This window comes from Streptomyces sp. SolWspMP-5a-2, from assembly GCF_900091845.1.
Taxonomy (GTDB): domain Bacteria; phylum Actinomycetota; class Actinomycetes; order Streptomycetales; family Streptomycetaceae; genus Streptomyces; species Streptomyces doudnae.
Genome location: NZ_FMCI01000318.1, coordinates 1 through 40,455, shown reverse-complemented (window position 1 = coordinate 40,455; position 40,455 = coordinate 1). Strand labels below are relative to the sequence as shown.

Annotated in this window: 21 protein-coding genes and 1 pseudogene; 7 read left to right on the top strand and 15 right to left on the bottom strand. The window is 75.2% G+C overall.

Going from position 1 to position 40,455, the window contains the following annotated elements:
• Positions 1-4: 4 nt before the first annotated feature.
• On the top strand, positions 5-6,040 hold the full coding sequence (locus tag GA0115242_RS31495) for a type I polyketide synthase (protein WP_093834550.1): 6,036 nt from the start codon (positions 5-7) through the stop codon (positions 6,038-6,040).
• Positions 6,041-6,497: 457 nt separating this feature from the next.
• Here the strand turns inward: GA0115242_RS31495 and GA0115242_RS31490 are convergent, their stop codons facing one another.
• From GA0115242_RS31490 to GA0115242_RS31450, 9 genes and pseudogenes are all read right to left on the bottom strand, one after another.
• Positions 6,498-7,343, bottom strand: a complete 846-nt coding sequence (locus GA0115242_RS31490; protein ID WP_093834546.1) for an ABC transporter permease — start codon at positions 7,341-7,343, stop codon at positions 6,498-6,500.
• Between the two features lie 115 nt (positions 7,344-7,458).
• Positions 7,459-8,469: an ATP-binding cassette domain-containing protein gene (locus GA0115242_RS31485; protein WP_093834544.1), complete on the bottom strand. Its 1,011-nt coding sequence runs from the start codon at positions 8,467-8,469 to the stop codon at positions 7,459-7,461.
• Between the two features lie 314 nt (positions 8,470-8,783).
• Positions 8,784-14,019: pseudogene (locus GA0115242_RS42605) on the bottom strand (beta-ketoacyl synthase N-terminal-like domain-containing protein).
• A 184-nt stretch (positions 14,020-14,203) separates the two neighbouring features.
• On the bottom strand, positions 14,204-16,342 hold the full coding sequence (gene pabB, locus GA0115242_RS31475; protein WP_093834542.1) for an aminodeoxychorismate synthase component I: 2,139 nt from the start codon (positions 16,340-16,342) through the stop codon (positions 14,204-14,206).
• A gap of 204 nt (positions 16,343-16,546) precedes the next feature.
• Entirely contained in the window at positions 16,547-17,305 is a 759-nt protein-coding gene (locus tag GA0115242_RS31470; RefSeq protein WP_093834540.1) for a thioesterase II family protein, read from the bottom strand.
• Between the two features lie 51 nt (positions 17,306-17,356).
• A complete protein-coding gene (locus GA0115242_RS31465; RefSeq protein ID WP_093834538.1) occupies positions 17,357-17,551 on the bottom strand; it encodes a ferredoxin in 195 nt (64 codons plus the stop codon).
• A gap of 77 nt (positions 17,552-17,628) precedes the next feature.
• On the bottom strand, positions 17,629-18,810 hold the full coding sequence (locus GA0115242_RS31460) for a cytochrome P450 (protein WP_093834536.1): 1,182 nt from the start codon (positions 18,808-18,810) through the stop codon (positions 17,629-17,631).
• Positions 18,811-18,926: 116 nt separating this feature from the next.
• A complete protein-coding gene (locus GA0115242_RS31455) occupies positions 18,927-19,985 on the bottom strand; it encodes a DegT/DnrJ/EryC1/StrS family aminotransferase (RefSeq protein ID WP_093834534.1) in 1,059 nt (352 codons plus the stop codon).
• 59 nt (positions 19,986-20,044) lie between these two features.
• Positions 20,045-21,421, bottom strand: coding sequence for a glycosyltransferase (locus GA0115242_RS31450; RefSeq protein ID WP_093834532.1), 1,377 nt, complete (start codon positions 21,419-21,421; stop codon positions 20,045-20,047).
• 335 nt (positions 21,422-21,756) lie between these two features.
• On the opposite strand from GA0115242_RS31450, the gene GA0115242_RS31445 reads away from it, so the two are divergent.
• From GA0115242_RS31445 to GA0115242_RS31425, 5 genes are all read left to right on the top strand, one after another.
• On the top strand, positions 21,757-24,654 hold the full coding sequence (locus tag GA0115242_RS31445; RefSeq protein WP_093834530.1) for a helix-turn-helix transcriptional regulator: 2,898 nt from the start codon (positions 21,757-21,759) through the stop codon (positions 24,652-24,654).
• Positions 24,655-24,736: 82 nt separating this feature from the next.
• Positions 24,737-27,634: a helix-turn-helix transcriptional regulator gene (locus GA0115242_RS31440; RefSeq protein WP_093834528.1), complete on the top strand. Its 2,898-nt coding sequence runs from the start codon at positions 24,737-24,739 to the stop codon at positions 27,632-27,634.
• 4 nt (positions 27,635-27,638) lie between these two features.
• Positions 27,639-30,485, top strand: a complete 2,847-nt coding sequence (locus tag GA0115242_RS31435) for an ATP-binding protein (RefSeq protein WP_093834526.1) — start codon at positions 27,639-27,641, stop codon at positions 30,483-30,485.
• A 489-nt stretch (positions 30,486-30,974) separates the two neighbouring features.
• Positions 30,975-31,670, top strand: coding sequence for a PAS domain-containing protein (locus GA0115242_RS31430; protein ID WP_093834524.1), 696 nt, complete (start codon positions 30,975-30,977; stop codon positions 31,668-31,670).
• A 128-nt stretch (positions 31,671-31,798) separates the two neighbouring features.
• Entirely contained in the window at positions 31,799-32,569 is a 771-nt protein-coding gene (locus tag GA0115242_RS31425; protein ID WP_093834548.1) for an aminotransferase class IV, read from the top strand.
• Positions 32,570-32,620: 51 nt separating this feature from the next.
• Here the strand turns inward: GA0115242_RS31425 and GA0115242_RS31420 are convergent, their stop codons facing one another.
• Positions 32,621-33,472: a glycoside hydrolase family 16 protein gene (locus GA0115242_RS31420; RefSeq protein ID WP_093834522.1), complete on the bottom strand. Its 852-nt coding sequence runs from the start codon at positions 33,470-33,472 to the stop codon at positions 32,621-32,623.
• A gap of 260 nt (positions 33,473-33,732) precedes the next feature.
• Between GA0115242_RS31420 and GA0115242_RS31415 the strand changes: the two genes are divergently transcribed.
• Entirely contained in the window at positions 33,733-34,950 is a 1,218-nt protein-coding gene (locus tag GA0115242_RS31415; RefSeq protein ID WP_093834520.1) for an FAD-dependent monooxygenase, read from the top strand.
• A gap of 92 nt (positions 34,951-35,042) precedes the next feature.
• Here GA0115242_RS31415 and GA0115242_RS31410 read toward each other — a convergent pair whose 3' ends face one another.
• The 5 genes from GA0115242_RS31410 to GA0115242_RS31390 all read right to left on the bottom strand — a co-directional run bounded on the left by GA0115242_RS31410 (position 35,043) and on the right by GA0115242_RS31390 (position 40,329).
• Positions 35,043-35,765 carry an ABC transporter ATP-binding protein gene (locus GA0115242_RS31410; protein WP_093834518.1) on the bottom strand — a complete coding sequence of 241 codons (723 nt, stop codon included), beginning with the start codon at positions 35,763-35,765 and terminating at the stop codon, positions 35,043-35,045.
• An 8-nt stretch (positions 35,766-35,773) separates the two neighbouring features.
• Positions 35,774-36,562 (bottom strand): ABC transporter ATP-binding protein, encoded by a 789-nt coding sequence (locus GA0115242_RS31405; protein ID WP_093834516.1) that lies wholly within the window; start codon positions 36,560-36,562, stop codon positions 35,774-35,776.
• Complete coding sequence (locus GA0115242_RS31400; protein WP_093834514.1) at positions 36,559-38,652, bottom strand: ABC transporter permease subunit; 2,094 nt, start codon at positions 38,650-38,652, stop codon at positions 36,559-36,561. The genes GA0115242_RS31405 and GA0115242_RS31400 overlap by 4 nt, the downstream gene beginning before the upstream one ends.
• Position 38,653: 1 nt before the next feature.
• On the bottom strand, positions 38,654-39,856 hold the full coding sequence (locus GA0115242_RS31395; protein ID WP_093834512.1) for an ABC transporter substrate-binding protein: 1,203 nt from the start codon (positions 39,854-39,856) through the stop codon (positions 38,654-38,656).
• Between the two features lie 68 nt (positions 39,857-39,924).
• Complete coding sequence (locus tag GA0115242_RS31390; RefSeq protein ID WP_093834510.1) at positions 39,925-40,329, bottom strand: roadblock/LC7 domain-containing protein; 405 nt, start codon at positions 40,327-40,329, stop codon at positions 39,925-39,927.
• Positions 40,330-40,455 lie beyond the last annotated feature (126 nt).

The window sequence follows — 40,455 nt, the reverse complement described above, 5'->3', positions numbered from 1 at the left end:
ACTCCTGCGGGGTCTCGCACCGGCACGGCGCTCCACCGCGGCCGCCGCGGCGGCCGTCACCGACGCCGCAGCCTCGCCCGGGGCCCGTCTCGCCGCCCTCCCGGCGGCCGAACGGCACCGCGCGGTCCTGCACTTGGTGCGCTCGCAGGTCGCCGCGGTCCTCGGACACGGCTCCGCCGAGGCGATCGGTGCCGAACGGGCCTTCCAGGAGCTCGGATTCGACTCCCTCGCCGCCACCGAACTCCGCAACCACCTCAACTCCCAGACGGGGCTGCGGCTTCCCGCCACCCTCGTCTTCGACCACCCCAACGCCCTCGCCGTCACCCGGGTCGTCGAGGAGGAACTCGCCCTCGCCCACCCGGTGGCCGGCGCCGGCGCCGACGCGGCCGGGGAGGACGACGGCGTCCGCCGCGCCCTGTCCGCCATCCCGGCCAGGCGCCTGCGGGACGCCGGTCTGATGGACACCCTGCTGGAGCTGGCCCACGAGGCGGGCGACCTCCGGGACTCCGACCGGGACGCCCTCCTCGCCACCCTCGACGACGAGGAAGGACCCGACCCCGACACCGACGACGAGACGGCGCCCGGCACCGACGCCCTGCGCGCCGAGACCGCCAGGCTGCGCCGGGACAACCGCCGCCTCACCGCGGCCATGCACGAGCCCATCGCCATCGTCGGCATGGCCTGCCGCTACCCGGGCGGCATCACCTCGCCCGAGGACCTGTGGCGCCTGGTCACCACCGGCGACGACGCGATCGTGCCGTTCCCCGAGGACCGCGGCTGGGACCTGTCGATCCTGCGCGACCCCGAGGCGAAGCACCCCGACGGCCTGTACGCCAGGGAGGGCGGCTTCCTCGACGGGGCGGCCGACTTCGACGCCGGGTTCTTCGGGATCTCGCCCCGCGAGGCCCTCGGCATGGACCCGCAGCAGCGCCTCGCCCTGGAGATGTCCTGGGAGGCCCTGGAGCGCGCCGGGATCGACCCGCACACCCTGCGCGGCAGCAGGACCGGCGTCTTCGCCGGCGTGATGTACCACGACTACCCGGGCAGCGACGGCAACGGCAGCGTCGTCACCGGACGCGTCTCCTACAAGCTCGGACTCGAAGGCCCCGCGGTCTCCGTGGACACCGCCTGCTCCTCCTCCCTGGTCGCGCTGCACCTCGCCGTGCAGGCGCTGCGCCAGGGCGAGTGCTCCCTCGCCGTCACCGGCGGCGTCACCGTGCTGTCGACGCCCGCCGTCTTCGCCGAGTTCGGACGGCAGGGCGGCCTCGCCCCCGACGGCCGCTGCAAGTCCTTCGCCGCGGCGGCCGACGGCACCGGCTTCTCCGAGGGCGCGGGCTTCCTCGTCGTCGAACGGCTCTCCGACGCCGTCCGCAACGGCCACGAGGTCCTCGCCGTGGTGCGCGGCTCCGCCGTCAACCAGGACGGCGCGAGCAACGGGCTCACCGCGCCCAACGGGCCCTCGCAGCGCCGCGTCATCCGGCAGGCCCTCGCCAACGCCCGGCTCGCCGCCGACCAGGTCGACGCCGTCGAGGCGCACGGCACCGGCACCACCCTCGGCGACCCGATCGAGGCCCAGGCCCTGCTCGCCACCTACGGGCAGGACCGGGAGCCGGGACGGCCGCTGCTGCTCGGCTCCATCAAGTCCAACATCGGCCACACGCAGGCCGCCGCCGGTGTCGCCGGGGTCATCAAGATGGTGATGGCGCTCCGCAACGACCTGCTGCCCGCCACCCTCAACGTGGACGCGCCGAGCGACCAGGTCGACTGGAACGCCGGTGCCGTGGAGCTGCTCACCGAGGCACGCCCGTGGACCGGCGACGGACGTCCGCGCCGGGCCGGGATCTCCTCGTTCGGCATCAGCGGCACCAACGCCCACGTCATCGTCGAGCAGGCGCCCACCGCGCCCCGCCCGGCCGACGAGGCACCCGACGCCCCCGCGCCCGTCGTGCCGTGGCTGCTCTCCGCCCGCGACCAGGACGCCCTGCGCGCCCAGGCCGAGCGGCTGCACACCTGGCTGACCGCCGACACCACCGCACGCCCGCTGGACGTCGCCCACGTGCTCGCCACCGGACGCGCCGCGTTCGAGCACCGGGTGGCCGTCACCGGCTCCGGCCGCGACGACCTGCTCGCCGGGCTCGGCGCCGTCGCCCGGGGCGAGGAACCCGCCACCACGGTCGGCGAGGGACTCCTCGCGCTCCTCTTCCCCGGACAGGGCTCCCAGCGGCTCGGCATGGGCCGCGACCTGCACGCGCGGTTCCCGGTCTTCGCGGAGGCGTTCGACGCCGTCTGCGCCGGACTCGACGAGCACCTGGACCGGCCGCTGCGCGAGGTCATGTGGGGCGACGACCAGGCCGCCCTCGACGACACCGCGTACGCCCAGGCCGCCCTGTTCGCGCTCGGCGTCGCCCTGCACCGGCTCACCGCGTCCTGGGGCGTCACCCCCGACCTGGTGGCCGGGCACTCCATCGGCGAGATCACCGCGGCCCACGTCGCCGGGGTGTTCTCCCTCGCCGACGCCTGCGCCCTGGTCGCCGCCCGCGGACGGCTCATGGCGGCCCTGCCAGGGGGCGGCGCCATGGCCGCGCTCCAGGCCACCGAGGACGAGGTGCTGCCCTACCTCACCGACGGCGTCTCCGTCGCCGCCGTCAACGGACCCGCCTCCCTGGTGGTGTCCGGCACCGCCGAGGACGTCGAGAAGATCACCGCGATCCTCCGCGACCAGGGCCGCCGCACGACCGCCCTGCGCGTCTCGCACGCCTTCCACTCGCCGCTCATGGAACCGATGCTTGCGGAGTTCCGCGCGGTCGTCGCCGGGCTCTCCCCGCAGCCGCCGGTCCTGCCGGTCGTCTCCAACCTGACCGGCGCCACCGCGAGCGAAGGGGAACTCCGCTCCGCCGACTACTGGGTGCGGCACGTCCGCGAGGCGGTCCGCTTCGCCGACGGCGTCGCCACCCTGCACGCCGCGGGCGCCACCCGGTTCCTCGAACTCGGCCCGGACGGCGTCGCCTGCGCCATGGCCCGCGAGACGCTCCCCGAGGAGGCCGTCACGGTCGCCGCGCAGCGCCGCACCGGACCCGGCGACGAGGCGGTTGTCGACGCGCTGGCCCGGCTGCACGGCCACGGCGTCCGCGTCGACTGGGCCGCGTTCTTCGCCGGACTCGGCGCCCGCCGCGCCGACCTGCCCACCTACGCCTTCCAGCGCCGCCGCTTCTGGCCCGAGGACCTGATGGCGCGCGGCGCGGGCGCCGAGGCCGCCGGGCTCGGCTCCGCCGACCACCCGCTGCTCGGCGCGGCGGTGGAACTCGCGGGCACCGAGGGACACCTCTTCACCGGACGGCTCTCCCGGGGCAGCCACGCCTGGATCTCCGACCACCAGGTCATGGGCGCCGTCCTGGTCCCCGGCACCGCCCTGCTGGAACTCGCCGTGCACGCCGGGACCGTCCTGGGCTGCGACCGGGTGGAGGAACTCACCCTCGCCGCGCCGCTGGTCCTCCCGGAGCGCGGCACCGTCCAGATCCAGGTCGGCGTCGGCGCCCCCGACGAGTCCGGCCGCCGCACCCTCGGCATCCACTCCCGGCCCGCCGACGACCCGACCGCGCCCTGGACCTCGCACGCCGACGGCACCCTGACGACCGCGCCCGCCGACGCGCCCGCGACCGGCTTCGACACGACCGTGTGGCCGCCCGAGGGCGCCGAACCGCTCGACGTCGACGGACTCTACGAGCGGTTCGAGGACGCCGGGTTCCGCTACGGCCCGGTCTTCCAGGGCCTGCGGGCCGCCTGGCGCCGGGACGGCGAGGTGTTCGCCGAGGCAGCCCTGCCCGACGGCACCGACGGCGGCGCGTTCACCCTGCACCCCGCGCTGTTCGACGCCGGACTCCACGCCACCGCCCTCGCCGGGAACGGCGAAGGGGACGGCGAGGGGTCGGGCGGCAGCGTCCCGTTCTCCTGGAACGGGGTCGCCGTGCGCGCCGTCGGCGCCTCCACGGTCCGGCTGCGGCTCTCCCGCGCCGACGACGGCACCCTCGCCATCGCCGTCGCGGACCTCGCGGGCACCCCGGTCGCCGAGGTCGCCTCGCTGGTGACCCGGCCGATCTCCGCCGCCCAGCTCGGCGGCGACGGCGCCCACCGCGACTCCCTGTTCACCGTGGAGTGGGTCGCCGCCGAGGAGACCGCGGCGACGGCCGACGGCCCGTTCACCGCCGTCGGACCCGACGCCGACCTGTTCGCCGCCGCCGTCGGCGCGACGACCGCGGCCCGCGCCGCCGACCTCGACGAGGTGCCGTCCGTGGTGCTGCTGCCCGTCGTCACGGGAGCGGAGACCGCGACGGCCGCCCGCACCGCGACCGCCCGGGTCCTGACGGCGGTCCAGGAGTGGCTCGGCGACGAACGGTTCGCCGCCGCCCGCCTGACCGTCGTCACCCGGGGCGCCACCGACGGCACCGACCCGGCGGCGGCCGCCGTCTGGGGGCTGGTGCGCGCCGCGCAGGCCGAGCACCCCGACCGGTTCACCCTCCTCGACCTGGCGCCCGGCGCCGACGTCGGGCCGGTCCTGGCCGCCGCGGCGGCCTCCGCCGAACCGCAGCTCGCGGTGCGCGACGGACGGCTCCTCGCCCCCCGCCTGGTCCGGGCCACCGTCTCCGGTGCCACCGGCGCCGACCCGGAGACCGGGGAGACCACCCCGGTCTGGGACCCGACCGGCACCGTCCTGATCACCGGCGGGACCGGCGGCCTCGGCGCCGCCGTCGCCCGCCACCTGGTCGACGAACACGGCGTCCGCGGCCTGCTGCTGGTCAGCAGGAGCGGCCCGGAGGCGCGCGGCGCGGCCGAACTCGCCGCCGCCCTGCGGGAGTCGGGCGCCGACGTCACCGTCGCGGCCTGCGACGTCGGCGACCGGGACGCCGTCGACGCGCTCCTCGCCACCGTCCCCGCCGACCGCCCGCTGCGCGCCGTGGTCCACGCGGCCGGTGTCCTGGACGACGGGGTCGTCGACTCCCTCACCGAACAGCGGCTCGCCGACGTGCTGCGGCCCAAGGCGGACGCGGCCTGGCACCTGCACGAGGCGACCGAGGGGCTCGGGCTCGACGCGTTCGTCCTGTTCTCCTCCGTCGCGGGCACCCTCGGCAGCGCGGGACAGGCCAACTACGCGGCGGGCAACGCCTTCCTCGACGCGCTGGCCCGCCACCGCCGCGGACGCGGACTGCCCGCGGTCTCCCTCGCCTGGGGCCCCTGGACCCGGGGCAGCGGCATGACCGGCGAACTCGGCGAGGCGGACATCGCCCGGATGACCCGGGCGGGCATGCCCCCGATGACCCCCGAACAGGGCCTCGCGCTCTTCGACGCGGTCACCGGCGGCACACCCGCACCCGACCTGCTGCCGGTCCGGCTCGACCTGGGCGCCCTGCGCGCCCGGGGCGAGGTGCCGCCGCTGTTCCGGTCGCTGATCCGGGTCACGGGCCGGCGCGCCGCCCCCGCCGGGGGCGCCGCCGCGGCCGCCGACCTCACCGCGCGCCTCGCCGGGCTCACCCCCGCCGAGGGCCAGGACGTCCTGCTCGACCTGGTGCGCGGCCAGATCGCCACCGTGCTGGGCCACGCCGGACTCGCCGACGTCGAACCGACCCGCGCCTTCCAGGACCTCGGCTTCGACTCGCTGACGTCGGTGGAGCTGCGCAACCGGCTCGGCGCCCTGATCGGGGTCAGGCTCCCGGCCACCCTGCTGTTCGACTACCCGACGCCCAGCGAGCTGGTCGACCACCTGTACGCCAAGGTCGCCCCGGCCCCGGCCGAGGGGACCGGCGGGGTGCTGGGCGAACTCGACCGGCTGGAGAAGGCGTTCGCGGGCGCCGAGGTCGGCGCGGAACTCTTCGAACAGGTCGCCGGACGGCTGGAGGTGCTGCGCGGCAAGTGGCATTCCCTGCGCGCCGAGGCCCTCGCGGCGAGCGGCGGGGCCGCGGCACCGCAGGAGGAGTCCTTCGACTTCGACTCCGCCTCCGACGAGGACATGTTCGACATGCTCGACAACGAGCTGGGCCGCGACTGACCGGATACCGCCCCCACGGGGGCACCCGTCGAAAGAGCCCGCGGGGGCCCGGTGCCGAGGACAGGCACCGGGCCCCCGCGGGCTTCCGGCCCGCTCCCCGCCGCGCCCGCACCCCCTGCGAGCTGCACCGGTCAGAATCCGGTGGTCCGCACGCCGCGCCCCGGCCCGCCCGGCGGGCACCGCACCGGACGCCCTCCTGCCTCCCGACGCGACCCCCGGGCCCGTTCCCGTGTCGCACGGCGCCCGTTTTCAAACGTACGGAAACGGACAGCTCCGCCCGCTGAGCAGCCCATGGCTCGATGTGTGCGCCCGCCGTGCCTGTTCCGGCCACCGGGACTGACCGGAAACGGGCACGGCCAGGCGGCCGTGCCCGGACACGGGAAGAGGCCCGCGGACGCTGAGGATGGGCGTCCACGGGCCTCGTCCCCCCGCGCGTGGGGGGAGTTCGCGCGAGGGGTCAGAGGGGCCGGCGGAAACCGCGCAGGGCGGCCACCATGCCGACCACGGCGATCACCGTGCAGATCGCCAGAGCGGGGATCGCGTGGTCGAGCCCCGGCACGTCGAGGGCGAGCGCGCGGGTCGCGTCGATGGCGTAGGTCAGCGGGTTGACGCTCGCGACCACCCGCAGCCACGCGGGCAGGTCCTCCACCGGCACGTAGGCGCTGGAGGCGAACATCAGCGGGAAGATGACGATCAGCGCGAGGTTCTGCAGCGGCTCGGCCCGCCGCAGCCAGGCACCGGCCGCGATGAACGCCCAGCCGAGCGAGAAGCTGATGAACAGCGTCAGACCCGCGGAGAGCGCCAGCTCGGCCATGCCGCCGTGCGGCGAGTAACCGAGCGCCGTCATCGCCAGCACCATGATCACCAGCACCTGGACGGCGCTGCGCACCAGGCCCACCAGGCTCCGCGCCGCGAGCAGCGCCCCCGGGTGCACCGGCAGCGAGCGCAGCCGGGCCACCATGCCGTTCTTCTGGTCCTCGACCAGACCCACCCCGGACTGCATCGCCGACTGCGCCGCGTTGTCCACCAGCACGGCGGGCAGCACGTAGTCGAGGTAGCTCACCCCGCCCGGGAAGTGCGGCGGCATGCCCATCTTGCTGAACACCTGCGTCAGCACGAACAGGATGACGACCGGCTGGATCAGGCCGAACAGCACGATCCCCGGGTCGGTCACCATGGCGCGCAGCGACCGCCCGGTCAGCACCCGGATCTGGGTGAGGAGCGAACTCCCGCCGAACACGGGCCGGTCGGCGCCCGCGACCCGGGAGGCCGGTCCGGTCGCGGGGGTGAGCTGGGTGGTCATCGGGTCCTCCACGGGGGACGTCGGTCGGCGGGGGCGTCCGCCGGGGTGGCGCGGGGCTCGTCGGAGCCGGGGCGGAGCGCCGCGCCGGGTGCGGCGCGTCGCGGGCGCGGGGCGCTCACGCCGGGGTCCTGGCCGCGGAGCGGTCGGCGAGCGCCAGGTACACGTCGTCGAGGCTGGGCTCGCCGAAGGTCAGCTCGCTCGCCTCGACGCCCGCCTGGTCCAGGGTCCTGATGACGTCCGCGATCTCCCGGGTGGCGTCGATCGGGACGACGACGGTCCGCGCCTCGTCCTCCCCGTTGACGGCGGCGAAGCCCGCGACGCGCAGGGCCGCGCCCGCCCTGCCCAGGTCCTCGCCGGTCTCCAGGGTGAGGGTGACCGTGCGGCGCCCGATGGTCGCCTTCAGCTCGGCCGCCGTCCCCGCGGCCACCACGCGGCCCTCGGAGAGCACCGTGATGGTGTCCGCGAGCCGGTCGGCCTCCTCCAGGTACTGCGTGGTCAGGAGCACGGTGGTGCCCTGCCTGACCAGGCCCTCGACGATCTCCCACAGGTTGAGCCTGCTGGTGGGGTCGAGCCCGGTGGTCGGTTCGTCGAGGAACAGCACCTCGGGGGCGCCGACCAGCGACACCGCGAGGTCGAGCCGCCGGCGCAGGCCGCCCGAGTAGCCGCTCGCGCGCCGGTCCGCGACCTCGGTCAGGGCGAACAGTTCGAGGAGTTCGTCGGCGCGCGCGGCGGCGGCCCGGCGGCCCGCGCCGAGCAGCCGGGCGATGAGCACGATGTTGTCGCGGCCGCTGAGCTGGCCGTCGACCGAGGCGAACTGCCCGGTCAGGCCGATCCGGCGGCGGATCTCGACGGGCTTGTCGGCCACGTCGAAGCCCGCCACGCAGGCCCGCCCCGAGGTGAGCGGCAGCGCCGTGGTGAGGATGTTGACCAGGGTGGTCTTCCCGGCGCCGTTGTGGCCGAGGAGGCCGAGGACCGTGCCGCGCGGGGCGGCGACGCTCACCGAGTCCAGGGCGTGGACCGAGCCGAACGACTTGGTGACGTTGTCCGCCTCGATCATCAGGTCTCCGGAACCGGAGCCCGGCGCCGGTCCCGGCCGGGTGACAGGGGGCGTGACGAGCCCGCTCATGAGATGTACTCCCGCTGGTGGGTGGGGTGCGGACGGCGGATCACCGGCCGGATGGGCGACGGGGGCCCGGAGACCGGGCCCCCGCAGGAGAGGGGCCCCGCCCGTGGCGGGCGGGGGAGTGGCGGTCGCGGCCGGTCACGGCCTGACCGGGCGCCGGGACCGCGGGGCACCGCGCCCCTGGCCCACGGCGCCGCAGAAGAGGGGACCCGGCCCCGCCGGAACGGGGGCCGCCGGGAGACGGCGCGGACGTCCCGCGCGCGGGACCGACTCCGTCCGGTCCGGCGGCCGTTCGGGGCCGGGTCGGCGCGGGGAGGTCACGCCGGGTCGCCGTCCATGAGGCGGAACAGCTCCTCGTCGGACGCGTCGGCCACGTCCACGGTGACCGTGCCCTGCTCCTGGGCGCCGCCCCGGGACGACGCCCAGCGGCCCGCCAGGGCCCGCAGCCGGGCCGCGGTGTCCGAGTCGACGCTCGCGCCGGAGACGAGCAGCGTCTCCAACTCGTCGACCAGGGCGGCCGGGTCACGGCGGCGGCGCGGCCGGGTGTCCCGCAGCGCGTCGCACACCAGGCGGGCCACCGCACCGGGGGAGGGGTGGTCGAAGACCAGGGTCGGCGGCAGCCGCACCCCGGTCGCCGCGGTCAGCCGGTTGCGCAGCTCCACGGCGGTGACCGAGGTGACCCCCAGCTCCGTGAAGGCCAGGTCGGCCCCCGCGTCGGACGGCAGCGTCCCGCCGACCACCGCGGCGAGTTCACCCCTGACCAGCTCCGTGACCAGGCTCTCGGCCTCGTCGTCGGAGAGCCCGGCCAGCCGCTCGGCCAGCTCGGGGCCCGCGTCGGCCGCCCCGGGACCGGCAGGCAGCGGCCCGCTGGCGACGGCGCCCAGCGGCACCGACGCCAGCCAGTACGCCTCGTGCTGGAACGCGTACGTGGGCAGCGTCACCGTCCCCGCGCCCGGCAGCGCCGCCCGCCACTCGACAGGCAGCCCGAGCGCGTGCAGGCGCACCGCGCAGGCGAGCGCGGCCCCGGCCTCGTCGGTGCCGCCGCGCAGCACCGGCAGGACGGCGGGCCCGGTGTCGGGGTCCCGGTCGCCCAGGCACTCCCCGACCATCGGGGTGAGCGCCGCCTCCGGGCCCAACTCGACGTAGACGGCGGTGTGTTCGGCGTCGAGGTGGGCGACCGCGTCGGCGAACCTGACGGTGTCCCTGGCGTGCCGCACCCAGTGCTCGGGGTCGGCCGCCTCCTCGGCGGTGAGCGGCCTGCCGGTCACCCCGGAGACGACCGGCAGCGCGGGTTCCGCGAAGGAGAGCCCGGCGACCACGTCGCGGAACCCGGCGAGCATCGGGTCCATCAGCGGCGAGTGGAAGGCGTGGCTGACCACCAGCCGCCGGGTCTTGTGACCGCGCGCGGCCGCCTCGGCGACCAGCGCGGACACCGCGTCCTCGGCGCCGGAAAGCACCACGGAGGACGGCCCGTTGACGGCGGCCACCGCGACCTCGTCGGCGTGCCCCGCCAGGAGCGCCACCGCCTCCTCCTCGGAGCAGCGCACCGCGACCATCGCGCCGCCCGGCGGCAGCGCCTCCATGAGCCGCCCGCGCGCCGCGACCAGGGCGCACGCGTCGGCGAGCGACAGCACCCCGGCGACCTGCGCTGCGGCGATCTCGCCGACCGAGTGCCCGACCAGCCGGTCGGGGACCGTGCCCCAGGACTCCAGGAGCCGGTACAGGGCCACCTCGAAGGCGAACAGGGCGGGCTGCGCGTACCCGGTGCGGTCCAGCAGCGCGGCGTCGTCGCTCTCCGGCGCGGCCCACATGACGTCGGTCAGGGGCCGCTCCAGGTGCGGGTCGAGGAGCGCGCACACCTCGCGCAGCGCGGTGTCGAACACCGGGAACGCGGCGGCCAGTTGGCGGCCCATGCCGGGGCGCTGGCTGCCCTGCCCGGTGAGGACGAACGCCGTCTCCCGGCCGCCGCCCAGCGGACCGCGCCCGGCGCTGCCCGGTGCCTCGCCGCGCGCGAACGCCTCGGCGGCCGCGACGAGTTCGGCCCGGTCGGCGCCGGTCAGCACGGCCGTGCGGGGGTGCACGGTACGGGTGGTCAGGAGCGAGTGGGCGATGTCAGCGGCGGAGACCTCCGGGTGCGCGGCGGCGTACCCGGCGAGGCGCCTGGCCTGTCCGCGCAGCGCGTCCGGGTCCTTCGCCGACACCAGCCACGGCGCCGCGGGCCCGCCGTGGGCGTCGTCCGCGGGGGCGTCCTGGGCCGGTGCGGCGGCGGGCGCCTCCTCCAGGACCAGGTGCGCGTTGGTGCCGCTGATGCCGAACGACGAGACCCCGGCCCGGCGCGGACGGCCCTCCTCGCGGGGCCAGTCCCGCGCCTCGGACAGCAGCCGCACGGTGCCGGGGCTCCAGTCGACCTGGGAGGTCGGCGTGTCCGCGTGCAGGGTGCGCGGGAGGTGCCCGTGCTCCAGCGCCAGCACCATCTTCATGACGGCGGCGGCGCCCGCGGCGGCCTGCGTGTGGCCCAGGTTGGACTTCACGGAGCCCAGCCACAGCGGCCGTCCGTCCGGACGCTCGCGCCCGTAGGTGGCCAGCAGCGCCTCGGCCTCGATCGGGTCGCCGAGCGCGGTGCCGGTGCCGTGCGCCTCGACGGCGTCGACCTCGTCGGCGCCGATGCCCGCGTCGGCCAGGGCCTGCCGGACGACCCGCTGCTGCGCGGGTCCGTGGGGCGCGGTGAGCCCGTTGGAGGCACCGTCCTGGTTGACGGCCGAGCCGCGGATCACGGCGAGCACGGGGTGGCCGTTGCGGCGGGCGTCCGAGAGCCGTTCGAGGACGAGCAGCCCCGCCCCTCCGACCAGGCCGCGCCGTCGGCGCCGTCCCGAAGGACTTGCAGCGGCCGTCGGGGGACAGGCCCCGCAGCCGGGAGAAGCCGACGAAGGCGGCGGGCGTGGACATCACCGCGACCCCGCCGGCCAGCGCGAGGTCGGACTCCCCCGACCGCAGCGAGCGGCACGCCAGGTGCAGCGCGACCAGGGAGGAGGAGCAGGCGGTGTCGACGGTGAGGGCGGGACCGCTCAGCCCGAGGGTGTAGGCGATCCGGCCGGAGAGCGCGCCGCCCGCGGTGCCCACCGGCAGCAGGCTCTCCAGCTCGCCCGACGGGTCGGCGGCGCCCGCCGCGTAGTCGTGGTACATCGCGCCGGTGAAGACACCGGTACGGCTGCCGCGCAGGGTCGCCGGGTCGAGCCTGGCGCGCTCGACGGCCTCCCAGGCGGTCTCCAGGAGCAGCCGCTGCTGCGGGTCGGTGGCGAGCGCCTCGCGCGCCGACATCCCGAAGAACCCGGCGTCGAAGTGGGCGGCGTCGCGCAGGAACCCGCCCTCGCGGGCCACCGAGGTGCCGGGGGCGTCGGCGCCCTCGGGGGTGTCGGCGAAGAGGGCGTCCAGGTCCCAGCCGCGGTCCTCGGGGAAGCCGGTGACGGCGTCGGTGCCGTCCCGCAGCAGCTCCCAGAGCGCCTCGGGCGAGGTGGCGCCGCCGGGCAGCCGGCACGCCATGGAGACGATCGCGACGGGCTCGTCGGTGGCCGCGGTCCGTGCGGTCTCCGGGGTCTGCGGCCCGTTCAGGCCCGCCAGTTCGCGGGCCAGCGCCTGCGGCGTGGGGTAGTCGAAGGCGAGCCCCGCGGGCAGGGTCAGCCCGGTCGCCTCGGCGAGCGCGTTGCGCAGCCGCACGGAGGCGACCGAGTCCAGGCCGTGGGCGCGGAAGGTGACGTCGGGTCCGATCGGGGCGGCCGGGGCGTCCTTGCCCGGCACGGCGGCCAGCACCTCGGTGACGGCCGCGACGACCAGGCCGAGCGCGTCCCGCAGCGCCGGGCGCGGCGCGCGCTCCCCACCGCCCGCGGGCTGTTCGGCGGTCTGCGCCAGGTGCTGTTCGAGCGCCCGCCGGTTGATCTTCCCGGCGGGGGTGCGGGGCAGCGCGGGCAGCGCCACGACCTCCAGCGGGATCTTGTACTCGGCGGTCCCCGAGGCCCGCAGGAACGCCGTGACGTCCCGGAGCGCGACGGTGCCGCGCGGCGCGGCGGGCGCCTCGGACGGCGCGGTCGGCGCGGTCGGCGCGGTCCGTTCGGTGACCACCAGGACCGGGTACTCGCCCAGCCGCGGGTCGGGGCGGGCGACGACGGCGAGCGGGCCGATGTCCGGCATCTCCGCCAGCAGCGTCTGGATCTCCACCGCGTTGAACTTGCGGCCGCCCACGTTGATCAGCTCCGCCGAGCGGCCGTGGAAGGAGACCAGTCCGTCCGCGCCGATCGACGCGAGGTCGCCGGTGCGCAGCCAGCCGTCCCCGGTCAGCACCGAGCGGGTCAGCTCCGGTTCCCCGAAGTAGCCGCGGAACAGGGTGGGACCCCGGTACTGCAGCTCACCGGGTTCGCCGGGCGGGCACGGCAGCCCGTCCTCGCCGACGACCCGCATCTCGGAGTCCTGGATGGGCCTGCCCACGCTGCCGGAGGCCACCTCCGGCGGGTCCGCGGCCAGGCTGCTGGTGCCGTTGCCCGCCTCCGACATGCCCCAGACCACGATCAGCGTGGTGTCCAGGGTCTGCCGCACCTCGCGCACCAGCGCGGGCGGCAGCGCGGCGCCCGCCGTGAGGATCCGGGCGGGCCGCAGCCCGCCGCGGTCCGGCAGCTCCCTGGCCCGGGTCACGATGTCGTGCAGCTGCGCGGGGACCGCGACGACCACGCTCGGGTCGTGCCGTCCGGCCAGCTCCATGAACCGCTCGACGTCCCAGGTGGGCAGCAGCACGTGCCGTCCGGCGCGGAAGAACGCCGCGTACACCGACTGGAGTCCGAAGCAGTGGGTCAGCGGGCACGCGGTCAGCACGGTCCCCGCGTAGGCGTCGGCGGAGTCCTCGGTCGCCACCCGCGAGTTGGTGAGCAGCGCGTCGTGCGAGTGCAGACAGATCTTGGGCCGCGCCGAGGTGGTGCCGGACGACGGCAGCAGCACGAACGGCGACTCGGGCCGCACGTCGACGGGTTCGGGGGCCTGCCCCGACCAGCGGGCGAGCAGTCCGGTGACGGTCTCCGCGCCGGGCGCGGCCTCGTCGCCCGCGACCAGCACCGCCCGCAGCGAGGGCAGCGCCTCGCGCAGCGCGGTCGCGGCGAGCGGTCCGTCGCCCTCCTGGGTGCGCGACGGCAGCGCGACGGCGGCGGGTTGGACCCGCTCCAGGAGCGCGCGCACGTCGGTGGCGGCGTTGCCCTGGTGGACCGGCATGGTGACGGCGCCGACCGACGCGGCCGCCAGATGCAGCGTCAGGTACTCCCAGCAGTTGGGCAGGTGCAGGGCCAGCACGTCGCCCGGGACCACCCCGGCGGCCTGGAGACCGCGCGCCAGCGCGTCCACCTCGGTGCGCCAGGTGTTCCAGGTCAGGGCGCGGTCGCCGGCGTGCAGGGCGACGGAGTCGCCGCCCCGGCGCACGGCCGCGGCGAACACCTCGGGCAGGGTCAGCCCGTCCAGGGCGCGGCCGGTGCTGCCGGGGGGATCGGTCAGGTAGTCGTGGGTGTGGACGGGCACCATCACTCCCGGGGGTCGAGCGTCGCCGTCATGGAGAGAGAACCGCTCCAGACTCTTGCCGCGCGGGCCGTGTTTTCCCTAGAGATGGCCCGGAGAGGTGCGCGCGGCGGCCCGGCGGGGAAAGGGGGCGGCCCGGCGACCGCCTCCGGCCACCGGACCGCACCTCGTGCCTATGCCGTCGCCCGCCCTAGGGCAGCGCCCGTTCCTGCGTGCGGTTCTGCACGACGGTCGGGTCGTCGGGGTCGGCGCCGGGGGCGTCGCGGCCCGGGAACGCCGCGCCCAGCAGCCGCAGCAGCGGCGTCGCCTTGACGGCCGTCTCCTCGAACTCGGCGGCCGGGTCGGAGAGCGCGATGACCGCGCCGCCGACGCCGTAGCGCAGCCGGTTGCCGCTGAGGACCATCGTGCGGATGACGATGGACAGGTCGACCGCGCCGGTCAGCGAGAAGTAGCCGATGGCGCCCGAGTAGACGCCGCGCGGGCCGCCCTCCAGGCGGTCGATGATCTGCATGGTGCGGATCTTCGGGGCGCCGGTCATCGACCCGCCGGGGAACGCCGCCCGCACCGCGGCCACCGGGCTGCTGTCCGCGCGCAGCCTGGCGCGCACGGTGCTGACGAGCTGGTGGACGCTCGCGTACGACTCCACCTGGAAGACCGGGTCGGCGACGACCGAGCCGACCGCCGCGCACCGGCCCAGGTCGTGCCGGACCAGGTCGACGATCATCAGGTTCTCGGCGCGGTCCTTCTCGCAGGTCGCGAGGTCCTCGGCGAGCAGGGCGTCGGCCTGCTCGGTGGCGCCGCGCGGCCGGGTGCCCTTGATGGGCTTGGACTCCATGGCGCCGTGCCGGTCGATGCGCAGGAAGCGCTCGGGCGAGCTGCTGAGCACCGCGACCTGCCCGAAGTGCAGGAACGCGGCGAACGGCGCGGCGCTCACCCGGCGCAGCGCCCGGTAGGCGTGCCACGGGTCGAGGTCGGTGTCGGCCTCCGCCATGTTGGTGAGGCAGACCTCGTAGGTCTCGCCCGCGGCGATCTCCTGCTGGCAGACGTCGATCAGCTTGAGGTAGGCGTCCCGGTCGTGGCGCAGCTCCACCGGGCCCGTGGTGCACTCGGGGACCTCGGCGCAGGGCCCGGGGCGCTGACCGGCGATGCCCTCCAGGGTGCCGGCGGTCTCGGTGAGCCAGGCGCGCGCCGCGTCCTCGTGGCCGTCCTCGGCGAGCGCCAGCAGGTAGCCGGTGTCGCTGTGGTGGTCGACGACCAGGGCCCGGTCGGCGAAGACGAGGGTGGCGTCGGGGTCGGGGGAGCGGTGCGCGGCCTCGCCGTCGCACTCGGCCTTGAGTTCGTAGCCGAGGTAGCCGACCCAGCCGAGCGCGAACTCGAAGGGCAGCGCGGGCACTTCGGTGCGCAGCCCGGCGAGGTCCTGCTCCAGCCAGGTCAGGAACGGGCTGTCGACGGTGCGGGTGGCGCCGCCCTCGGTGACGGTGACGGTGCCCGCGGTGACGTCGGCCTTGGCGATCCTGGCGAGCGGGCCGGAGGCGTCGCCCAGCACGGAGAGCTGGCCGAGGCGGTCGCCGGGGCGGCTGCTGTCGAGCCAGAACGGGTGCTCGCCGCCCCGGAACAGGGTGTCGAAGGCGACCTCGGGGTCGAAGCGGGCGGGCAGTTGCTCGACGAGGACCCGCAACTCCCGCACCGGGGCGACCGGTTCGGGGTCGATCCGGCGCTGGGTGGGCCCGGCGGGGCGGACCCGGGGGCGGCCGTGGCGTTCGGTGAGGCCGCGGAAGTTCTCCAGCAGCCGGTGCCCCTCGCGGGTGCCGATCGACTCGGGGTGGAACTGCACGCCCCACAGCGGCAGGGTGCGGTGGCGCAGCGCCATCAGCACGCCGTCCGGGGAGAACGCGGTGCCTTCGAGGTCCGGCGGCAGGTCGGTGACGGCGAGGGAGTGGTAGCGGACCACTTCGAGCGGCTGCGGCAGCCCCTCGAAGAGCCCGGTGCCGTCGTGCCGCACGGCGGAGGTCCTGCCGTGCCGGGGCTCGGGCGCGCGGCCCACGCGGGCCCCGTGGGCGAGCGCCATGCCCTGGTGGCCCAGGCAGACGCCGAGCACGGGCAGGCGGCCCTCGGTGGCTATCTCGGCGCAGAGGCCGAAGTCGGCGGGGCGGTGCGGGGTGCCCGGTCCGGGGGAGAGGACCACGTTGTCGAACGCGTCGAGCAGCCCGGGCCGCCAGGCCGGGTCGTCGTTGCGGATGACCTCCGGCTCCTGCCCGTTGACCCGCGACAGGTAGTGGAAGAGGTTGTAGGTGAAGGAGTCGTAGTTGTCTACGAGAAGTGTGCGCATGGTGTCCTTGTCCAGGAGGCGCGTGAGCGGAAAGTGACGTGGGAGGCGAAGGACGGGGGTGCCGTCCGGCCGTGGACGGTTCTCGTGCTGCGCGGCGGCCCCGGCCGCGGCGGACGTGCGGTGGCACGGCGCCGGTCGGCGTGCTTCGGTCACGGCTCCAGCGCCTGCCCGGGAGGCGGTCCCGCCGCCACCCGGGCCGGACGCTCAGGAGGCCGGGGCGAGGGCGCGGGCGATCTCGGACTGGACGGCGGCGAGGTGCTGGACGAGGAAGAAGTGACCCCCCGCGTAGGTCCGCAGCCGGTACCCGCCCGTGGTGTGGTCCTGCCAGCGCTCGGCCTCCGCGATCGTGGTCAGCGGGTCGGCGTCGCCGGTCAGGACGGTGATGTCGCACGCCACGCGGCGGTCGGCGGGGCAGGAGTACGTCTCGATGGCGCGGTAGTCGCCGCGCAGCGCGGGCAGCGCCATGCGCAGGATCTCCTCGTCGCCGAGGACCCCGGCGGCGGTGCCGTTGAGGCGCTTCATCTCGGCCACGATGCCGTCGTCGTCGCGGAGGTGGACCTCCTCGGCGCGGGTGGTCGACGGGGCGCGGCGCCCGGAGGCGAGGACCTCGCGGGGACCGGCGCCCTTCTGCTCCAGCCGCCACGCCGTCTCGAACGCGAGGGCGGCGCCCATGCTGTGCCCGAAGAACACGGTGGGCCGGTCGTCCAGCGCGAGGAGCTGCTCGGTGATCTGGTCGGCGAGCGTGCCGAGGTCCGCCACGCAGGGTTCCTTGCGCCGGTCCTGGCGGCCGGGGTACTGGAGCGAGACGACCTCGGCGGACGGCGCGAACCGCGCCGAGACCGGGTGGTAGAAGCTGGCGGAACCCCCGGCGTGCGGGAAGCAGACCAGCCGGACCGCGTCGGCGTGGGCCGGGTGGTAGCGCCGCAGCCAGCGGGCCGCGATCTCGTCAGCAGCGGTGGTCACGGTGTGTGTCCCTTCAGTGGTTCGCGCCGGCGGGGTCCCGCCGGCCTGGTGTCAGTCCTCGTGGACGGTGACCGAGCGGGACGGGCACAGGTCGCCCGCCGCGCGGACCGCGTCCCGGTCCTGGTCGCCGGGCTCCTTCGCCAGCAGGACGACGACACCGTCGTCGTCCTGGTCGAAGACGTCGGGCGCGTTCAGCACGCACTGGCCCGCTCCGACGCACTGCTCCCTGTCGACGGTGACACGCATGATCGTTGGCTCCTCGGGGTGGGGTCGTGGTCGTCCGGGTGGGGCCGGGACCGTCAGGACCCACCCGGTGCCGGTGGCTACCAGCGCACCGGCAGCTCGTGGAGGCCGAACAGGATCCCGTCGTACTTGAACGCCAACTCGTCCATGGGGACGGCCAGTTCCAGGGTCGGGATCCGCTCGAACAGCCTGCGGTAGGCGATCTCCATCTCGACCCGGACCAGGTTCTGCCCCAGGCACTGGTGGACGCCGTACCCGAACGCGATGTGCCGGCGCTCGGCGCGCTCCGGGTTGAAGGCGTGCGGGCAGCCGAAGACCTCGGTGTCGTGGTTGGCGGCGGCGATCAGCGGGACGATGCCCTCGCCCTTGCGGATCAGCTGCCCGGCGATCTCCACGTCGTCGACGGCGACCCGCAGGGCGACCATGTCGGCCACCGAGTGCAGCCGCAGCAGCTCCTCCACGACCCGGTCGCTGCCGATCCACTCCGGGTTGGACAGCAGCGTCACCACGCCGAGGCCGATGTTGTTCGCGGTGGTCTCGTGCCCGGCGATCAGCAGGAGCAGCAGGACGCCGGAGAGCTCCTCGTTGCTGAGCTGGCCCGTCGACAGCAGCCGGCTGATCAGGTCCTCGCCGCGCCACTTCTCCTTGATGGCGATGAGCCGGTTGATGTAGCGCAGCAGCTCGCGGGTGGCGGTGGCGCGCTGCTCGTCGGTGGAGGTGCGGATGGCGACCAGGGTGCGGGTGCGCGACTCGAAGAAGTCGCGGTCGGCGGAGGGCACACCGAGCAGCGAGGAGATGACCAGGGACGGCACCGGCAGCGCGAAGTCCTCCACCAGGTCCGCGGTGTTGCCGCCCGCCAGCATGGCGTCGATGCGCTCGTCGACGGTCTTCTCCACGGCGGGCCGCAGGTCGCGGACCCGGCGCACGGTGAACTCGGGGATGAGGACCTTGCGGAACCGGTCGTGCTCCGGGGAGTCCAGTCCCACGAACCAGCCGGGGATCTGGTCCTGCTTGGGGACGCCCATCGTCGCGCCGACGTTGGGGAAGCCCTCGTTGTCGGGGTTGGCGCTGATCTTGGGGTGGGTGAGCACCGCGCGCACGTCCTCGTGCCGGGTGACCAGCCAGATCGGCACGCCGTTCGGCAGATGGGACCTGACCAGGCCGCTCTGTTCCCGGTGGGAGGCGTACTGGGACAGCGGCAGCGGTTCCTCGGGCGTGCGCAACGGGAAGTCGACCACCGTCGGGCCGGGGCTGGTCGTCATGTCCGCTCCTTGTTTCTCGTCCCGCGGTCGGCGGGTCTCGTGCTGCGGTCGGCGGACCGGGCCCGGTCGGGCCCGGCGGCGGGCGGGTGCGGCGGCCCGCCGCGGCGGGCCCCCGGTCAGCCCCCGGTGTAGAACTCCCGGACGGCGCCGGTGATGTACTCCTGGTCGGCCGCGGTCAGCCCGGTGTGCGTGGGCAGGTAGAGGCCGTCCTCGCTGAACCGGTGGGCGTTGAGGGTCGGCCACACCGGGTCGAGGTAGCCGGGCTGGCGGCTCATCGGCTTGAAGAACAGCCGGGTCTCGACACCGCGCGCGTCCAGGTGGGCGCGCAGCTCCTCCCGGCGCTCGGCGCGCAGGTCGTACATCCACAGCACGTCACGGGCCGGCATCAGGGTGATCCCGGGGACGTCCTTGAGGCCCGCGTCGTAGCGGGCCTCGATCTCGCGGCGGGCGGCGAGGATGTCGTCGAGCCGCTCCACCTGGGCCAGCGCGACGGCGCCCTGCATCGCCGTCATCCGGAAGTTGTAGGCGAGCTTCTTGTGCAGGAAGCTGTGGTCGCGGGTGAAGGCCATGGCCCGCAGGTGCGCGAGCTGCTGCGCCAGGCGCGGGTCCTCGGTGAGGCAGATGCCGCCCTCACCCGCCGTGATGATCTTGTTGGCGAACAGCGAGTAGCAGGCGATGTCGCCCACCGGGCGCACCCCGTGCGCCTCCGCCGAGTCCTCCACCACCCGCAGGTTGTACTGGTGGGCGATGTCCATCACCGCGTCCATGTCGCAGCGCCGCCCGTAGATGTGCACCGGCATGATCGCCCGGGTGCGCGGGGTGATCTTCTCCTCGATGCGCGACACGTCGATGTTCAGGTCGTCGCCGCAGTCCACGAAGACGGGCGTGGCGCCGGTGTAGGTGACCGCCCACGCGGAGGCCACCATCGTGAACTCCGGGACGATCACCTCGTCGCCCGGTCCGATGCCCAGCGCGCGCAGCGCCAGGGTCAGGGCGGCGGTGCCGGAGGAACAGGCGACGCCGTGGGCGACCCCGTTCCAGGCGGCGAACGCCTCCTCGAACCGCTGGACGTAGGGCCCCTGGGAGGAGATCCAGCCGCCGGAGACGGCGTCCGTGACGTACTCCAGTTCGCGGCCGTCCAGACTCGGCCGGGAGACGGGATGGGTGAAGGCCATGAAGTCCTCGCTGCTGTCGCTTGGCTGACGCGGGATGGGGGCGGGCGGGCGCGGGGCGCTCACGCCGAGGGGAGCAGGCCGAGCACGAGGTCGGCGGCGGTCTTGCGGCCACCGGCCGCCTTCTGGAGGGCGCCGAGCCGCTCGGCTTCCTCACGGAACGACGGCTCGGTGGTGACGCGGGTCAGCTTGTCGACGACGTCGTCGACGTCGACGGTGTGCGGCCGGTCCAGGGTGAGGCTGATGCCGAAGTCGCGGCCGCGCACCGCCTGGTCGAAGCAGTCCACCCACAGCGGGCGCACCACCTGCGGCTTCCCGAAGTAGACGCCCTCGTGGTAGGCGTTTCCGCCGCCGTGCGAGAAGAACGCCGACACGTTCGGGTGGGCGAGCACGTCGAGCTGGGAGGGCACCCACTTCTCCACCCGCAGGTTGCCGGGCAGGGTCTCGGCGGGCGGCAGCAGGTGCTGCTGCTCGGCGGGCAGCTTCCACAGGAACTGGTGGGTGTCCGCCATCCGCCGCGCCACCTCCACCAGCGCCTCGACCTCGGGGCGGGTCAGCCGGGTGATGGTGCCGAAGCCCATGTAGACCACCGAGGACTGCCGGTCGAGCCAGCCGGACACCTCGTCGTCGTCCGGTGCCTCCGGCAGCGGCGGCAGCACGGCCCCCACCAGGTTCAGCTTCGAGGGGATGTCGAACGGGTAGTCCAGCTCGGCGATCGACGAGCAGAGCACGGCGGCGGCCCGGTCGACGCGGGTCATCGCGTTGGGCGGGGTGATGCCCAGCTCCTTGCGGATCGCCGCGTCCTCGCGCAGCACCTTGCCCATCGCCGGACCCAGGAACATGCCCAGGGTGCGCCACTTGAACAGGGTGTTCTCCCGCTTCTGCCGGGCCGACATCGCCAGCGGCAGACCGGAGTTGGGCACGGGGAAGTTCTTCGGCGTGTACGACGCGCCGAACGGGTTGTGCGAGGTCAGCACGTTGCTGGCGACGAACGGCACGTTCAGCACGTACGGGATGCCCCGGGTCAGCGCCAGGTCCACGGCGAACCCGGCCACGCAGTCCACGACCAGCAGCGCAGGCCGCACCTCGTCGACGACCTTCTCCAGCTCCCGGTACTTGCGGGCCTGGAGCGCGGGCTTGTAGGACTGCCTGACCACCGCGCGGTGCGCCTTGAACCGCGACGACTGGGTGACCTCCCGGTACACGTCGTCGTCCCAGGTCACCGCCGACAGCTCGGAGAACGTCTCGCCCAGCGACGCGAACGACACCGGCGACGCCGCGCCGAGCGCCGTCACCTCGTCGCGGCGGCTCTCGTCGGTCGCGAACCACAGGTCGGGGACACCACGGCGGGCCAGCTCCCCGGCCAGCACCAGCAACGGGTTGAGCAGGCCGCTCTCGGGGAGGCTGACGAAGAGGATCGGCCGGGCGGCGGAGTCCATGGGTGGGGTGCCCTTTCACGAGGTGGCGCCGGGGGTGGCCGCGGTCCGCCGGTCACGCGTGGACGGGCGCGGGGAGTCGTGCGTGTGCCGTGCGCCGGCCGGTTCCGACCGAGGCGTTGCCGGTGGCACCCTCACTTGATCTCATGGCAGCTACCGGGGAAATCCTTAGACATCGCGTCCAGGGGCCCCGCCGAGCCCCTCGAATGTGCGTAGATGAGGTTCCGGCGGGGCAGGTGCGACGCGAGGCCGGTGATCGACGTCGTCCGACGGGACCGCACCCGCCCCGAGGACCGTCGGCCGCCGTTCCGGGCCCTGTACGACGCGAGGGAGAGCAAGTGAGCGAGCGGGCCCGTACCGACACCCCCGCGCCGCCCCTGGTCGGGCGGACCCGGCACCTCGACGCCCTCGCCCGGTACGCCGCCGCCGCCCGCGCCGGACAGCCCCGGCTGGTCCTCGTGGACGGACCCGCGGGCGCCGGCAAGACCGCCCTGCTGCGCGCCGCCGTCGCCGAGGACGGACCCTTCGCCGGGATGACGGTCCTGCACGGCGGCTGCCGCGCCGTCGACGCCGCCACCGGCTACAGCGGGGTCCGCGCCCTCTTCACCCGGCTCGGCCTCACCAGCCGCAAGGGCCGCGCCTCGCACCTCCTGGACGGCGCCGCCCGCCGCGCCCTGCCCGCCCTCGCCGCCGACCCCGAGACCCTGGAGAGCCTCGGCGCCGCCCCCGAGGGCACCTTCTCCGTCCTGCAGGGCCTGTACTGGCTCACCGTCAACCTCATGTCCGAGGGCCCGCTGGTCCTCGTCCTCGACGACGCCCACTGGTGCGACGAACGGTCCCTGCGCTGGCTCGACTTCCTGCTGCGCCGCGCCGACGGACTGCCGCTGCTCGTGGTGGCCGCGCACCGCACCGAGGCCGGGCTCGCCGCCCCCGACGCCCTCGCCGACCTGGCCGCCCACCACCTGCCCGCCACCCTGCGCCTCGGCCCGCTGGACACCGCCGAGATCACCGAGCTGGTCGGCCGCGTCTTCCCCGGCCACCAGCCCGAACCGGCGTTCGTCGGGCGGCTCGTCTCCGTCACCGGCGGCAGCCCCCTGGAGGCCGTGCGGCTGCTGCGCGACCTGTGCGCCGCGGGACTCGGCCCCGACGACGCCGGGACCCGGCAGATCGCCGAGGTCGGCGGCCGGGTGGTCGCCGCGTCCGTCCAGGCCGCCCTCGCCAACCAGCCCGGCTGGGTGCGCGAGGTGCTGCTCGCCGTCGCCGTCCTCGGCGACGAGGACACCGCCTACCTCGCCGCCCTCGTCGGCGTCTCCGCCCTGCACGTCGAGGAGGGCGTGGAGATCCTGCGGCAGGCCGGTCTGGTCCAGCGCGCCCGCCGCGAACCGGTCCACGACCTGGTGCGCGCCGCCGTCCTCGACACCCTGGGCCCCGCCGGGACCGCCGAGCTGCGGATGCGGGCCGCCCGGCTCCTGTCCGACATCGGACGCTCACCCGAGGAGACCGCCGCCCAGCTCCTCGCGGTGCCGGGACCCGGGGACGCCTGGACCACCTCCGTGCTGCGCGCCGCGGCGACCCAGGCCGAGCAGCGCGGCGCCCCCGAGGCCACCGCCCGCTACCTGGAACGCGTCCGGGAGGCCGAGCCCGACGACCCGGACGTCCTGACCCGCCTCGGCAAGGCCCTCGCGGAGACCGACCCGCGCCGCTCGGTCGACCTGCTGCACGCCGCGCACGCCCGCACCACCGACGTCCGCGCCCGCACCGCCACCGCCGTCCAGCTCGCCCTGACCTGCCTCAGCGTGCAGCGCTCCGCGGACGGCACCCGGGTGCTGACCGAGGCGCTCGACGACCTCGACGCCGAACTCGGCGCCGCCCCCGAACCCGTCGACCGCGAACTGCGCACCCTCGCCGAGTCGGCCCTGCTCATCGTGGGCGCCGACGAGAAGTCGACCCTCCCCGACGTGCTGCGCCGCACCGCAGGCCTCGTCCCTCCGCCCGGGGACACCCCCGCCCAGCGCCAGCAGCTCGCCATGCTCAGCGTCCTCGCCGCCGTCGACGGCCAGCCGGTCGCCGAGAGCGTACGGCGGGCCCGCAGCGCGCTGCGCGCCCCCGGTGTCCCGCTCGGCGTCTGGTCGCTGCTGCCCGCCTCCCTCGCGCTCAGCCTCGCCGACGAGAACCGGGCCGCCTCCGACGCCCTGGAGACGGTGCTGCGCGGCAGCCGGGACACCGCCGCGGTCTGGACGTACGTGCTGGCGCTCTCCACCCGCGCCCTGTACCGGCTGGAGAACGGGGAGGTCGCCGACGCGCTCGCGGACGCCCAGACCTCGCTGGAGATCCTCGGCCAGGAACGCTGGGGCGACAGCACGACCATGCCGCACACCGCGTACGCGGCGGCCCTCGCCGAACGCGGTGAGACGGCCCGCGCCGAGGAGGCCCTCGCCGCCGTGAAGCGGCCCCGGTTCGACCGGTTCGCCTGGGAGTACCACTGGTACCTGATGGCCCGTGGCCGGGTGCGGGCCGCCCGCGGTGATCTGGAGGGCGCCCTGGAGGAGTTCCGCACCTGCGGCGATTCCCTCGCCTCCGCGGGCCTCGGCAACCCGGTCTTCGCGCCCTGGTGGCTGGAGGCGGCCTGCCTGCTCGGCGGGCTCGGCCGCACCACCGAGGCGCTGGAGGCCGCCGGGCACGGCGCCCGGCTCGCCGAGCGCTGGGACACCCCGCGCGCCCGCGGGTACGCCGCGCTGGCCGTCGGCGCCGCCACCCCGGGACCGGCCGGGACCGAGCGGCTGCGCGGCGCGGTCACCCTGCTGGAGTCCTCACCGGCGCGCGCCCACCACGCGCGGGCGCTGCTCCTGCTGGGCCGCGCGGTGCTGGCGGACGGCGAGGTGCGCGAGGCGCGCGACCATCTGCGGGAGGCCGTCGGACTGGCCCGGCGCAGCGGCTGCGTCGCCCTCGCCCGGCAGGCGCGGGAGGACCTGGTGGCGGCCGGCGGACGGATGCGGGAGATCACCGCGTCGCCGCTGGACATGCTGACCGGCACCGAGCGCACGGTGGCGGGTCTGGTCGCCTCGGGTGCGGGCAACCGGGAGGTCGCGGAGTCCCTCTTCGTGACGGTGCGTACGATCGAACTGCACCTGACGAGCGTGTACCGGAAACTGGGCGTGAACAGGCGTGCCGACCTGACGGAGGCCCTGCGCGCGGGTGGCCCGCCCCCGCCCGTCCCGCCCCGGCCGGGGATCTGAGAACCGGGGGAGGAAAAGCCAACAAAAAGAACATCAGGTTACATGTAGTACTCCTGTTCCCGCGGAAATATATGATCACCCCATGCCGTCCCCCGAGTTCCCGTTGCTGGAGCGCGACCGCGAGCAGGCTGTGCTCTCGGCCATGATCGGCGAGCTCGGGTCCGCGCGCCCCTCGGTGGTCACCGTGACGGGAGAACCGGGACTCGGACAGAACGCCCTGCTGCACTGGGCCACCGCCCGCGCCGAGCAGGCGGGACTGCGGGTCCTCACCGCCCGCGCCACCCCCGCCGAGGACCAGCTCCGCTACGGCGTCGTCGCCCAGCTCCTCACCGGCGAGGACCGGGACCTCGCCCCGCGCCTCTTCCTCGCCCAGGACCAGTCGGGCGGCGGCCTGCCCGGACTCGGCGGCCTGCTCACCGCCGCCCGCGACCGGCCCACCCTGCTCGTGGTGCAGGACGTCCAGTGGCTCGACGTCGCCTCGCTGCGCTGGCTCGAAGCCCTGGTCAGACGGCTGCCCCGGGTCCCGCTCGCGCTGCTCGCCAGCAGCACGGGCGCCGCCATCACCCGCCCCGAGTGGAGCGTCGGCACCTCCCTCACCAGCGTCGTCTCCACCATCGAACTCGCCCTGCCGCCGCTCACCGCCAGCGGCACCGCCGACGCCGTCCGCGCCGTCTGCGGCACCCCGGGCGACGCCGCCTTCACCGCCGCCGTCGCCGACGCGACCCGGGGCAATCCGGCCGTCCTGCACGACGCTCTGGAACGTTTCACCCGCGAGGGGCACCAGCCCCGCGCCGAGTACGTCGAGCACCTGCGCGCCCTCACCACCGAGGTGGTCGGCGACCACGCCGCCAAGGCGCTGAGCGAACTGCGCGACCCGGCCGCCGTCGCCGCCCTGCGCGCCCTCGCCGTCTGCGGCGACCTGCTCGACTTCCCGCTGGTCTGCGGACTCGCGGGCCCGCACGCCGTACCCGAGGCCAGACTCCGCGCCGCCCTCCAGGCCAGCGGCCTCACCACGCTGAAGGACGGGGCGCCCTATATCCGTGACAGCGTTGTCAGGGCCCGCGTCCTGGAGGAGATGCCCGCCGCCGACCGCGCCGACCTCTACGCCCGCGCCGCCCGCCTCGCCCAGCGGGTCGCCGCCGACGACCAGGGCATCGCCGACCTGCTGCTCCTCGCCCGCCCGGTCGGCGCCCCCTGGGCCGTCGACACCCTGCGCCGCGGATTCACCGCCGCCCTCCGCGGCGGCCACCGGGAACGCGCCGCCGGGTACCTCGCCCGCGCCCTCGACGAACCCCTGGACGCCGAGACCCGGGCCCGCGTCGAGTTCCAGCTCGCCTCGGTGGAGATGGTCTCCGTGCCCGCCGCCGCCGAACGCCGGCTGCACGGCCTGATCCGCACCCCCGGCACCGGCCTGCGCTCCCGCGCCGTCGACCTCTGCCTGCTCGGCGGCGACACCCGCTCCGCCCGCCTCGCCCTCGCCGAGAACGCCGGACTCTCCGAGCCCGCGGGCGACGACGGCCCGCGCGAACGCCCGCACCGGGGCCGCGCCGACCCCGAACCCCTCACCCCGCCCAGGGCGCCCGGCACCCACGCGGCGGCCCACTGCCCCTCCACCACCCGGGCCGAGGCGCTCCCCGAGTCCCCCTCGCTCGCCGAACAGCACGAGATGACCGCGCTGCTGCGGATCGGCCACTCGCTGCGCCACGACGAGACCGAACTCGACATCCTGCCCGCGCCCGCGCTCCCCGACCACTCGCACAGCCCCGCCGTCGCCGGACTGCGCGCCTGGCAGCACGCCGTGGCCGGGGCCCACATCGACGAGGCCAGGCGGCTGGCCCGCGCCGCCCTCGCCCCCGACCCGGACGGCCGCCCGCCGCTCGTGGTGCCTCGCCTCTTCGCCTGCCGCACCCTGCTGCTCACCGACGACGGCGACGAGGTCGAGACCCGGATCGCCGAGATGCTCTCCGAGGCCCACCGGGAGCGCTCCTCCATCGCCGTCGCCCACCTCCTGTGCGTCCGCGCCGACCTGCACATCCGGCACGGCCGCCCGGACGCGGCCGGACGCGACCTGGCCGCCGCCGAGGCCGAACTGCCGCCCGCCAGCCGCCATCCGCTCTACCTCCCGTACTGGATCGCGCTCAACGTCGTCGCCGACCTCCAGCGCGGCCGGATCGACCGCGCCGCCGAGACCGCCGCCCGCCCGGTGCCGCGCCTCGCCCAGGAGTGCGCCACCACCGGCTACCTGCTCTTCGCCCAGGGCGTGCTGGCCCGGGTCCGCGACGACCCGTACCAGGCCAGGGAGTACTTCAGGGCGGCGGGACGCTGGCTGCTGCGCTTCGGCTGCCACAACCCCGCCGAACTGCCCTGGCGTTCACTGGCCGCCGAGGCCGGACACACCCTCGGCGACAGCGAGGAGGCCCTGCGGCTGGCCCGCGAGGAGCTGAGCCTCGCCCGCCGCTGGGGCGCGAGCAGCACCCTGGGCCGCGCCGAACTCGGGCTCGCCATGGTCGTCGCCGACCAGCGCGTCGAACACCTCCGTGCCGCCGTCGCCACCCTCAGCGAGGCCCCCGCGCGCACCGACTACACCCGCGCCGTGCTCGAACTCGCCTCTGCCGAACGGGACGAGGCCGACCGCAGGTCGGTGGTCTCGCTGAGCACCGCCGGATCGATTCTGCCGGGCGATCTCGCCGCCACCCTGCTCGCCGACACCGCCGGGCACGACGGCCGCCCCCGCCCCACCCCGCCCGCCGCGGCCGCACGGCCCGCCCCCCAGGTCCCGGCCGCCTGGCGCGGCCTCAGCGACGCCGAACGCGAGGCGGCCGTCCTCGTCACCCGCGGCCTCGGCAACCGGGAGATCGCCACGATCCTCTCGGTCACCACCCGCACCGTCGAACTGCGCCTGAGCGGTGTCTACCGCAAGCTCCGCATCCGCGGACGCGAGGAACTGCGCGCACTGGCCCAAGGATCGGAGGGCAGCTGACCATATGCTGCTGGAGCGCAACACCGAGATCGCCCTGGTCGACGCCGCCCTGGGCGCCGCCACCGACGGCCGGTCCTCCCTGGTCCTGCTCACCGGCCCGCTCGGCATCGGCCGCTCGGCCCTCCTCCAGCGGCTGCCCGCGCTCGCCGACGGCCACGACGACATCCGGGTCCTGCGCGCCAACGCCGCCTCCATGGAGCAGGACTTCGCCTTCGGCGTCGTACGCCAGCTCTTCGAGACGCTGCTGAGCGACTCGCCCGAGGACGCCCGGGACCGCTGGATGGACGCCCACGCCTCCTTCGCCCGGCACGTCCTCGCCGACGACGCCGCCCCGCCCGGCGCCGACCAGGCCATCGCCGCCACCGAGGCCGTCCTGCACGGACTGTTCTCCCTGATCGCCAACGTCAGCACCGAGAACCGGCTGCTCATCCTCGTCGACGACCTCCAGTGGTCCGACGTGCCCTCCCTGCGCTGGCTGACCTACCTCGCCAAACGCCTGCACGGACTGCGCGCCGTCATCGTCTGCGCCCTGCGCGACGGCGACCCCCGCACCCACCACACCCTGATCCGCGAGGTCCGCGAGGCCGCCACCCAGACCCTGCGGCCCGCCTCCCTCAGCCTCACCGCCGCCCACGCCTTGGTCGAGGAACGCTTCGGGGAGCCGGGCGACGACGAGTTCGTCGCCGCCTGCCACGAAGTCTCCGCCGGCAACCCGCTGTTCCTCATGTCGACCCTCATCGGCACCGAGGTACTCGGCCGCCGCCCGTTCGCCGAACACGCCGACGTGGCACGGGGGTTGGCCCCCTCGCAACTGCGCGAACGGGTCGCCAGCATCCTGCGCACCCAGCCCCCCGCGGTCCGCGACCTCGCCGCCGCCATGGCCGTCCTCGGCGAACAGGGCGGCCCCGAGGCCCTGGCCCGGCTCGCCGGACTCGACACCATCGGCTACTCCGGGGCCCTGCGCGCCCTCGGCGCCCTCGGCATGCTCGCCGTCGCCCACGAACCGCGCGTCGCCCACGAACCCCGCTTCGTGCACCGGGCCGTCCGCGACGCCGCCGAGTCCAGCCTCACCATGGTCCAGCGGGAGCGGATGCACGACGAGGCCGCCGCCCTGCTCTACTCCGCCGGAGCCCCCGCCGAACAGGTCGCCGCCCAGCTCATGGCCGTCGTCACCCGGCACCAGCCGTGGGCCGTCGACGTCCTGCGCGCCGCCGCCGACACCGCCCTGCGCCGCGGCGCCCCCGACGCCGCCGCCCGCTACCTCCAGCGCGCCCTGCTCGACAGCCCCGCCGACGGCGTCGGCCGCGCCCGCCTCCTCGTCGAACTCGCCACCGCGGAACGGGGGTTCGACCCGCTCGCCTGCGAACGGCACATCGCCCAGGCGATGACCCTGCTGCCCGAACCCCGGGACCGGGCCGTGGCCGCGCTGCGCATCTCGCCCACCCCGCTCGGCCCCGCCCTGCTGACCGTCGTCGAACTGCTGCGGCAGGCCGCCGAAGGACTCGGCCCCGCCGACCTGCTCACCGGCGCCGACCGCGACCTCGCCCTCCGCCTGGAGGCGCGGCTGCGCCACTGCGGCCACGAGGACCCCGTCGTCCTGGCCGCCGCCGCCGACCGGTTGAAGCAACTCGGCCCGGAACCGCCCCTGGACACCGCCGCCGAACGGGAGTTGACCATCGCCCTGCTCGGCGCCGTCACCCTCGGCTGCCGGATGCCCGCCCACGAGGTGGTGCGGCTCGCCGAGCGCGTCCTGGACCGCGAACCCGCCACCTCCGCGCGCATCCACTCCACCCTGCCCCTGGTCATCATCACGATGATCGCCGCCGACTCGGTGGAGGCCGTCGACTCCTGGCTCGCCGTCGAACACCGCGCCCACACCCGGCGCACCACCCCCGCCAACGCCCTGGCCCACATCGAGCAGGCCCTCGTCCACCTCGGCCGCGGGCGGCTCGCGCAGGCCCGGGAGCAGTCGGAGACCGCGCTCGGCATGACCGAGTCCGACCACCACACCCTGGGCACCGTCGCGACGATGACCCACGCCATCGTCGCCCTGGAGACCCGCGACCCCGCCCTCGCCGAGCGGGTGCTGCGCCGCGCGGGCCGCATCCGCCCGCAGGGCCTCACCCTCACCGGCATCCTCCGCCTCCTCGAAGCCACCCGGGAGATCGCCGCGGGCGACCACACCGGCGCCCTCGACTCGCTCAGGTCCTGCGGCCGCCAACTGGAGGCGGCAGGCTGGCACAACCCGGTCCTCTTCCCCTGGCGCTCCTGGGCCGTCGGCGTCCACCGCCGCCTCGGGGACCACCGCACCGCCCGCGCCCTGGCCGAGGAGGAGCTGGCCCGCGCCGAGCAGTGGGGCGCGCCGGTCGGCGTCGGCCGCGCCATGCGGCTGCTCGGACGCCTGGAGGACGGCGGCCGGGGAGTGGCGCTGCTGCGCGAGGCCGTCACCGTGCTGCGCGGCTCCGCCAACCAGCTCGAGCTGGCCCGCGCGCTGCTGTCGCTCGCCGAACGCCTGGGCGGCGGACCGGAGTCGGAGGCGCTGGCCCGGGAGGCCGCCACCCTGGCGACCGCCTGCGGCGCGCCCTTCCTCGCCGAACGCGCGGTGGGCGGCAGCGGCGACCGGCACACCCCGGTGGCGTTCCCGCACCACCTGCTCACCCCGACCGAGCGCCGGGTGGCCGGGCTCGCCTGCCGCGGCCTGACCAACCAGGAGATCGCCGGGGAGCTGCAGGTCAGCTCCCGCGCCGTCGAGAAGCACCTCACCCATGTCTACCGGAAAGTGGGCATCGCGGGGCGTCGCGAACTCATCGGACTGGTTTCCGGCACGGAAATCGGGGATGCCCCCAAGTAATACACCAGGAAGACGCCCGGCCTTTATCCCGGAATATTACGGGAAGGGGCCGGGCGTTTCCGTTTGCGGTTCCCCGGTGTGACGGATGCTCACTCGGCGCACAATTAGCTGAACTTCTGTCATGATTTACCGGCCCGTACCCGGCGGTTCGCGCAGGGCAAGCGCTTTCACTTCCGCGACATGGGCGATTTCGTCGACAGCGGGGTGTTTCTGCTGGTCGAGGTGGGGTGAAAAGGCGAGGACCGAACACCGAACCCCTCCCTACCGAACCCCTTCGGTACGGGACCGTACCTACCGAAGGAGATACCACAGGATTGGCAGGCCGGGCCCGGTGCGCGTTGACCCATGCTTGCCCGTCTTCGTAATATCCAAATCATCTGCTTCCCCGCACCGCCTTTTTCGACAAGGCTCCCGGCAGGGCTCCGTACCGCTCGTGGGATCCCTGCCCCCCGCCACCGTTAGTGCTCTTGCAGAAGGGTTCCGAGTTCCTTGACGCCCACCCCCCACACCACGCTCATGGACCGCACGCAGACCCCCGCGCCGGCCGGTTCACCGGACCACTCCGCGGGTGTCACCGACGACTTCGACCGTCCCGACGCCTACGTCGCCTGCCTCGACCCGTCCCTCACCATCCAGCAGGTGAACCGGGAGTTCGACCGCCGCTTCGGCGGCCCCACCGCCGACCTGTGCGGCAAGCACTTCTGCGACCTCGTCCACCCCAGCGTCCAGCAGCCACTGCTGCGGCAGTTCGCCCGGATGCTGGAGGGCAAGCGCCACCGCTTCGCCACCGAGGTCATCGCGGTCGGCGAGGAGAGCGCCGCGTCGATGCTGCCGCTGAGCGCCATGGCCGTCCGCGGCGCCCACACCCCCGACGTCGCCGCCATCCTCGTGGTGATGTCCGCCGCCGGTGAGAAGGCCGAGGAGGCCGCCGCCGTCGCGCCCCGCAAGCGGCTGCTGAGCGAGATAGACGCCCGCATCCTCGAAGGCATAGCCGCCGGGGTCTCCACCATCCCCCTCGCCTCCCGCCTCTACCTCAGCAGGCAGGGCGTCGAGTACCACGTCACCGGTCTGCTGCGCGCGCTGAAGGTCCCCAACCGGGCCGCCCTCGTCTCGCGCGCCTACTCGATGGGCGTCCTCAAGGTCGGCACCTGGCCGCCGCGCGTCGTCGAGGACTTCATCAAGTGAGCGGATGCCCGCACGCCGCCGCCCAGGACGGCCCGACCGGCGAACCGGCCCGCCCGGTCGCTCCCCCCGCCCCGCCCGTCCCGCCCGCGCACCGGCCCGAGCGGCCGGCCCCGCAGGGCGACACCACGATCGAGCTGGACGGCGAACCGGCCGCGCCCGACGACCTGGCCACCCTGGCCCTCACCAACTACGGCCATTTCACGACCCTGTTGGTCGAGGACGGCGCCGTCCGCGGTCTCGACCTCCACCTGGAGCGGCTGATCCGCGACTGCCGTCTCCTCTTCGACACCCCCCTCGATCCCGACCGGGTCCGCGCCCTGGCCCGCCGCGCCGCGCCCGCAAGCGGCCGCCGGGTCGTCCGGGTCACGGTCTACGACCCCGCGCTCAACCTCGCCACCATCGCCATGGACGCCCACCCGCGCGTCCTGGTGACCGCACGGCCCGCGCCCACCGGCGACCCCGGACCGCTGCGGGTGCGCACCGCCGTCCACCTCCGCGACCTGCCCGAGGTCAAGTCCGTCGGTCTCTCTGCCACCCTGCGGCTGCGCCGACTGGCCGCACGGGACGGCTACGACGACGTGCTGCTCACCGGCGCGGACGGCGCGATCCTGGAGGGCGGCACCTGGAACATCGGCCTGGTGCGCGACGGAGAGGTCGTGTGGCCGGGCGGCGACATCCTCGCCGGGACCACCCGCCAGCTCCTGCGCCGGGCGGGCGACGACCTGACCGACCTGGTCTCCATCCCCGAACTCGACGACTGCGAGGCGGTGTTCGCCACCAACGCGGTCACCGGGGTGCGCTCCGTCGTCCGCGTCGACGACCGGGAGTTCCCCGCGACCCACCCCGTGCTGAGCCGACTGGCCCGCACCTACCTCGCGCTGCCCGCCACCCCGCTGTGACCGTCCGCTGCCGCGCCCGGGACCCGGACGCGGCAGCGGGCACGGGCGGGGTCAGTCGCTCGTCGTCACCTTGACCTCGTCGACCACCAACTGCTGGGGCAGCGAGGTCGAACCGTCCGGGTCGCCGGGCCAGTAGCCGCCGACCGCGAGGTTCATGATGAGGAAGAACGGCTTGTCGAAGACCCACTGGTTGCCGCCGAGGTCGGCGGGGGTGCGGGTCTGGTAGACGGTGCCGTCGACGGACCAGGTGATGCTGTCCGGCGCCCAGTCCACCGCGAAGGTGTGGAAGTCGTCGGCGAACGCCTGGCCGTCGGGCAGCGAGTACGCGGCCCCGATGCCGCCCGACCCCGAGTAGCCGGGGCCGTGGATGGTGCCGTGGACCGTCGACGGCTCGAAGCCGACGTTCTCCATGACGTCGATCTCGCCCGAGTTGGGCCAGCCGACGCTCCCGATGTCCTGGCCGAGCATCCAGAACGCGGGCCAGATGCCCTGCCCGCGCGGGATCTTCATGCGCGCCTCGACGTGCCCGTAGGTCGCGGTGAACTTGCCCGAGGTGTTCAGCCGCGCCGAGGTGTACTCGCAGGTCCCGTACCAGCACTGGTAGTTGCCGGGATTCTCGCGGCGGGCCTCGATCACCAGGTGCCCCTGGCCGTCGAGACGGGCGTTGTCGGTCCCGGGCGTGTAGTACTGCCGCTCGTGGTTGTCGACGTTGTCGCCGGTCTCCGTCTGCCACTTGGACGAGTCGACGCCGGACCCCGCGGGCCCGTCGAAGGTGTCGGAGAAGGCGACGGCCGCCGCCCGGGGCTGGGGGGCCGCGTGGGTGGGGGCCACGGCGGCGGTCGCGACGAGCGCGGCGGACAGGGTGGTGAACAGACATCTGCGCAGCAGGCGTGGGGAGTTCATGTGTCGGCCTTCCGTGGGGGGAATGCTTCCCTCCGTTTTTAGGAAGAGAAGCGGCCCGGCGTCAAGAGGCGGGAACGGACCGTCCGTCACGCGCGCCCCTCCAGGTACAGACCTTCTGATTCCCCGCTCCTTCTAGTAGATGCCCTACTCATCCGGAGCGCTCCCGTCGGTAACATCCGACGCGTCCCCCCACCGCAGGTCACCGGGCCGTACCGGCGGGGAAAAACAGCCAACAGGGCCAGGGAAGCGGAGAGTTGCACGTGAGTGGAGGCACCGTAGCGGTCGTCGGCGGCAGCATCGCGGGGTGCGCGGCGGCGCTGGCCGCGGCACGCGGCGGAGCCGACCGGATCACCGTCTTCGAGCGCGCCCAGGCCGGGCTCCGCGACCGGGGCGTGGGGATCGGCCTGCACAACGACCGCTTCGCCGAGCTGCGGGACGCCGGGTACCTGACCTCAGAGATGCCCTGGGCACCCCTGAACCGGCGGGTGTGGAGCGTGCGGGACGGCGACGCCCGGCACGGACGCCCGGTCGGCGAGCAGCCGTTCCCCTTCCGCGCCTACAACTGGGGTTCCCTCTGGAGCGAGTTGCGCCACCGGGTGCCCGACGGCGTCGACTACCGCTCGGGCTCGGTCGTCACCGGCGTGGAACCCGACGCGGACGGCGTCACCCTGCGGCTCGGCGACGGACACCGCGAACGCTTCGACCTGGTGATCGGCGCCGACGGCTACCGCTCCGTGATCCGCGAGGCCATGTACCCGGACACGGCCGCGAGTTACGCCGGATACATCGGCTGGCGCGGCACCTCGCCCGAGGTCGCCGACCTGCCCTCGGACGGGCTCGACGCGCACAACATCGTCTTCCCCGGCGGCCACTGCATGGCCTACCGCATCCCGGACGGCGTCGGCGGCCACCGGCTCAACTGGATCCTCTACACCACGCCCGCGCGGGAGGACGGCCTCCACCCCGACCTGCGCACCCCCACCTCGCTGCCGCCGGGCCGTCTCACCGCCCGACTCACCACCTGGCTGCGCGAGCTGGTGGCCGACACCTTCCCGCCGTACTGGGCGGGCAAGCTGCTCGGCACCCCCGCGGAGACCACCTTCATCCAGCCGATCTACGACCTGGAGGTGCCGCGCTACACCGCGGGCCGGATGGCGCTCATCGGCGACGCCGCGAGCGTCGCCAGGCCGCACCTCGGCGCGGGCAGCGTCAAGGCGCTTCAGGACGCCACCGCCCTCCAGAGCGCCTGGGAGAGCGCCGGCGACTGGGGGCAGCTCCTGGAGGCCTACGACACCGCCCGCGGCCCGATCGGCTCGGCGATGGTCGCGCTGGCCCGCCGGATGGGGGACGCGCAGGTCGAGAACACCCCGGACTGGTCCGCGATGGGCCAGCCCGAGTTCGACGGCTGGTGGCAGGCCCAGAACAACGGCTCGGACCGCAGGAGCGGCTTCGGAGGCCACAGCCTGAAGCGCGACTGAGGGCAGGCCGGGCGCGGCCGCGGGGGAGCGGGCGGGGCCGAGCGGGGCCAGCGCGGCTGGAGGTCCGCTCTGGGCGGGCACCGCCGTCGGGCTCAGTCCCGGGCGGGTGTCAGGTCCAGGGCGGCGCGCAGGGGCGCGGCGTCGGCGCGGGCCGCCGCCCCGTCCATCCGGAGCGCCGTACGGCCCGAGGTGAGCACCGTCAGCGTGTCGGCGCACCCGATGGCCTGCGCCGGACTCGGGCAGACCAGCAGGACGGCCATGCCCTCGTCCGCCGACGTCCTCGCCAACGAGTGCACCCGGTCCGCGAGTTCGGGTGACAGGCCCTCGGTGGGCTCGTCCAGCAGCAGGACCCGAGGGGAGCTGAGCAGCGCGCGGGCGAGCGCCAGCATCTGCTGCTCGCCGCCGGAGAGGTTCGCCCCGCGGGTGCCCAGCCGCTCGCCCAGCCGGGGCAGCAGGCCCAGGACCCGCTCGGGCGTCCACACGCCGGGCCGGTCGGCGGAGCGCGGCGGACGGTGCGCGAGCCGCAGGTGCTCGGCGACGGTCAGCGACGCGAACACCCGCCGCCCCTGCGGCACCAGTCCGACCCCGGCGCGCGCGATCCGGTGCGCGGGCCGCCCCGCGAGGTCGAGCCCGTCCAGCAGCACCCGCCCGGAGGCGGGCCGCAGCAGACCGGCGACCGTGTGGACGAGGGTGGTCTTGCCCGCGCCGTTGCGTCCGACGACGGCGTGCACGGTTCCCGCGGCCACCGTCAGGTCGACGCCGTGCAGGACGGTTCCGCCGTGGTAGCCCGCGGTCAGGCCCAGGAGTTGGAGCATCGGGTCGGTCAGCCTCTCGGAGCGGACGGGGGAGCGGGGACGGGACCCGTGCCCCGGTAGGCGTCGCGCACCTCCGGGCGGGCCAGCGTCTCCCGGGCCGGACCGGTGACGAGCACCCGTCCGGCGGCCAGCACGGTGACGGTCCTGGCGAACCGGGCGACGACCTCGACGTGGTGCTCGACCAGGACGACCGCCGTCCGCTCGTCGAGCGCGTCGAGCACCGAGGTCAGCCGCTCGACACCGTCGTCGGTGAGACCGGCCGCCGGTTCGTCGAGCAGCAGCACGCTGGGCTCGGCCGCGAGCGCGGCGGCGAGGTCGAGCAGCCGCCGCTCGCCGTGCGCGAGCCGTCCGGCGGGCAGCTCGGCGCGGTCCGCGAGACCGACGGTCTCCAGCCACCGGCGGGCCGACGCGGTGTGCAGCCGCTGTTTTGCCGGGCTGCGCCAGGCGCCCCGGCGCCGCGGATGGCGCGGCCAGCCCGCCAGCACGACGTTCTCCAGCACCGTCAACTCCGGGACGGCGAGCGGTTGCTGGAAGCTGCGCCCGATGCCGAGGCGGCAGCGTCCGGCCGGGGACAGACGGGTGACGTCCCTGCCGTCGAGGGCGACCGTGCCGTGGTCGGGCCGGTCGGTGCCCGCGACGAGGTTCAACAGGGTGCTCTTCCCGGCGCCGTTGGGTCCGATGACGGCGTGCCGGGCACCCGCCGCGAGGCTCAGACCGACGTCGTCCAGGGCGAGCAGCCTTCCGAACCGGCGGGTGAGCGCGGTCAGTTCGAGCGCGGGGGGCGGGCTTGAGGTCATGTCGGCACCTTGTCGTTCGGCGGTGCGGCGGGCGCCGGGAGGAGGGCGTGGCCACCGGCCGCCGCGTCGTTCGGCCCGCGCCGCAGCCCGGCGAGGCCGCGCGGGAGCAGATAGACGGCGACGACGAACAGGACGCCGAGCAGCAGCGGCCCGTGACCCGGCCAGGCACCGGCGACCCAGTCCCGGGTGAGGACGATGAGCGCGGCGCCGCAGAGCGCGCCGACCACGGACGTCGTCCCGCCGATGACGGCGGCCAGCAGTGCGAACGCCGCGATCTCGAAGCCGACGTCGGCGGGGGAGAGGTACTGCTGCACGGTCACCGTCAGCGAGCCGCCGATCCCGGCGAGGGCGCCCGCGCCGACGTACGCCACCAGCAGGTACCGCCCGACCGGATGTCCCGAGGCCCGCATCCGCGCCTCGGCGCCCCGCGCGCCCGCCAGCAGCCGTCCGGCCGGGGAGCGCAGCACGAGCAGGGTGACGGCGACGGCGAGCGCTGTCACGACGAGCGCGTACGTGTAGACGTCGCGCTCCTCGACCATCCCGGCCGTGCCCCACAGCGCCCGCGTCGGCGGGAACCCGACCAGGCCGTCGGCGCCCCCGGTGACGGAGGTGAGGCGGCCCGCGACCGCGCTCGCCAGCTCGCCGACGGCCAGCGTGATCATGAGGACCGTGGTGGAGCGGGCCCGGACCACGGCGGGGCCGGTCACCAGGCAGAAGACCACGGCGGCGAGGGCGGCGAGGACCACCTGGACCGGGCCCGCCGTCCATCCGGCGCCCGCGAGCACGGCCGTCGTGTACGCGCCCACGGCGAACGGCGCGGTCTGCCCGAGGGTCGGCAGCCCGGCGTGCCCGGTGAGCAGCGTGACGCTCACCGCGAGCAGCCCGAGCGCCAGCGCGGAACCGGCCAGCGACACCGTGTACGCGTCGAGCACCCCCGGCAGCAGCAGGAGCGCCCCGAACACCAGCGCGGGCACGGCGACCCGCCGGGCGAGAGCCACGCCGGGCAGCGACGCCTTCCCGCCCGTCCGCTCGGGAAGCGATGCCCCCGTTCCCGTCCGCCCGGGAGACGACGCAGGCGTCCCCCTTCCCACCCCGTCCCACCCCTTCGCGTTCTCTCCCGTCCCCAGCGGCGTCTTCGCCCGTGTCCGGCGCCACGGCAGTGTCTTCGCGCGGGTCCTCAGCCACGTCAGGGGGTCGGGGGCCGGGGTGGGCGACGGGTCGTGGCCGCCCGGGGGTTCGGTGGCGCGGGGGCGGGCGATCAGGGCGACCGCCATCGCCGCGAACAGCAGGTACGGCGCCAGGTCCGGCGCCACCGCGACGCCCAGGGTCTGCACCTCGCCGACCGCGACCGCCGCGAGCAGCGTCGCCCACGGTGAGCGCAGCCCGCCGAGCACCACCACCACGAGGGACAGCATCAGCACGTTCTCCGAGGTGCCGGGCCCCGGCCCGATGATCGGCGCCCCCAGCACCCCCGCCCCGCCCGCCAGCGCGCCCGCCGCCGTCAGCACCCCGAGGTGCACCGCGCGCGGGCTCACCCCGGTCGCCGCGAGCATCCGCGGATCGTCGGCGGCGGCCCGCACCGCCGCACCGGCCCGGGTGCGGGCCAGCACCCAGCTCCCGAACGCCGCGAGCAGCACGGCCATCACGATGAACCCGAGCCGGTACGCGGGATAGCGGTGGCCCAGCAGGGTCACCGACGTGTCGAGCGCCCCGGGCACCCGCACCGGCGGCTCGTCCGCGCCGAAGACCTGGACGAGCAGGTCACCGCCGACGAGGGCGAGCCCGAACGTCAGCAGCGCCTGCGCGAGATGACCCCGCCGGGCCAGCGGGAACGCCGCGAAGGACAGCCCCGCCCCGGCGGCCCCGGCCACGGCCGTCCCGGCGGCGAGGCCGAGGACGAGCCCGCCCCAGGTGCCGTCGCCGCAGGCGGCGCCCGCGTACGCGCCGATCGCGTACAGCGTGCCGTGGGCCAGGTTCAGCACGCCCGCCGTGCCGAACGCGAGGCTCAGCCCGGCGGCGACCACGAACAGCAGCAGCCCGTACGCCACCCCGTCGACCGCGGGCACCAGATGGGCGTCGAGGAGTCCCATGTCAGCCGCCGAGCGTCGCCAGGTCCTCGACCATGACGTTCGCCAGCCGCTCCCCGTCCGGGCGGACCTGGCGCAGGTACCAGGTCTGCACCGGGGAGTGCGCCTTCTCGCCGAACTCCCAGGCCCCGCGCGGGCTGTCGATCTGACCGAGGCCGCCGATGGCCCGGTTGACGGTCTCCGGCGTCACCTCGCCCTTCTTCGCCGCGTCCGCGACCGCCTTGTCCAGCACGGCCGCCGCGTCGTACGACGACATCGCGTACGTGGTGGGCTGCGAGTCGTGCTGCGCCGTCCAGTCGGCGACGAACCCGCGGTTGGCCTCGTTGTCCAGGTCCGCCGCGTAGTTGAGGACGGAGTAGATGCCCTTGGCCGCCGCGCCCTGTGCCTGGAGCACGCTGCCCTCGGTGACGAACGCGGTGTACAGCGGCAGGTCGGCGACGTCGGACTGGGCGTACTGCTTGGCGAAGTCGATCGCCGCCTTGCCCGCGTAGAAGCAGTAGACGGCCTTGGCGTCCGTGCGGGCGATCTCCGAGAGGTACGGCAGGAAGTTGGTGGTCTTCGGGAACGGCGTCCAGGTCGTCTTCCCGCCCGGGTTGGCGAGTTCACCGCCGAGCCGCTTGAACTCGTCCGTGAAACCGCGCAGTTCGTCGTAGCCGCCCTGGTAGTCGGGGCCGATCGCGTACACCGGCCCGTCGACCTTCTCCTTGACGTACGGGGCGATGGCCCGGCCCGGCTCGTCGGAGAGGAAGCTCGTCGTCCAGACCCGGTCGAGGTTCTTGATCGCGGGCCGGGCGTTGGAGCCGAGGAACGGGATGCCCGCCTGCTCGACGAGCGGCAGCACCGCGTTGACGGAGCCGCCGCTGACGAACCCCGTCAACACGTCGACCTTGTCCTTCTTGACCAGCTTGGTCGCGGCCGGGACTGCGGTCGGCGGGCCGTCGCCCTCGTCCGCGACGAGAAGCTCGGCCTTGCGGCCGCCCAGCTTGCCGCCGTGCGTCTTCAGGTACAGCTCGAAGCCGTCCCGCAGTTCGGTGCCGACCGGCTTGTAGGTGCCGGAGAGGGAGGCGACGAGGCCGACCTTCAGGGTGTCGTCCGAGGCGTCGCCCGGACCTCCGCACCCGGTGGCGGCGGTCAGCGCGAGGGCGAGCGCGGCGGCACCGGCAAGCCGAGGGCCGCGGGAGGGGCGGGGGCGCGTGTCGAAGAACATGGGGACTCTCATCAGGGCGGACGGTGACAGGGGGAAGGGCTCGGGCGGGGCGGGCGGCGGGGCCCGGGTCAGCTCGCGAACGGGGCGTGCGGCGAACGCGCCTGCGGGGAGAGGGAGTCGCCGACCTGGTTGATCAGCTCGGACATCATGTAGCTGACCTCGCCGATGTCCGCCTCCCGCGTGGTGGTGACCAGCAGCGAGGCCCCGCTGGAGACGGCCATCGAGAACAGATAGCCGCCCTCCATCGCGGTCAGGCTGTGCTCGACCGGATCGGTGCCCGTCAACTGGGCCGCCGCGGACAGCAGGTTGACGACGCCGGAGGCGATGGCGGCGAGCCGGTCCGCCTCGTCCCGCTCCACCCCGGCGTAGGCCAGGGCGAGTCCGTCGACGGACACGGCGATCGCCTGCGTCACCTCGGGCACGCGGCCGGCGAAATCGCTCAGGATCCAGCTCAGGTCGGAAGGGTTCATCAGTCACTCCGTTCGGTGTCGTCGGCGGTGGGGCGCTCGCGCCGCTGCGCGCTGCGGCTGACGCCCTTGGTGTAGGCCGCGAGGACGTCCGAGACCTGCCGGGAGTCCCGGCGGCGCGGCGTCGGCCTC

What these genes read in the sequence shown, in the direction of transcription:
- GA0115242_RS31490 (WP_093834546.1), bottom strand. Translation starts at nt 7,343, where the DNA reads ATGACCACCCAGCTCACCCCCGCGACCGGACCGGCCTCCCGGGTCGCG.
- GA0115242_RS31485 (WP_093834544.1), bottom strand. Translation starts at nt 8,469, where the DNA reads ATGAGCGGGCTCGTCACGCCCCCTGTCACCCGGCCGGGACCGGCGCCG.
- pabB (WP_093834542.1), bottom strand. Translation starts at nt 16,342, where the DNA reads ATGCGCACACTTCTCGTAGACAACTACGACTCCTTCACCTACAACCTC.
- GA0115242_RS31465 (WP_093834538.1), bottom strand. Translation starts at nt 17,551, where the DNA reads ATGCGTGTCACCGTCGACAGGGAGCAGTGCGTCGGAGCGGGCCAGTGC.
- GA0115242_RS31460 (WP_093834536.1), bottom strand. Translation starts at nt 18,810, where the DNA reads ATGACGACCAGCCCCGGCCCGACGGTGGTCGACTTCCCGTTGCGCACG.
- GA0115242_RS31455 (WP_093834534.1), bottom strand. Translation starts at nt 19,985, where the DNA reads ATGGCCTTCACCCATCCCGTCTCCCGGCCGAGTCTGGACGGCCGCGAA.
- GA0115242_RS31450 (WP_093834532.1), bottom strand. Translation starts at nt 21,421, where the DNA reads ATGGACTCCGCCGCCCGGCCGATCCTCTTCGTCAGCCTCCCCGAGAGC.
- GA0115242_RS31440 (WP_093834528.1), top strand. Translation starts at nt 24,737, where the DNA reads ATGCCGTCCCCCGAGTTCCCGTTGCTGGAGCGCGACCGCGAGCAGGCT.
- GA0115242_RS31435 (WP_093834526.1), top strand. Translation starts at nt 27,639, where the DNA reads ATGCTGCTGGAGCGCAACACCGAGATCGCCCTGGTCGACGCCGCCCTG.
- GA0115242_RS31420 (WP_093834522.1), bottom strand. Translation starts at nt 33,472, where the DNA reads ATGAACTCCCCACGCCTGCTGCGCAGATGTCTGTTCACCACCCTGTCC.
- GA0115242_RS31410 (WP_093834518.1), bottom strand. Translation starts at nt 35,765, where the DNA reads ATGCTCCAACTCCTGGGCCTGACCGCGGGCTACCACGGCGGAACCGTC.
- GA0115242_RS31405 (WP_093834516.1), bottom strand. Translation starts at nt 36,562, where the DNA reads ATGACCTCAAGCCCGCCCCCCGCGCTCGAACTGACCGCGCTCACCCGC.
- GA0115242_RS31400 (WP_093834514.1), bottom strand. Translation starts at nt 38,652, where the DNA reads ATGGGACTCCTCGACGCCCATCTGGTGCCCGCGGTCGACGGGGTGGCG.
- GA0115242_RS31395 (WP_093834512.1), bottom strand. Translation starts at nt 39,856, where the DNA reads ATGTTCTTCGACACGCGCCCCCGCCCCTCCCGCGGCCCTCGGCTTGCC.